Consider the following 56,417-nt stretch of genomic DNA (forward strand, 5'->3'; position numbering starts at 1 on the left):
AATTCCAGAACCCCTGATTGCTAACGCAATCAGGGGTTTTGTTTTGGGCGGTCGGAAAATTTGGGCGGTCGAATTTCAAGCATCTTCAATGCTAACGTCCTGCCTTTCTATGCAATGGCCTAATGCATGGCTATCATGCGTGCCTCATTGTGAGGCGAGACCTGCATGCTGACGTTGTTGAAACTTCTAAAAGATGGTCGATTCCACTCCGGGGAGGCGCTCGGTGCTGCCTTGGGTGTCAGTCGCAGTGCTGTATGGAAGCAGCTTCAGCATCTCGAGGCGGAATTGGGTCTACCTATCCATAAAGTGCGCGGCAGGGGGTATCAGTTGGCTGCGCCCCTGATACTGTTAAGTGCCGATGAAATAGCTCGGCATGTACCTGTTCCTGCATGGCCTGTTCATATCTTTGACTCCATTGACTCTACCAATGCCGAGGCATTGCGGCTGATTGAATCGGGTCGCACTGCGCCATTTCTTGTGCTTTCAGAACAGCAAACTGCAGGCAGGGGAAGGCGCGGACGAAAGTGGGTCAGTCCTTTCGCTCAAAACGTCTACTACAGCCTTGTGATGCGGATCGAAGGCGGCATGCGTCAGTTGGAAGGGCTAAGCCTGGTGGTCGGACTTGCAGTTATGCAGGCGCTGCGCGACGCGGGTGTTCGTGGTGCGGGGTTGAAGTGGCCAAATGACGTTTTGGTCGGGCAGAAAAAGATCGCCGGAATTCTCCTGGAACTGGTCGGGGATCCCGCTGACGTCTGTCACGTCGTTATTGGTATCGGCATCAACGTGAACATGCAGAAGGCGGATGAGGTCGATCAGCAATGGAGCTCCGTACAGTTGGAGAGCGGCAGTGCTGTTGATCGCAACTACCTGGTAGCGCGTCTTGGAGTGCAGCTGCAGGCGTATCTTGAGCGTCACCAGGCATCTGGCTTTTCGGCAATTCAGGGTGAGTGGGAGCAAAGCCATTTATGGCAGGGCCGGCCTGTATCGCTCATCGCGGGCGTGAACCAGATTGACGGCGTGGTGCTGGGGGTCGATGGGCAAGGTGCATTGCGGTTGAGCGTGGATGGTGTTGAGAAAGTATATAGCGGTGGTGAGCTAAGCCTGAGGTTGCGTGATGATTCTTGAGCTCGACTGTGGGAATAGCTTTATCAAATGGCGGGTACTTGAGTCGGATAAGGCTCGTATCTTTGCCGAAGGTGTCGTTGGGTCGGATGCCTCGCTGATCGACAGCCTGTTCGCGCTCCCGGGGCTCGCGTTAAAAGACTGCCGGCTGGTGAGTGTTCGCGCTTCGGATGAGACAAGTCAACTGGTCGCTACCCTGGTCGAGGCATTTGGCGTCAAGGTGCTGTGTGCTGCTTCGGCGAGGCAGATGGGTGGGGTGCGGAACGGGTACGAAGATTTCGAGCGCCTGGGACTGGATCGTTGGCTCGCGATGCTGGGTGGGTTTCAGCTGGCGTCGGGCGCGTGCCTGGTGCTCGATTTTGGCACCGCCGCAACAGCAGACTTCATTTCCGCAGACGGTGAGCATCTCGGCGGTTTCATTTGTCCGGGGATGCCGCTGATGCGTAATCAGCTTCGAACACATACCCGCAAAATACGCTATGACGATATCGCCGCTGAACGGGCTCTTGAGGCGCTGTCTCCAGGGCGCACAACTGTGGAGGCGGTAGAACGCGGCTGTACGCTCATGCTGAGGGGCTTTGTGTTGACCCAGCTGGAGTTGGCTCGAAGCTATTGGGGGAGCGATTTTACCGTCTTCCTTACCGGTGGGGACGCTGAGCTCGTGGCTGACGCTGTGCCTCACGGTAGGCTTGTCCCTGATCTGGTTTTTGTTGGCTTGGCGATGGCGTGCCCTTTGTCCTGAGGTTTTTATGCGTTGGCTGTTTCTGCTTTTGCTGGTCCTCAATGTCTTCTATTACATCTGGCATCAGCAGGAGGCCCCTCTGCGCGCTAAAGATGTCACGCCTTTGGCTCTCTATCGTGGTTCTCAGCAAGATATCCGCCTGTTGAGCGAATCGGCTGATGCGATGGTTCGGCGAGACAGGGCAAAAGCGCCTGATGCGCAGGCGACGTGCTTGTATATCGGCGGTTTGCCTGATCAGAAAGAGGCTCAGTCCGTTGAGCAGCGCCTCACCAGCCTGGATATCAAGGTCAGGCTGCAGTCTCTGAACCTGCCTGATGCGTCGGGATACTGGCTGCGAGTGGCCCCTGAAAGCAGGCGTCTGGCCGATGATCTGCCCTTTGAAAACCTTGCTAATGAATTCAATGAGTTAAAACATAAAATAATGCCGTGCGAAGGCATTGCAACCTTCGAATAGTTTGCATAGAATGGCGCCCGCTTCGCAGTGAAGACCTTCTAGGTCGACAGGGTGAAGTGAAGGTCAACGCAGCTAACCTCATATTTTTTAATGAGAAAATGCTTGACAGAAGGCTGGCATGATGTAGAATGCCGGCTCGCTTAGGAGGGGTTCCCGAGCGGCCAAAGGGATCAGACTGTAAATCTGACGTCTACGACTTCGAAGGTTCGAATCCTTCCCCCTCCACCATTTTAGCGTGAGCTGCAAGCTCCGCGGGTATAGTTTAGTGGTAGAACCTCAGCCTTCCAAGCTGATGATGCGGGTTCGATTCCCGCTACCCGCTCCAAGTTTGCAGGTTGTGCAAGTTGTTTCGCTCTTGTAGCTCAGTTGGTAGAGCACACCCTTGGTAAGGGTGAGGTCAGCGGTTCAAATCCGCTCAAGAGCTCCATATAACAAGGCAGATATGAAAATATCTGCCTTTGTTTTAACAGCTACCTCCGGTTGAATATGCCCTCTCTCGCTGTTTTGTTTGGGTGGGTTTCAGGTCTGCAGGGGTTTGTTGTTGTAAAGTCTTTTTCAGATCGGCATAATTGTCGGCCTGATTTTGTTTTAGGTCAGTAGCTCAATTGGCAGAGCGACGGTCTCCAAAACCGTAGGTTGGGGGTTCGATTCCCTCCTGACCTGCCAGATTCACTTGGTGTGTCTGGCTTTCTTTTCACAGGATCTTCATAGATGACTCCTAAAGCTGAAGCTCAAGGCTCTCGCTTCGATCTGCTCAAGTGGCTTGTAGTAGTCGCTGTTGTGGTTGTAGGCGTTGTTGGCAACCAGTACTACTCTGGGTCGCCAATCCTGTACCGTGTCCTCGCATTGCTCGCCCTTGCTGCTGTTGCTGCCTTTGTTGGCCTGCAGACTGCAAAAGGCAAGTCGTTTGCGGTCCTGGTGAAGGAAGCTCGTACCGAGATCCGTAAAGTCGTTTGGCCGACTCGCCAAGAAACCACGCAGACCACGTTGATCGTGGTAGCTGTTGTTCTGGTTATGGCGTTGCTGTTGTGGGGGCTTGACTCCCTGCTCGGCTGGCTTGTTTCCTTGATTGTTGGCTAAGGGTGTCCCGTGGCTAAGCGTTGGTACGTTGTGCATGCTTACTCGGGTTACGAGAAGCATGTCATGCGCTCTTTGCTAGAGCGCGTAAAGCTGGCAGGCATGGAAGATGGCTTCGGCGAAATTCTGGTTCCCACTGAAGAAGTGGTTGAAATGCGTAATGGCCAGAAACGCAAAAGCGAACGTAAGTTCTTCCCTGGCTACGTGCTGGTTCAAATGGACATGAATGAGGGTACTTGGCACTTGGTCAAGGACACTCCTCGCGTCATGGGTTTCATCGGCGGTACCGCCGATAAGCCTGCTCCGATCACTGACAAAGAAGCAGAAGCAATTCTGCGTCGCGTTGCTGATGGTAGCGACAAGCCCAAGCCGAAGACGTTGTTCGAGCCGGGTGAGGTTGTTCGTGTCACAGATGGTCCGTTCGCTGATTTTAACGGCACCGTCGAAGAAGTTAACTACGAAAAGAGCCGGATCCAAGTGGCAGTGCTCATTTTCGGTCGCTCTACTCCGGTAGAGCTAGAGTTCAGCCAGGTCGAAAAAGTCTAGCTGAGCAAGCATCCCAACCCCGCAGCCTTAGGCTGTGGGGTTTTGTCGTCACTGGGATAAACGCGCAAGTAACCGGGGAGCCTTTCGAGGCGTTCGAACCCGTAATTGGAGTGCCTCATGGCCAAGAAGATTACCGCTTACATCAAGCTGCAAGTGAAGGCCGCTCAGGCCAACCCAAGCCCACCTGTTGGTCCAGCTCTGGGTCAGCACGGCGTGAACATCATGGAATTCTGCAAGGCCTTCAACGCCCGTACTCAGGGTATTGAGCCAGGTCTGCCGACTCCAGTGATCATCACTGTATACAGCGACCGTAGCTTCACCTTCGAAACCAAGTCGACCCCGGCTTCGGTTCTGTTGAAGAAAGCTGCTGGTCTGACTAGCGGTTCCGCTCGTCCTAACACCGTTAAGGTTGGCACCGTGACCCGTGCTCAGCTGGAAGAAATCGCGAAAACCAAAAACGCGGATCTGACTGCAGCTGATATGGATGCAGCCGTGCGTACCATCGCCGGTTCTGCTCGTAGCATGGGCCTTAACGTGGAGGGTGTGTAATGGCTAAGCTGACCAAGCGCCAAAAGGCTATCGCCGGCAAAATCGAAGCGGGCAAGTCCTACAATTTTGTAGACGCTGCTGCTCTGCTGACCGAGCTGTCGACTGTCAAGTTCAGCGAGTCTGTTGACGTTGCTGTAAACCTGGGCGTTGACCCACGTAAATCCGACCAGGTCGTTCGTAGCGCTACTGTGCTGCCACACGGTACTGGCAAGACCGTACGTGTAGCTGTCTTCACCCAAGGCCCAGCAGCTGAAGCTGCTCTGGCCGCCGGCGCCGATCGCGTTGGCATGGACGACCTGGCTGCCGAAATGAAAGGCGGCGACCTGAACTATGACGTCGTAATTGCTTCCCCGGATGCAATGCGCGTTGTAGGTCAGTTGGGTCAGATCCTGGGTCCACGTGGCCTGATGCCTAACCCTAAAGTCGGCACCGTGACTCCAGACGTAGCTACCGCGGTTAAAAACGCCAAGGCTGGTCAGGTTCGTTATCGCACCGACAAAAACGGCATCATTCACACCTCCGTTGGCAAAGTCGGCTTTGATGCCGTCAAGCTGAAGGAAAACGTTGAAGCCCTGATCGCTGATCTGAAGCGTATCAAGCCAGCTTCCTCGAAAGGTATCTACGTCAAGCGCGTTACCCTGAGCACCACTATGGGCCCAGGTCTGGTCATCGACCAAGGCTCGCTGGACGTATAAGACACAAATTGGCGCAAGTAATTGCGCCAATTGAAAGATTGGGGTCCCTGCCTGGCGGGGGCTATCCAAGACCGTAGGCGACGCAAGTCTTAAACCACAAGCCTACGCAGATGGTGCTCCCGGTTCCTTACCGAATCAGACACCAAAACGACATCCGGCCCAGGCCAGATGAAACGGTAACAAGCAGGAGTTAAACCCGTGGCAATTAATCTCGAAGACAAGAAGGCCATCGTCGCTGAAGTCAACGAGGCTGCCAAAGCTGCTCTGTCCGCTGTCGTGGCTGATGCCCGTGGTGTGACAGTAGGCGCTATGACCGGACTCCGTAAAGAGGCTCGTGAAGCTGGCGTATACGTACGTGTTGTACGTAACACCCTGCTCAAGCGCGCTGTTGCTGACACTGAATACAGTGTCCTCAACGACGTGTTCACCGGCCCGACCCTGATTGCGTTCTCCAAGGAACATCCTGGCGCTGCTGCCCGTTTGTTCAAGGAATTCGCCAAGGGTCAGGATAAGTTCGAGATCAAGGCAGCTGCGTTCGAGGGCAAGTTCCTCGCAGCTAACCAAATCGACGTACTGGCAACACTGCCGACCCGTAACGAAGCTATTTCTCAGCTGATGAGCGTGATTCAAGGCGCTACCAGCAAGTTGGCTCGTACTCTGGCCGCAGTTCGCGAGCAAAAAGAAGCTGCCGCAGCCTAAGGCTGAGCATCTCCTCTCGCGTATTTTTGTTTATTTCGATGGCCGCGTAGGCCGTCCCCCAATTCAGGAATTACAGCAATGTCTATCTCCCAAGACGATATCCTCAACGCCGTAGCTGAAATGTCGGTTCTGCAGGTTGTTGAGCTGATCAAAGCTTTCGAAGAAAAATTCGGTGTTTCCGCTGCCGCTGCTTCGGCTGGCCCAGCTGTTGCCGCTGTTGCTGCTGAAGAGCAAACCGAATTCAACGTCATGCTGCTGGAAGCTGGCGAGAAGAAAGTAAACGTGATCAAGGCAGTACGTGAACTGACCGGTCTGGGCCTGAAAGAAGCCAAGGCAGTAGTTGACGGCGCCCCTGCCCAGGTTCTGGAAGCAGTGTCGAAAGACGCAGCTGACAAAGCTAAAGCAGTGCTGGAAGAAGCAGGCGCTAAAGTCGAGCTGAAGTAAGCATCGACCTTGCGTCTCCAGCCCAAGCGTTAAGCTGAAGGCTGATGGCTGGTGGCTCTTGCCACCGGCCTTTTTCCGTTATTGGCAATCGACTCGGTCGTCGCCTATAACGCGCTGTAACCACCCGATGCGGTGGCGCAAACCATGGGGTTTGCAAGATTTTCTGGCTGCTCCCGTCGGGAGGGGCCAAACAAGCAGGTGACCAAGCTGGGGAACGCTGATGGCTTACTCATATACTGAGAAAAAACGTATCCGCAAGGACTTTAGCAAGTTGCCGGACGTCATGGATGTCCCGTACCTTCTGGCTATCCAGCTGGATTCGTATCGTGAATTCTTGCAGGCGGGAGCGACCAAAGATCAGTTCCGCGACGTGGGCCTGCATGCGGCCTTCAAATCCGTTTTCCCGATCATCAGCTACTCCGGCAATGCTGCGCTGGAGTACGTCGGTTATCGCCTGGGCGAACCGGCATTTGATGTCAAAGAATGCGTGTTGCGCGGTGTTACGTACGCCGTACCTTTGCGGGTAAAAGTCCGTCTGATCATCTTCGACAAAGAGTCGTCGAACAAAGCGATCAAGGACATCAAAGAGCAAGAAGTCTACATGGGTGAAATCCCCCTGATGACTGAGAACGGTACCTTCGTTATCAACGGTACCGAGCGCGTTATCGTTTCCCAGCTGCACCGTTCCCCGGGCGTGTTCTTCGACCACGACCGCGGCAAGACGCACAGCTCCGGCAAGCTCCTGTACTCCGCGCGGATCATTCCGTACCGCGGTTCGTGGTTGGACTTCGAGTTCGACCCGAAAGACTGCGTGTTCGTGCGTATCGACCGTCGTCGCAAGCTGCCGGCCTCGGTACTGCTGCGCGCGCTCGGCTATACCACTGAGCAAGTGCTGGACGCTTTCTACACCACTAACGTATTCCACCTGAGCGGCGAAACCCTCAGCCTGGAGCTGGTGCCTCAGCGCCTGCGTGGTGAGATTGCCGTTCTGGACATCCAGGACGACAAAGGCAAGGTCATCGTTGAAGCCGGCCGCCGTATTACCGCGCGCCACATCAACCAGATCGAAAAAGCCGGTATCAAGACGCTGGAAGTGCCTCTGGACTACGTCCTGGGTCGCACCACCGCCAAGGTCATCGTGCACCCGGCCACCGGCGAAATCCTGGCTGAATGCAACACCGAGCTGAACACCGAGATCCTGGCGAAAATCGCCAAGTCCCAGGTTGTTCGCATCGAGACCCTGTACACCAACGACATCGACTGCGGCCCGTTCGTCTCCGACACCCTGAAGATCGACTCCACCAGCAACCAATTGGAAGCGCTGGTCGAGATCTATCGCATGATGCGTCCTGGCGAGCCACCAACCAAAGACGCTGCCGAGACCCTGTTCAACAACCTGTTCTTCAGTCCTGAGCGCTATGACCTGTCTGCGGTCGGCCGGATGAAGTTCAACCGTCGTATCGGTCGTACCGAGATCGAAGGTTCGGGTGTGCTGTGCAAGGAAGACATTGTCGCGGTACTGAAGACCCTGGTCGACATCCGTAACGGCAAAGGCATCGTCGATGACATCGACCACCTGGGTAACCGTCGTGTTCGCTGCGTAGGCGAAATGGCCGAGAACCAGTTCCGCGTTGGCCTGGTACGTGTTGAGCGTGCGGTCAAAGAGCGTCTGTCGATGGCCGAAAGCGAAGGCCTGATGCCGCAAGACCTGATCAACGCCAAGCCAGTGGCTGCGGCGGTGAAAGAGTTCTTCGGTTCCAGCCAGCTCTCGCAGTTCATGGACCAGAACAACCCGCTCTCCGAGATCACCCACAAGCGCCGTGTTTCCGCACTGGGCCCGGGCGGTCTGACTCGTGAACGTGCAGGCTTTGAAGTTCGTGACGTACACCCGACTCACTACGGTCGTGTATGCCCGATTGAAACGCCGGAAGGTCCGAACATCGGCCTGATCAACTCCCTGGCCGCCTATGCGCGCACCAACCAGTACGGCTTCCTCGAGAGCCCGTACCGTGTGGTGAAAGACGCACTGGTCACCGACGAGATCGTGTTCCTGTCCGCCATCGAAGAAGCTGATCACGTGATCGCTCAGGCTTCGGCCACGATGAACGACAAGAAAGTCCTGATCGACGAGCTGGTAGCTGTTCGTCACTTGAACGAGTTCACCGTCAAGGCGCCGGAAGACGTCACCTTGATGGACGTTTCGCCGAAGCAGGTAGTATCGGTTGCAGCGTCGCTGATCCCGTTCCTGGAGCACGATGACGCCAACCGTGCGTTGATGGGTTCCAACATGCAGCGTCAAGCTGTACCGACCCTGCGCGCTGACAAGCCGCTGGTAGGTACCGGCATGGAGCGTAACGTAGCCCGTGACTCCGGCGTTTGCGTCGTGGCTCGTCGTGGCGGCGTGATCGACTCCGTTGACGCCAGCCGTATCGTGGTTCGTGTTGCCGATGACGAAGTTGAAACTGGCGAAGCCGGTGTCGACATCTACAACCTGACCAAATACACCCGCTCGAACCAGAACACCTGCATCAACCAGCGTCCGCTGGTGAGCAAGGGTGATCGCGTTCAGCGCAGCGACATCATGGCCGACGGCCCGTCCACCGACATGGGTGAACTGGCACTGGGTCAGAACATGCGCATCGCGTTCATGGCATGGAACGGCTTCAACTTCGAAGACTCCATCTGCCTGTCCGAGCGTGTTGTTCAAGAAGATCGCTTCACCACGATCCACATTCAGGAACTGACCTGTGTGGCCCGTGACACCAAGCTTGGGCCAGAGGAAATCACTGCAGACATCCCGAACGTGGGTGAAGCTGCACTGAACAAGCTGGACGAAGCCGGTATCGTTTACGTAGGTGCTGAAGTTGGCGCAGGCGACATCTTGGTCGGTAAGGTCACTCCGAAAGGCGAGACCCAGCTGACTCCGGAAGAGAAGCTGTTGCGTGCCATCTTTGGTGAAAAAGCCAGCGACGTTAAAGACACTTCCCTGCGTGTACCTACCGGTACCAAGGGTACTGTCATCGACGTACAGGTCTTCACCCGTGACGGCGTTGAGCGTGATGCTCGTGCACTGTCCATCGAGAAGACCCAGCTCGACGAGATCCGCAAGGACCTGAACGAAGAGTTCCGTATCGTTGAAGGCGCGACCTTCGAACGTCTGCGTTCCGCCCTGGTAGGCCACAAGGCTGAAGGCGGCGCAGGTCTGAAGAAAGGTCAGGACATCACCGACGAAGTACTCGACGGTCTTGAGCACGGCCAGTGGTTCAAACTGCGCATGGCTGAAGATGCTCTGAACGAGCAGCTCGAGAAGGCCCAGGCCTACATCGTCGATCGTCGCCGTCTGCTGGACGACAAGTTCGAAGACAAGAAGCGCAAACTGCAGCAGGGCGATGACCTGGCTCCAGGCGTGCTGAAAATCGTCAAGGTTTACCTGGCAATCCGTCGCCGCATCCAGCCGGGCGACAAGATGGCCGGTCGTCACGGTAACAAAGGTGTGGTCTCCGTGATCATGCCGGTTGAAGACATGCCGCACGATGCCAATGGCACCCCGGTCGACGTCGTCCTCAACCCGTTGGGCGTACCTTCGCGTATGAACGTTGGTCAGATCCTTGAAACCCACCTGGGCCTCGCGGCCAAAGGTCTGGGCGAGAAGATCAACCGTATGATCGAAGAGCAGCGCAAGGTCGCAGACCTGCGTAAGTTCCTGCACGAGATCTACAACGAGATCGGCGGTCGCAACGAAGAGCTGGACACCTTCTCCGACCAGGAAATCCTGGATCTGGCGAAGAACCTGCGCGGCGGCGTTCCAATGGCTACCCCGGTGTTCGACGGTGCCAAGGAAAGCGAAATCAAGGCCATGCTGAAACTGGCAGACCTGCCAGAAAGCGGCCAGATGCAGCTGTTCGACGGCCGTACCGGCAACAAGTTTGAGCGCCCGGTTACTGTTGGCTACATGTACATGCTGAAGCTGAACCACTTGGTAGACGACAAGATGCACGCTCGTTCTACCGGTTCGTACAGCCTGGTTACCCAGCAGCCGCTGGGTGGTAAGGCTCAGTTCGGTGGTCAGCGTTTCGGGGAGATGGAGGTCTGGGCACTGGAAGCATACGGTGCTGCTTACACTCTGCAAGAAATGCTCACAGTGAAGTCGGACGATGTGAACGGTCGGACCAAGATGTACAAAAACATCGTGGACGGCGATCACCGTATGGAGCCGGGCATGCCCGAGTCTTTCAACGTGTTGATCAAAGAAATTCGTTCCCTCGGCATCGATATCGATCTGGAAACCGAATAACACGTGACGCGAATCGAGAGCGGGGCTGTTTAGCCCGCTCTCTGCTCCGCCAGGAGGAAAGGCCTTGAAAGACCTACTGAATTTGCTGAAAAACCAGGGTCAAGTCGAAGAGTTCGACGCCATCCGTATTGGGTTGGCATCGCCTGAGATGATCCGTTCGTGGTCGTTCGGTGAAGTTAAAAAGCCGGAAACCATCAACTACCGTACGTTCAAACCAGAGCGTGACGGCCTGTTCTGCGCCAAGATCTTTGGCCCGGTAAAGGATTACGAGTGCCTGTGCGGTAAGTACAAGCGCTTGAAGCACCGTGGTGTGATCTGCGAGAAGTGCGGCGTTGAAGTTGCACTGGCCAAGGTTCGTCGTGAGCGCATGGCGCACATCGAGCTGGCTTCGCCGGTTGCCCACATCTGGTTCCTGAAATCACTGCCGTCCCGTATCGGCTTGCTGATGGACATGACCCTGCGTGATATCGAACGCGTTCTCTACTTCGAGAGCTATGTCGTTATCGATCCAGGCATGACCACCCTTGAAAAGGGTCAGCTGCTGAACGACGAGCAGTATTTCGAAGCGCTGGAAGAGTTCGGCGACGATTTCGATGCCCGCATGGGTGCCGAAGCTGTCCGCGAACTGCTGCACGCTATCGACCTGGAACACGAGATTGGCCGTCTGCGTGAAGAAATTCCGCAAACCAACTCCGAAACCAAGATCAAGAAACTGTCCAAGCGTCTGAAGTTGATGGAAGCCTTCCAGGGTTCCGGCAACTTGCCAGAGTGGATGGTGCTGACCGTTCTGCCGGTTCTGCCGCCAGACCTGCGTCCGCTGGTACCGTTGGATGGTGGTCGCTTCGCGACTTCCGACCTCAACGACCTTTACCGTCGCGTGATCAACCGTAACAACCGCTTGAAGCGTCTGCTCGACCTGTCCGCTCCGGACATCATCGTGCGCAACGAAAAGCGTATGTTGCAGGAAGCTGTCGATGCCCTGCTCGACAACGGTCGTCGTGGCCGCGCTATCACCGGTTCGAACAAGCGTCCTCTGAAATCCCTGGCTGACATGATCAAGGGTAAGCAAGGTCGTTTCCGTCAGAACTTGCTCGGTAAGCGTGTTGACTACTCCGGTCGTTCGGTAATTACCGTAGGCCCGACCCTGCGTCTGCACCAGTGCGGTCTGCCGAAGAAGATGGCTCTCGAGCTGTTCAAACCGTTCATTTTCGGCAAGCTGGAAATGCGTGGTCTCGCGACCACCATCAAAGCTGCCAAGAAAATGGTCGAGCGCGAGCTGCCAGAGGTTTGGGACGTTCTCGCTGAAGTGATCCGTGAACACCCGGTTCTCCTCAACCGTGCACCGACCCTTCACCGTCTGGGTATCCAGGCGTTTGAACCAGTACTGATCGAAGGTAAGGCTATCCAGCTGCACCCGCTGGTCTGTGCTGCGTACAACGCCGACTTCGACGGCGACCAAATGGCCGTGCACGTACCGCTGACGCTGGAAGCCCAGCTGGAAGCGCGTGCGTTGATGATGTCGACCAACAACATTCTGTCGCCAGCCAACGGTGAGCCAATCATCGTTCCGTCGCAGGACGTTGTATTGGGTCTGTACTACATGACTCGTGAAGCGATCAACGCCAAGGGCGAAGGTCGTGTGTTCGCGGATCTGCAGGAAGTTGACCGTGTGTTCCGTGCCGGCGAAGCCGCACTGCACGCCAAGGTTAAAGTCCGCATCCACGAAACCATCAACGATCGTGACGGTGGCAGCGTCAAGAACACCCGTATCGTCGACACCACTGTCGGTCGTGCGCTGCTGTTCCAGGTTGTTCCACCTGGCCTGTCGTACGACGTGGTCAACCAGCCAATGAAGAAAAAGGCGATCTCCAAGCTGATCAACCAGTGCTACCGCGTGGTTGGTTTGAAAGAGACCGTTATCTTCGCTGACCAGTTGATGTACACCGGCTTTGCTTATTCGACCATTTCCGGCGTTTCCATCGGTGTTAACGACTTCGTTATCCCGGACGAGAAAGCCGCCATCATCGGTGCTGCCACCGATGAAGTGAAAGAGATCGAAAGCCAGTACGCCTCCGGCCTGGTAACCCAGGGCGAGAAGTACAACAAAGTGATCGACCTTTGGTCCAAGGCCAACGACGAAGTGTCGAAGGCGATGATGTCGAACCTCTCGAAAGAGCGTGTTATCGACCGTCATGGCGTGGAAGTCGATCAAGAGTCGTTCAACTCGATGTACATGATGGCCGACTCGGGCGCACGGGGTTCTGCTGCGCAGATCCGTCAGCTCGCCGGTATGCGTGGCCTGATGGCCAAGCCGGACGGTTCCATCATCGAAACGCCGATTACTGCGAACTTCCGTGAAGGTTTGAGCGTACTTCAGTACTTCATCTCGACTCACGGTGCTCGTAAAGGTCTGGCGGATACCGCGTTGAAAACCGCTAACTCCGGTTATCTGACTCGTCGTCTGGTAGACGTTGCGCAAGACTTGGTTGTGACTGAAGTTGATTGCGGCACCGAACACGGTCTGCTGATGACTCCGCACATCGAAGGCGGCGACGTTGTAGAGCCGTTGGGTGAGCGCGTACTGGGTCGAGTAATCGCCCGTGACGTATTCAAGCCAGGTACCGAGGAAGTCATCGTTCCTGCCGGCACCCTGGTAGACGAGAAGTGGGTCGAGTTCATCGAACTCAACAGCATCGACGAAGTGATTGTTCGCTCGCCGATCAGCTGCGAAACCCGCTATGGCATTTGCGCCAAGTGCTACGGCCGTGACTTGGCTCGTGGTCACCAGGTGAACATCGGTGAAGCGGTCGGCGTTATCGCTGCCCAGTCCATCGGTGAGCCGGGTACCCAGCTGACCATGCGTACGTTCCACATTGGTGGTGCGGCAAGCCGGACCTCCGCAGCCGACAGCGTTCAGGTGAAGAATGGCGGTACCGTCCGTCTGCACAACCTGAAGCACGTTGAGCGAGTGGATGGCCACCTGGTTGCTGTGTCCCGTTCCGGTGAGCTGGCAATCGCTGATGACTACGGTCGTGAGCGCGAGCGTTACAAGCTGCCGTACGGTGCTGTGATTTCGGTTAAAGAAGGTGACAAGGTCGACGCTGGCGCAATCGTGGCCAAGTGGGATCCGCACACTCACCCAATCGTTACCGAAATGAAAGGTACCGTGACCTACGTGGGCATGGAAGAAGGCATCACGATCAAGCGTCAGACTGACGAATTGACCGGTATGACCAACATTGAAGTACTCGACGCCAAAGACCGTCCAGCTGCAGGCAAAGATATCCGTCCTGCCGTGAAGATGGTTGATGACAACGGCAAGGATCTGTTGCTGCCAGGCACTGACGTTATCGCTCAGTACTTCCTGCCAGCCAACGCCCTGGTCGGTGTTGCGGATGGTGCGAAGATCGCGATCGGTGATGTTATCGCTCGTATCCCGCAAGAAACTTCGAAGACCCGTGACATCACCGGTGGTCTGCCGCGTGTTGCCGACTTGTTCGAAGCTCGTCGTCCGAAAGAAGCGTCGATTCTGGCTGAAGTCAGCGGCACCATCGCGTTCGGTAAAGAGACCAAGGGCAAGCGCCGCCTGGTTATCACCCCGAACGACGGTAGCGATCCGTACGAAGAGCTGATTCCGAAGTGGCGTCACCTGAACGTCTTCGAAGGCGAACAGGTAAACCGCGGCGAAGTTATCTCCGACGGCCCGAGCGATCCACACGACATCCTGCGTCTGCTGGGTGTGAGTGCGCTGGCCAAGTACATCGTTAACGAGATCCAGGACGTTTACCGTCTGCAAGGCGTGAAGATCAACGATAAGCACATCGAGACCATCCTGCGTCAGATGCTGCGTAAAGTTGAAATCGCTGAATCCGGCGATTCGAGTTTCATCAAGGGCGACCAGATGGAACTGACTCACGTACTGGTAGAGAACGAGCGCCTGGCGAACGACGAGAAATTCGTTTCCAAGTTCACTCGTGTGTTGCTGGGTATCACCAAGGCGTCGTTGTCCACTGAGTCGTTCATCTCGGCGGCCTCCTTCCAGGAGACTACTCGCGTACTGACCGAAGCAGCGGTAACCGGCAAGCGCGATTACCTGCGCGGCCTGAAAGAAAACGTGGTTGTGGGTCGTCTGATCCCGGCCGGTACCGGTTTGGCCTACCACAGCGAGCGTAAGCGTCGCCGTGAACTCGACAAGCCGTTGCGCGTAAGCGCCAGTGAAGTGGAAGCTGCACTGACCGAAGCGCTGAACTCAAGCGGTAACTGAGTTCTGCGGTAAATAAGACCGGGCCCTGGCAGCCCCGTTCGTCGGATCGAGACAGATTTGTCCCGGTTCGATGGAAGGGGAGGTCGGGGCCTTGCCTTGACTGGGGACAAGATCCTCTTTAGACTCTTGTACCCCTAAATTTGGCGGGAATTCGTTCCTGCCATTTTGCTTTTCTTGCAAGACAATAGCGTCGCAAGACAACAGTGGAGCTAGTAGATGGCAACTATCAACCAGCTGGTACGTCAGCCGCGTAAGCGTATCGTCGAGAAATCCGACGTGCCTGCGCTGCAGAACTGCCCGCAACGTCGTGGCGTATGCACTCGCGTGTATACAACTACGCCGAAAAAACCTAACTCGGCACTGCGTAAAGTATGCCGTGTGCGCCTGACCAACGGTTTCGAGGTTTCCTCGTACATCGGCGGTGAAGGTCACAACCTGCAAGAGCACAGCGTGGTACTGATCCGCGGCGGTCGTGTAAAAGACTTGCCAGGTGTTCGTTACCACACCGTACGCGGCTCCTTGGATACTTCCGGCGTTAAAGGTCGTAACCAGGGTCGCTCGAAGTACGGTACCAAGAAGCCTAAGTAGTAGCGGCTTTTTGTAAAACTGAATCATCTTATTTTCTGAGTCGATAAGAGTAAGGTCGGAGGCGTCCCGAAAGGGCACCGATTCCGAGCGAACCTGAAGACCGTTTGAGGGCTTATCCATGCCAAGAAGACGCGTAGCAGCCAAGCGCGAAGTGCTTGACGATCCAAAATACGGAAGCCAAATCCTGGCCAAGTTCATGAACCACGTAATGGAAAGCGGCAAGAAAGCCGTTGCCGAGCGTATCGTTTATGGCGCGCTGGAAAAGGTTAAAGAACGCAAGAACAGCGACCCCCTGGAAATCTTCGAGAAAGCTCTCGACGCCATCGCTCCGCTGGTCGAAGTGAAGTCGCGCCGTGTAGGCGGTGCTACTTACCAGGTTCCGGTTGAAGTTCGCCCGTCCCGTCGTAACGCTTTGGCAATGCGCTGGTTGGTAGACTTCGCCCGTAAGCGCGGCGAGAAGTCTATGGCCCTGCGTTTGGCTGGCGAACTGTTGGACGCTGCTGAAGGTAAAGGTGCTGCTGTTAAGAAGCGTGAAGACGTGCACCGTATGGCTGAAGCCAACAAAGCTTTCTCGCACTACCGCTTCTAATTCTAGCTTCACTAATTTTGCGAGGGCTTTATGGCTCGTACTACTCCGATTAGCCGCTACCGTAACATCGGTATCGTTGCTCACGTGGATGCTGGTAAAACCACCACCACCGAGCGCGTACTGTTTTACACCGGCAAAAGTCACAAAATGGGCGAGGTGCATGACGGCGCCGCGACCACAGACTGGATGGTTCAGGAGCAGGAGCGTGGTATTACCATTACTTCTGCTGCTATTACCGCCTTCTGGAAAGGTTCCGAGAAGCAGTACAAGGACGAGCACCGCTTCAACGTAATCGATACCCCGGGCCACGTAGACTTCACCATTGAAGTTGAGCGTTCCCTGCGTGTACTCGACGGCGCTGTCGTTGTGTTCTGCGGTACTTCGGGTGTTGAGCCTCAGTCGGAAACCGTATGGCGTCAGGCCAACAAGTACGGCGTTCCACGTCTTGTTTACGTAAACAAGATGGACCGTGCTGGTGCCAACTTCCTGCGCGTGATCGGTCAGATCAAACAGCGTCTGGGTCACACTCCGGTGCCAATCCAGTTGGCTATCGGTTCCGAAGACAACTTCCAGGGTCAGATCGATCTGATCAACATGGAAGCTGTTTACTGGAATGACGCTGACAAAGGCATGGTTCCTGTTCGTAAGCCTATCCCTGCAGAACTGCAGGAGCTGGCTGACGAGTGGCGTAACAACATGGTTGAGGCTGCTGCCGAAGCCAGCGAAGAGCTGATGAACAAGTACCTCGAAGGTGAAGAGCTCACCAACGTGGAAATCAAGGCCGCTCTGCGTCAGCGTACTATCGCTGGTGAGATCGTTCTGGCTGTTTGCGGTTCTTCCTTCAAGAACAAGGGTGTTCCCCTGGTTCTCGACGCCGTTATCGACTACCTGCCTGCTCCAACCGACATTCCTGCTATCAAGGGTACCAACCCTGATAACGAGGAAGAAGAGATGGAGCGTCACGCCGATGACAGCGAGCCGTTCTCGGCTCTGGCGTTCAAGATCGCTACTGACCCATTCGTGGGTACTTTGACCTTCGTCCGCGTTTACTCGGGCGTGTTGGCCTCCGGCGACGGCGTGATCAACTCGGTTAAAGGCAAGAAAGAGCGTGTGGGTCGTATGGTGCAAATGCACGCAAACGCCCGTGAAGAGATCAAGGAAGTACGCGCTGGTGACATCGCGGCCCTGATCGGCATGAAGGACGTCACCACTGGTGAGACCTTGTGCGACGCTGCCAAGCCAATCATCCTGGTTCGCATGGACTTCCCGGAGCCGGTTATTTCGGTTGCCGTTGAGCCTAAGACCAAGGATGACCAGGAAAAAATGGGTATCGCTCTGGGCAAGCTTGCTCAGGAAGATCCATCTTTCCGCGTCAAGACTGATGAAGAGACTGGTCAAACGATCATCTCCGGCATGGGCGAGCTTCACCTGGACATCCTGGTTGACCGGATGCGCCGTGAGTTCAACGTCGAGGCCAACATCGGTAAGCCTCAGGTTTCCTATCGTGAGCGCATCACGAAGAACTGCGAAATCGAAGGCAAATTCGTTCGTCAGTCCGGCGGTCGTGGCCAGTTCGGCCATTGCTGGATCCGTTTTGCTCCTGCTGATGAAGGTCAGGAAGGTCTGCAATTCGTGAACGAAGTAGTGGGCGGTGTTGTTCCTAAGGAATACATCCCGGCTATCCAGAAGGGTATCGAAGAGCAGATGAAGAACGGTGTTGTTGCCGGCTATCCGCTCATCGGCCTGAAGGCGACCGTTTTTGACGGTTCTTACCACGACGTCGACTCCAACGAGATGGCGTTTAAGGTGGCTGCTTCCATGGCTACCAAGCAACTGGCCCAGAAGGGCGGTGGTGAGTTGCTTGAGCCAATCATGGCAGTAGAAGTCGTTACGCCTGAAGACTACATGGGTGACGTGATGGGCGACCTTAACCGTCGTCGCGGCATGATCTTGGGTATGGAAGATACGGTTTCCGGCAAAGTGATTCGTGCCGAGGTTCCGTTGGGCGAGATGTTCGGTTATGCGACCGACGTTCGTTCCATGTCTCAGGGTCGCGCAAGCTACTCTATGGAATTCAAAAAATACAACACAGCTCCGGCGCACATCGCTGAAACTGTATCCAAAAAACAAGGCTGATTCAGTCCTTTAGGCAAGGAGTTAATTGTCGTGGCTAAAGAAAAATTTGATCGTTCCCTACCGCACGTAAACGTTGGCACTATCGGCCACGTTGACCACGGTAAAACCACTCTGACCGCTGCTCTGACTCGCGTCTGCTCCGAAGTTTTCGGTTCGGCTCGTGTTGACTTCGACAAGATCGACAGCGCACCAGAAGAAAAAGCTCGTGGTATCACCATCAACACCGCGCACGTTGAATACAACTCGCTGATCCGTCACTACGCTCACGTTGACTGCCCAGGTCACGCTGACTATGTGAAGAACATGATCACCGGTGCTGCCCAGATGGACGGCGCGATCCTGGTTTGCTCGGCCGCTGATGGTCCGATGCCACAAACCCGTGAGCACATCCTGCTGTCCCGTCAGGTAGGCGTTCCGTACATCGTGGTTTTCCTGAACAAGGCTGACCTGGTAGACGACGCTGAGCTGCTGGAACTGGTTGAGATGGAAGTGCGCGATCTGCTGAGCACTTACGACTTCCCAGGCGACGACACTCCGATCATCATCGGTTCTGCTCGTATGGCTCTGGACGGTCTTGACGACAACGAAATGGGCACCACTGCCGTTCGTAAACTGGTTGAGACTCTGGACAGCTACATCCCAGATCCAGTTCGTGTTATCGACAAGCCGTTCCTGATGCCAATCGAAGACGTATTCTCGATCTCCGGTCGTGGTACTGTTGTGACTGGTCGTATCGAGCGCGGTATCGTTAAGGTTCAAGATCCACTGGAAATCGTTGGTCTGCGTGACACTACCGTCACCACCTGCACCGGTGTTGAAATGTTCCGTAAACTGCTCGACGAAGGTCGTGCAGGCGAGAACTGCGGCGTTCTGCTGCGTGGTACCAAGCGTGACGACGTTGAGCGTGGCCAGGTTCTGGTCAAGCCAGGTTCGGTTAAGCCGCACACTACCTTCGAAGCTGAAGTGTACGTGTTGAGCAAAGAAGAAGGCGGTCGTCACACTCCGTTCTTCAAAGGCTACCGTCCACAGTTCTACTTCCGGACCACTGACGTGACCGGTAACTGCGAACTGCCGGAAGGCGTTGAAATGGTAATGCCAGGCGACAACATCAAAATGGTTGTTACCCTGATCAAAACCATCGCAATGGAAGATGGTCTGCGTTTCGCTATCCGTGAAGGCGGTCGTACCGTCGGCGCTGGCGTCGTAGCCAAAATCATCGCTTAATAAGTGATGACTTGAAAAAGCCCCCGCTCAGCGGGGGCTTTTTTATTGAGTTGACACCCATATGGGGCGTCTATAGAATTGCGCCTCCTTTTAACGGGCGTGTTGCGCTCGCTGGGAATAGCAGCCGGAGTCTGAAATCCAATGGCAAATCAGCAAATTCGTATCAGGTTGAAGGCTTTTGACCACAAACTGATCGACCAATCCACCCAGGAAATCGTGGAAACCGCGAAACGTACTGGTGCTCAAGTGCGTGGTCCAATTCCACTGCCTACCCGTAAAGAGCGGTTCACCGTTCTGGTCTCCCCGCACGTCAACAAAGACGCGCGTGACCAGTACGAGATCCGTACTCATAAGCGCGTGCTGGACATCGTCCTGCCAACGGATAAAACCGTTGATGCACTTATGAAGCTTGATCTGGCGGCCGGTGTGGAAGTACAGATCAGCCTCGGCTAAGACTTGGGTCTTAGTCGTGTAACGCTCTGAAATGGGCGGCCATAGCGGGTGAAAGCCCCGTACACTCATGAGGTTTACAACATGACTATTGGTGTAGTCGGTCGTAAATGCGGTATGACCCGTATTTTCACCGAAGAAGGTGTCTCCATTCCGGTCACGGTCATTGAGATCGAACCGAATCGCGTCACCCAGTTTAAAACTGAAGAAACCGATGGCTATCGTGCAGTGCAAGTCACTGTCGGCGAGCGTCGTGCTTCGCGTGTGACTGCTGCTCAAGCAGGTCACTTCGCTAAAGCAAACGTTGCAGCTGGTCGTACTGTCATGGAGTTCCGTCTTGAAGACGGCGACTACCAGGCTGGCGATCTGATCAACGCTGAAATCTTCGCCGCTGGTCAACTGGTTGATGTAACCGGTCAGTCCAAGGGTAAAGGCTTCCAGGGTACGATCAAGCGTTGGAATTTCCGTGGCCAAGACAACACTCACGGTAACTCCGTTTCCCACCGCGTCCCGGGCTCTATTGGCCAGTGCCAGACTCCTGGTCGTGTATTCAAGGGCAAAAAAATGTCCGGTCATATGGGCGCTGAGCGCGTGACCGTGCAGTCCCTCGAAGTAGTGCGCGTCGACGCTGAACGCAATCTGTTGTTGGTCAAGGGTGCTGTTCCTGGCGCTACTGGCGGCAACCTGGTTGTACGTCCAGCGGCCAAGGCTCGCGGTTAAGGGGAAGCTGACATGCAATTAAACGTAAATGACGCTCAAGCGATCGAAGTTTCCGAACTGACATTTGGCGGCGAATTCAACGAGACGCTGGTTCACCAAGCAGTCGTGGCCTACATGGCCGGCGGCCGTCAAGGTAGCAAGCAGCAAAAGACCCGTTCCGACGTTCGTGGTGGCGGTAAGCGCCCTTGGCGTCAGAAAGGTACTGGCCGCGCTCGTGCCGGTACTATCCGTAGCCCAATCTGGCGTGGCGGCGGTACCACTTTCGCAGCACGTCCACAGGATCACACCCAGAAGCTCAACAAGAAGATGTATCGCGCAGCACTGCGCTCCATCCTTGCTGAACTCGTGCGTACTGATCGTCTGGTCGTGGTTCAGGACTTCGCTGTTGAAGCGCCGAAAACCAAAGATCTGCTGAACAAGCTGAACGGCATGGGCCTGACTGACGTCCTGATCGTGTCTGAAGCTGTTGATCAGAACCTGTACCTGGCTGCTCGCAACCTGCCACACGTTGATGTACGTGACGTGCAAGGTTCCGATCCAGTTAGTCTGATCGCATACGACAAGGTGTTGATCACCGTGTCGGCCGTGAAGAAATTCGAGGAGCTGCTGGGATGAACCAGGAACGCGTATTTAAAGTTCTGCTTGGCCCGCACGTTTCCGAAAAGGCTACGGTTCTGGCTGACAAGAAAGGCCAGTTCGTTTTCAAGGTTGCAACTGACGCAACCAAGCTGGAAATCAAGAAGGCCGTCGAAAGCCTGTTCAGCGTGAAAGTAGAGCGTGTTACTACCCTGAATGTTCTGGGTAAGAGCAAGCGCACTGCTCGCGGTCTGGGCAAGCGTAATGACTGGAAGAAGGCAGTTATCTCCCTTCAGCCAGGCCAAGATCTCGATTTCAGCAGCAGTGCTGAGTAAGGAAGGGGTGCATCATGGCAATCGTTAAATGCAAACCGACTTCCCCTGGCCGCCGTTTTGTGGTCAAGGTGGTCAACCAGGAGCTGCATAAAGGCGCTCCTCACGCACCGCTGCTCGAGAAGAAATCGAAGACTGGTGGTCGTAACAACAATGGTCGTATTACCACTCGTCACATCGGTGGTGGCCATAAGCAGCATTATCGTCTGGTCGACTTCCGTCGCAACGACAAAGATGGCATCGCTGCCACTGTCGAGCGTATCGAATACGATCCAAACCGTACTGCTCACATCGCTCTGCTGCTGTACGCAGATGGCGAGCGTCGCTACATCATCGCCCCTAAAGGCGTGAGTGCTGGTGACCAGCTGATCGCAGGTGCTTTGGCACCGATCAAGCCGGGCAACGCTCTGCAACTGCGCAACATTCCAGTTGGTAGCACCGTACACGGCATCGAATTGAAGCCGGGTAAAGGCGCGCAAATCGCTCGTTCCGCTGGTGCTTCGGCTCAGCTGATCGCTCGTGAAGGTGTCTACGTGACCCTGCGTCTGCGCTCTGGTGAAATGCGTAAAGTATTGGCTGAATGCCGTGCGACCCTGGGCGAAGTCTCGAACTCCGAGCACAGCCTGCGTTCGCTGGGTAAAGCTGGTGCCAAACGCTGGCGTGGCGTTCGCCCAACCGTTCGTGGTGTTGCCATGAACCCGGTTGACCACCCACACGGTGGTGGTGAAGGTCGTACCTCTGGTGGTCGTCATCCGGTATCGCCATGGGGCTTCCCGACTAAGGGCGCGAAGACTCGTGGTAATAAGCGTACCGACAAAATGATCGTCCGTCGTCGCAAGTAAATAGAGGGATACGACAGTGCCACGTTCTCTGAAAAAAGGTCCTTTTATTGATCTTCACCTACTGAAGAAGATCGAAGTGGCGGCGGAAAAGAACGATCGCAAACCGGTGAAAACCTGGTCGCGTCGTTCGATGATCCTGCCACAAATGGTCGGTCTGACCATTGCAGTGCATAACGGTCGTCAACATGTTCCAGTTCTCGTGAACGAAGACATGGTCGGCCACAAACTAGGCGAGTTTGCCGGTACCCGCACATATCGTGGGCACGTGGCAGACAAGAAAGCCAAGCGTTAAGGGGTAAGGAACGATGGAAGTAGCCGCTAAGTTGTCGGGCGCTCGAATCTCCGCCCAGAAAGCCCGCTTGGTCGCCGACCAGATCCGCGGGAAGAAGGTGGGCGAAGCGCTCAACCTGTTGGCTTTCAGCAGTAAGAAAGCCGCCGAGATCATCAAGAAAGTGCTGGAGTCGGCCGTAGCCAACGCCGAGCACAACGAAGGCGCAGACGTTGATGACCTGAAGGTCAGCACCGTTTTCGTCAACGAAGGGCGTTCGCTGAAGCGCATCATGCCTCGTGCCAAAGGCCGAGCTGATCGCATCGTCAAGCGGTCTTGCCATATCACTGTCAAGGTTGCTGACAAGTAACGGAGTCGAAGAGATGGGTCAGAAAGTACATCCCATTGGCATTCGCCTGGGAATCGTCAAGGAGCACACCTCCGTCTGGTACGCAGACGGTCGGACTTATGCGGACTACTTGTTCGCTGATCTGAAGGTGCGTGAGTATCTCCAAGACAAACTAAAAAGCGCGTCCGTGAGCCGTATCGATATCCATCGTCCTGCTCAAACTGCACGTATCACCATCCACACCGCTCGTCCAGGTATCGTTATCGGGAAGAAAGGTGAAGATGTTGAGAAACTGCGTCAGGACCTGACCAAGCAAATGGGTGTGCCTGTGCACATCAATATCGAAGAGATCCGCAAGCCGGAGCTCGACGGTATGCTGGTTGCGCAGAGCGTAGCTCAGCAGCTGGAGCGTCGCGTAATGTTCCGTCGCGCTATGAAGCGCGCAGTACAGAACGCCATGCGCATTGGTGCCAAAGGCATCAAAATCCAAGTGAGCGGTCGTCTCGGCGGTGCTGAAATCGCACGTACTGAATGGTATCGCGAAGGTCGTGTGCCACTGCACACCCTGCGTGCCGACATCGACTATGCCAACTACGAAGCTCACACCACCTACGGTGTGATCGGTGTAAAGGTTTGGATCTTCAAAGGCGAAGTAATTGGTGGTCGCCAAGAAGAACTGAAACCACAAGCACCAGCGCCTCGTAAAAAAGCTGCTAAGTAAGGGGTACGCCAAATGTTGCAACCAAAGCGTACGAAGTTCCGCAAGCAGATGACAGGCCACAACCGTGGTCTGGCTCAGCGCGGTAGCAAAGTCAGCTTCGGCGAATATGCGCTGAAGTCTGTAGCTCGTGGTCGTCTCACCGCTCGTCAGATCGAGTCAGCGCGTCGTGCACTGACCCGTCACGTTAAACGTGGCGGCAAGATCTGGATCCGTGTATTCCCGGACAAGCCTATCTCCAAAAAGCCCCTCGAAGTTCGGATGGGTAAAGGTAAGGGTAACGTGGAATATTGGGTTGCCCAGATTCAGCCAGGCAAAGTCCTGTATGAAATCGAGGGTGTTACTGAAGAGCTGGCGCGTGAGGCTTTCGCCCTGGCTGCTGCAAAGCTGCCGCTCGCCACCTCCTTTGTTAAACGGACGGTGATGTGATGAAAGCGAATGAACTTCGTGAAAAATCCGCACAGCAGCTGAACGAGCAACTGCTCGGCCTGCTGCGCGACCAGTTCAATCTGCGTATGCAGAAAGCAACTGGCCAGTTGGGGCAGTCTCATCTGCTCTCGCAAGTTAAGCGTGACATTGCTCGCGTGAAGACTGTGCTCAACCAGCAGGCAGGTAAGTGATCATGGCTGAAGCCGAAAAGACTGTCCGTACGCTGACTGGCCGTGTTGTCAGCGACAAGATGGACAAAACCATCACCGTTTTGATCGAGCGTCGCGTTAAGCACCCGATCTACGGTAAATACGTTAAGCGTTCGACTAAGCTGCACGCGCACGACGAAACCAACCAGTGCCACATCGGCGACAAAGTCACTATTCGTGAAACTCGTCCGTTGGCCAAGACCAAGTCTTGGGCCCTGGTTGATGTTCTCGAACGCGCTGTGGAAGTCTAAGGACTAGGGGTCGGAGAAATTATATGATTCAGACTCAATCCATGCTCGATGTGGCCGATAACAGCGGCGCACGCCGCGTTATGTGCATCAAGGTGCTGGGTGGCTCCCATCGTCGTTACGCTGGTATCGGTGACATCATCAAAGTTACCGTGAAGGAAGCAATTCCTCGCGGTAAAGTGAAAAAAGGCCAAGTGATGACTGCTGTTGTAGTCCGCACTCGTCACGGCGTACGCCGTGCAGATGGCTCCATTATCCGCTTTGATGGCAACGCTGCTGTTCTTCTGAACAACAAGCAAGAGCCGATCGGCACCCGTATCTTTGGGCCAGTGACCCGTGAACTTCGTACTGAGAAGTTCATGAAGATCGTCTCGCTCGCCCCAGAAGTGCTGTAAGGAGATCCGACATGCAAAAGATTCGTCGTGACGACGAGATCATCGTGATCGCCGGCAAAGACAAAGGTAAGCGCGGTAAGGTGCTGAAGGTTCTTGCTGATGACCGTCTGGTCGTTGGTGGTCTGAACCTGGTCAAGCGTCATACCAAGCCTAACCCGATGTCGGGCGTACAAGGCGGTATCGTCGAGAAAGAAGCGCCACTGCACGCTTCTAACGTCGCCATCTTCAACGGCGAAACCAACAAGGCTGACCGCGTTGGTTTCAAAGTAGAAGACGGTAAGAAAATTCGTGTCTTCAAGTCGACCCAAAAAGCGGTTGATGCTTGAACACTGCTAGGTAGAAGACCATGGCACGACTAAAAGAGATTTACCGGAAGGAAATCGCACCGAAACTTAAGGAAGAACTTAAGCTTTCGAACGTGATGGAAGTTCCGCGCGTTACCAAAATCACCCTGAACATGGGTCTGGGCGAAGCGATCGGCGACAAAAAAGTCATCGAGCACGCTGTTGCTGACCTGGAAAAGATCACCGGCCAAAAAGTCGTTGTGACCTACGCTCGTAAATCCATCGCTGGCTTTAAAGTCCGTGAAGGATGGCCGATCGGCGTCAAAGTGACTCTGCGCCGTGAGCGTATGTACGAATTCCTGGATCGTCTGCTGTCGATCTCCCTGCCTCGGGTCCGCGACTTCCGCGGCCTGAATGCCAAGTCCTTCGATGGTCGTGGTAACTACAGCATGGGCGTTAAAGAGCAGATCATCTTCCCGGAAATCGACTACGACAAGATCGATGCTCTCCGCGGTCTGGACATCACCCTGACCACCACTGCCAAGAACGATGATGAAGGCCGCGCTCTGCTGCGTGCGTTCAAATTCCCGTTCCGCAACTGATTGGAGTAGGACCATGGCCAAGATGAGCATGAAAAACCGCGAGCTGAAGCGTCAGCTCACGGTTGCCAAGTACGCCAAGAAGCGTGCAGCACTGAAAGCAATCATCGTTGATCTGAACGCAAGTCCAGAAGCGCGTTGGGAAGCTACAGTTGCTCTGCAGAAGCAGCCACGTGACGCAAGCGCTTCGCGCATGCGTAACCGCTGCCGCCTGACCGGTCGTCCACACGGCGTTTACCGCAAGTTCGGCCTCGGCCGTAACAAACTGCGTGAAGCGGCAATGCGTGGTGACGTACCAGGTCTGGTTAAAGCCAGCTGGTAAGTACGTTCGAAGTCTCGGTGGCCAGGATCGCAAGATACTGACCACCGGTGGCCTAGAATCTGGAACAAGCCCCTTTTGGGGCTTGTTTCATTTCCGGAGTGTGTCTAAAATACGCGGCTCGCCTGAGCCCGTGTGTTTTGTGCTCGGAGATTCTCGGCGACACGTAATGGCCGCAAGGCTAATTTTTTTGTATTAGGAGCGTCTAGCCATGAGTATGCAGGACCCGTTAGCGGACATGCTAACTCGTATCCGTAATGCCCAGATGGCTGAAAAGTCCGTCGTAAGCATGCCATCTTCCACGTTGAAGGTTGCTGTTGCCAAAGTCCTGAAAGACGAAGGCTACATTGCGGGTTATCAGATCAGCAGCGAAATCAAACCACTGCTGTCCATCGAGCTGAAGTACTTCGAAGGCCGTCCGGTCATCGAAGAAGTGAAGCGCGTTAGCCGTCCAGGCCTGCGTCAGTACAAGTCCGTTGATGATCTGCCAAAAGTTCGTGGCGGTCTCGGTGTGTCTATCGTCTCCACCAACAAAGGTGTGATGACGGATCGTGCTGCGCGCGCTGCCGGTGTCGGCGGCGAAGTTCTTTGCACTGTGTTCTAAGGGGGGATAAGCATGTCACGCGTCGCTAAGAACCCCGTTAAGCTGCCAGCCGGTGTCGAAGTAAAATTCGCAGGCCAACAGCTTTCGGTGAAGGGTGCCAAGGGCACTCTGGAACTGAACATCCATTCGTCCGTTGAGATCGTTGAAGAAGCTGGTGAGCTGCGTTTCGCTGCTCGCAATGGCGATCAACAAACTCGCGCAATGGCCGGTACCACTCGTGCGTTGGTAAACAACATGGTCCAAGGCGTAAGCCAAGGCTTCGAGCGCAAGCTCCAGCTGGTCGGTGTTGGTTACAAAGCGCAAGCAAAAGGCACGGTTCTGAACCTGGCCCTTGGCTTCTCGCACCCAGTGGATTACGAACTGCCGGAAGGCATCACCGCTGAGACCCCAAGCCAAACCGATATCCTGATCAAGGGTATTGATAAGCAGCTGGTAGGTCAGGTGGCCGCTGAGATCCGCGACTTCCGTCCACCAGAGCCGTACAAAGGCAAAGGTGTGCGCTACGCGGACGAAGTCGTCCGTCGTAAAGAAGCCAAGAAGAAGTAGGGCATAGCAAATGACCGACAAAAAAGTTACTCGACTGCGTCGCGCTCGCAAAGCACGCCTGAAAATGCACGAACTCGAAGTCGTGCGTCTCTGCGTGTTCCGCTCGTCGCAGCACATCTACGCCCAGGTCATCTCGGCCGACGGCAACAAAGTCCTGGCAAGCGCCTCGACTTTGGATAAAGAACTGCGTGATGGTGCCACTGGCAACATCGACGCGGCCACTAAGGTTGGCCAGCTGGTCGCTACGCGTGCTAAGGCCGCTGGCGTCTCGCAAGTGGCTTTCGACCGCTCTGGCTTCAAGTACCACGGCCGCGTGAAAGCGCTGGCTGATGCTGCTCGTGAAGCTGGGCTGGAGTTCTAAGTTATGTCAAATAACGACCAAAAGCGCGACGAAGGCTACATTGAGAAGCTGGTTCAAGTTAACCGCGTAGCCAAAACCGTTAAAGGCGGCCGTATCTTCACTTTCACCGCGTTGACCGTGGTTGGTGATGGTAAAGGGCGTGTTGGCTTCGGCCGTGGCAAGTCACGTGAAGTGCCTGCTGCGATCCAGAAGGCAATGGAAGCTGCTCGTCGCAACATGATCCAAGTTGATCTGAACGGCACCACTCTGCAGTACGCAATGAAGTCCGCTCACGGCGCTTCGAAGGTGTACATGCAGCCTGCCTCTGAAGGTACCGGTATCATCGCTGGCGGCGCTATGCGTGCTGTCCTCGAAGTTGCTGGCGTTCAGAACGTTCTGGCCAAGTGCTACGGCTCGACTAACCCGGTAAACGTGGTTCACGCCACTTTCAAGGGTTTGAAAGCAATGCAGTCTCCTGAATCCATTGCCGCCAAGCGTGGCAAAAGCGTCAAGGAGATCTTCTGATCATGGCTACCGTTAAAGTAACGCTGATCAAAAGCATGACCGGCCGCATCCCTAACCACAAATTGTGCGTTAAGGGTTTGGGTCTGCGTCGCATCGGTCACACTGTAGAAGTACTTGATACTCCCGAGAATCGCGGGATGATCAACAAGGCTTACTACATGCTGCGTGTCGAGGGTTAATTCGATGAAACTCAATGATCTGAGTCCAGCGCCGGGTTCCCGTCGCGAAAAGCATCGTCCGGGCCGTGGTATCGGTAGTGGTTTGGGCAAGACCGGTGGCCGTGGCCACAAAGGTCAGTCCTCCCGCTCCGGTGGCACCATCGCTCCAGGCTTTGAAGGCGGTCAACAGCCGCTGCATCGTCGCCTGCCGAAGTTCGGTTTCGTTTCCCTGAAAGCCATGGACCGCGCAGAAGTGCGTCTGTCCGAGCTGGCCAAAGTGGAAGGCGACATCGTTACCGTGCAGACCCTGAAAGATGCCAACGTGATCAACGTCAACGTACAGCGTGTGAAAATCATGCTGTCCGGTGAAGTGACTCGCGCTGTCACTATCGGCAAGGGAATCGGCGCCACCAAAGGTGCGCGTTCGGCTATCGAAGCAGCTGGCGGCAAGTTCGAGGAATAAATGGCTAAGCAAGGTGCTCTCTCAGCGCTCGGCAAAGGCGGTATGTCTGAACTTTGGGCTCGTCTGCGTTTTCTGTTCCTGGCGATTATCGTCTACCGAATAGGCGCACACATCCCGGTTCCAGGTATCAACCCGGACCGACTCGCAGACCTGTTTCGACAGAATGAGGGGACCATTCTTAGCTTGTTCAACATGTTTTCCGGCGGCGCGCTGGAACGGATGAGCATCTTTGCACTGGGGATCATGCCGTACATCTCGGCATCGATCATCATGCAACTGATGACCGCCGTCAGTCCGCAGTTGGAGCAGTTGAAGAAGGAAGGTGAAGCTGGCCGTCGCAAGATAAGCCAGTACACCCGCTACGGCACTGTCATCCTCGCCCTGGTCCAGGCTATCGGCATGTCCGTTGGCCTGGCCGGGCAGGGTGTTGCGTTCACTGGTGACTTTGGCTTCCATTTCGTCGCGGTATCCACATTTGTGGCTGGTGCGATGTTCATGATGTGGCTGGGTGAGCAGATTACTGAGCGTGGTGTTGGTAACGGTATCTCGATGTTGATTTTCGCAGGTATCGTTGCCGGTCTTCCGAGAGCGATTGGGCAGTCTTTCGAGTCTGCACGTCAGGGTGATATCAATATCTTCGCCCTGGTTGCCATCGGTTTGTTGGCAGTAGCGATTATCGGTTTTGTGGTGTTCATTGAGCGTGGCCAGCGTCGTATTGCTGTTCACTACGCCAAGCGTCAGCAGGGCCGCAAGGTCTTTGCCGCGCAGACCAGCCACCTGCCGCTGAAAGTGAACATGGCCGGGGTTATTCCTGCCATTTTCGCGAGCAGCATTTTGCTGTTTCCGGCTTCGTTGGGTGCCTGGTTCGGTCAGTCTGAAGGTATGGGCTGGTTGCAGGACATCTCGCAGTCGATCGCTCCTGGTCAGCCGTTGAATATTCTGCTGTTTAGTGCAGGGATTATTTTCTTCTGCTTCTTCTATACGGCGTTGATGTTCAATCCGAAAGACGTAGCGGAAAACCTGAAGAAGTCCGGTGCCTTTATTCCGGGTATTCGTCCAGGTGAGCAGTCTGCGCGCTACATTGATGGCGTTCTGACTCGCTTGACCATGTTCGGTGCTCTATATATGACGGCCGTCTGCCTGTTGCCCCAGTTCCTGGTGGTTGCAGCAAACGTTCCGTTCTACCTTGGCGGGACCTCGTTGCTGATCGTCGTCGTGGTTGTGATGGACTTCATGTCCCAAGTACAATCGCACCTCGTTTCGCACCAGTACGAATCCCTGATGAAGAAAGCCAACCTGAAGGGTTACGGCAGCGGCATGTTGCGCTGAGTACCCATAAGGTTCGAGGAGTTGGTGATGAAAGTTCGTGCATCGGTGAAAAAGCTGTGCCGTAACTGCAAGATTATTCGCCGCGAAGGTGTTGTTCGAGTAATTTGCAGCGCGGAACCGCGTCACAAACAGCGCCAAGGCTGAGTGTGATCCGCTTGAAGCCCGGCAGCTAGTGCGCTGCCGGGTTGATTATTTGTTATTACAGCGATATTATCTCGCGCCCTATTTCTTGGCTTCCGGGGCGTAGGTAGCTGTCAATTGGAGTCCCACTGAATGGCCCGTATTGCAGGCGTTAACATTCCAGATAACAAGCACACTGTTATCTCGCTGACCTACATCTATGGTGTTGGTCGCACTACTGCGCAGAAAATTTGCGCAGATACTGGGGTAAACCCAGCCGCAAAGATCAAGGATCTGAGCGACGAGCAGATTGAGCTGTTGCGTGGCGAAGTGGCGAAGTTCACCACTGAAGGTGACCTGCGTCGCGAAATCAACATGAAAATCAAGCGTTTGATGGACCTCGGTTGCTACCGTGGTCTGCGTCATCGTCGTGGTCTTCCAGTACGCGGTCAGCGTACCAAGACTAACGCGCGTACCCGTAAAGGTCCGCGTAAGCCGATCCGCAAGTAATCGCCCACGCGAATCGACAGGAAATTAATCATGGCAAAACCTGCTGCTCGTCCTCGTAAAAAAGTTAAAAAGACAGTGGTTGATGGCATCGCCCACATCCATGCATCTTTTAACAACACAATCGTGACCATCACCGACCGTCAAGGTAACGCGCTTTCTTGGGCTACCTCCGGTGGTTCGGGTTTCCGCGGTTCCCGCAAGTCCACCCCGTTTGCTGCTCAAGTAGCTGCTGAACGTGCTGGTCAAGCTGCGCTGGAATATGGCCTGAAAAACCTCGACGTCAACGTCAAAGGTCCAGGTCCAGGTCGTGAGTCTGCTGTCCGTGCATTGAACGGCTGTGGCTATAAGATCGCCAGCATCACCGACGTGACGCCAATCCCGCACAACGGGTGCCGTCCGCCGAAGAAGCGCCGCGTGTAATCCAGGAGATTGTAAAGAATGGCTCGTTACATTGGTCCAAAATGCAAACTCGCTCGTCGTGAAGGCACCGATCTCTTTCTGAAGAGCGGCGTGCGCGCGATCGAATCGAAGTGCAACATTGAAGCAGCACCTGGTATCCACGGCCAACGCCGCGGTCGCCAGTCCGACTACGGCACCCAACTGCGTGAAAAGCAGAAGGTCCGTCGTATCTACGGCGTTCTCGAGCGTCAGTTCAGCGGCTACTACAAAGAAGCTGCTGGCAAGAAAGGTGCAACCGGTGAAAACCTGCTGCAACTGCTCGAATGCCGTCTGGACAACGTTGTATACCGTATGGGCTTTGGTTCGACTCGTGCCGAATCCCGTCAGCTGGTATCGCACAAATCCGTCAGCGTAAACGGCCAAACCGTTAACGTCCCGTCGTACCAGGTTCGTGCTGGTGACGTGGTCGCGATTCGCGAGAAAGCAAAAAATCAACTTCGCATTGTCCAAGCTCTCGATCTGTGTGCCCAACGTGGCCGCGTAGAATGGGTAGAAGTAGACACTGAGAAGAAGTCGGGCGTTTTCAAGAACGTTCCTGCTCGCAGTGATCTGTCCGCCGACATCAACGAAAGCCTGATTGTCGAGCTCTACTCCAAGTAAGGGCTAGAAAATAGGTGCATCCATGCAGATTTCGGTAAATGAGTTCCTGACACCCCGTCACATTGATGTGCAGGTTGTCAGTCCAACCCGCGCCAAGATCACTCTCGAGCCTCTCGAGCGTGGTTTTGGCCACACCCTGGGCAACGCGCTGCGCCGCATCCTGTTGTCCTCAATGCCCGGCTGTGCAGTAGTCGAGGCCGAGATTGACGGTGTGCTCCACGAGTACAGCGCCATCGAAGGTGTACAGGAAGACGTAATTGAAATCCTGTTGAACCTTAAAGGTCTGGCTATCAAGCTGCACGGCCGTGACGAAGTTACGCTGACCTTGTCGAAGAAGGGTTCGGGGGTGGTTACCGCTGCCGATATTCAGCTGGATCATGATGTCGAGATCGTTAATCCCGATCACGTAATCGCTAACCTGGCGTCTAACGGCGCCCTGAACATGAAGCTCACCGTAGCTCGTGGTCGTGGTTATGAACCGGCCGACTCGCGTCAGAGCGATGAAGACGAAAGCCGCAGCATTGGTCGCTTGCAGCTCGACTCTTCGTTCAGCCCGGTTCGCCGTATCGCATACGTGGTGGAAAACGCCCGTGTCGAACAGCGTACTAACCTGGACAAGCTGGTTATTGATCTGGAAACCAACGGTACTCTGGATCCTGAAGAGGCTATCCGCCGCGCTGCAACCATTCTGCAACAGCAGTTGGCTGCGTTCGTCGACCTCAAGGGTGACAGCGAACCAGTGGTAATCGAGCAGGAAGACGAGATCGATCCGATCCTGCTTCGCCCGGTTGACGATCTGGAACTGACTGTACGTTCGGCTAACTGCCTTAAGGCGGAAAACATTTACTACATCGGTGATCTGATTCAGCGCACCGAAGTAGAACTGTTGAAGACTCCGAACCTGGGCAAGAAATCCTTGACTGAAATCAAGGACGTTCTGGCCTCCCGCGGTCTGTCCCTCGGCATGCGCCTCGACAACTGGCCGCCTGCAAGTCTTAAGAAGGACGACAAGGCGACTGCCTGATCGTCGTAATCACCGAACGTGAGTTTGGTAAGGAATGAACCATGCGTCATCGTAAAAGTGGTCGTCACCTGAGCCGTACCAGCTCGCACCGTAAGGCTATGTTCCAGAACATGGCGGTGTCGCTGTTCGAGCACGAGCTGATCAAAACTACACTGCCGAAAGCTAAAGAACTGCGTCGCGTTGCTGAGCCGCTGATTACTTTGGCCAAGACAGACAGCCTGGCTAACCGCCGTCTGGCTTTCGACCGTACTCGTTCGAAAGCTATCGTTGGTAAGCTCTTCAACGACCTGGGCAAGCGTTACGCTACCCGTGAGGGTGGCTACCTGCGCATCCTCAAGTGCGGTTTCCGCGCTGGTGACAACGCGCCTATGGCGTACGTTGAGCTGATCGATCGTCCAGTTGGCGGTGAAGCTGTATCCGCTGAGTAAGACGTCAGTCTGTAACGAAGAACCGGGCCTAGTGCCCGGTTTTTTGTGCGCGTTGGAAAACTGGCATTACCTCGAGCGAATACACGTTCATCCCGTGCAGCAACTTTTGATATCCGTTCGGATGTATCGTTAGTTAATTTCTATCGGTGGGTATGATTTAATAAATTTGATGGTGTCATCTTCCTGGTCAATAATCGCTCCAAGCCGATTAGCCGGCAGTTCCAAGACTGACCTGAGGAAGATTGAGCATGAGCCAGAATAAAACCCTTACTACCGCCAGCGGCGCACCTGTTGCGGATAACCAGAATTCCCGTTCCGCCGGCCCACGCGGCCCGCTGCTGCTCGACGACTTTCACCTGATCGAGAAGCTCGCTCACTTCAACCGTGAAAACATTCCTGAGCGTCGTGTACACGCCAAAGGCTCGGGCGCTTACGGTACCTTCACCGTCACTCAAGACATCACGCAGTACACCAGCGCCAAGCTCTTCGATTCTGTGGGCAAGCAAACTCCGACTTTCCTGCGCTTCTCCACGGTGGGTGGCGAGCGTGGTTCGGCTGATACTGAGCGCGACCCGCGTGGTTTCGCGTTGAAGTTCTACACCGAAGAAGGCAACTGGGACATCGTTGGTAACAACACCCCGGTGTTCTTCATCCGCGACCCGCTGAAGTTTCCCGACTTTATCCACACCCAAAAGCGCCTTCCGCAAAGCAACCTGAAAAGTGCACAGATGATGTGGGACTTCTGGTCGCACTCCCCTGAGGCGCTGCACCAGGTCACCATCCTGTTTTCGGACCGTGGCATCCCGGACGGCTACCGTCACATGCACGGCTTCGGCAGTCACACCTACAGCTTGATTAACGCCAAAGGTGAGCGCCACTGGGTGAAGTGGCACTACAAGACCAAGCAAGGTATCAAGAACCTGGCGCCGGCTGACGCTGCACGCCTGGCCGGTACCGACCCTGATTACGCTCAGCGCGATCTGTTCGGTGCTATTGAGCGTGGTGACTTCCCGAAATGGCGCGTGTGCATTCAGATCATGACTGAGGCCCAGGCCAACGCTCACTACGAAAACCCGTTCGACGTGACCAAGACCTGGTCGCAGAAAGAGTTCCCGCTGATCGAAGTGGGTGAGCTGGAACTGAACCGCAACCCGCTGAACTACTTCGCTGAAGTTGAACAGGCGGCTTTCGGTCCAAGCAACATGGTCCCGGGTGTTGGCCTGTCGCCAGACCGCATGCTGCAAGGGCGCGTGTTCGCTTACGCCGATGCCCATCGCTACCGCGTAGGTACCAATCACCAGCAACTGCCGGTGAATGCGCCACGCAGCCCAGTCAACAGCTACCAGCGTGATGGTTCGATGGCATTCGGCTCCAATGGTGGTGCGGCCCCCAATTACGAGCCAAACAGCTACGCCGATGCGCCGAAGCAGGCTCCTCAGTACGCCGAGCCAGCCTTGGCCCTGAGCGGTGCGGCTGATCGTTACGATCACCGCGAAGATACCGACTACTACAGCCATGCCGGTGCGCTGTTCCGCCTGATGAACGATGAGCAGAAAGCCCTGCTGATCAACAATATCGCCGGCGCAATGGCGGGTGTTTCCAGCGACGTGGTGCAGCGCCAGTTGCAGTACTTCTTCAAGGCCGACCCGGCTTATGGAGAAGGGATCGCATCTGCACTGGGTGTATCGCTTAACTGACTCTAAACGATAAGCAGAACCGCCCTCATTTGGGCGGTTTTTGCGTTATTTAAGCTACTTTTCACCGGAAATCTTCACTTTTCTGCCGTTGGTCCCGTGACCTCCGGGTCATCATGGTTCAAACTACAGACTTTCAAGCAGGGAGATGTAGGGCGATGCAAGGTCACCCCGACGTAATCGATTACCTCAACACGTTGCTGACGGGCGAACTGGCAGCTCGTGACCAATATTTCATTCACTCGCGGATGTACGAAGACTGGGGCTTTACCGAGCTCTACGAGCGTATCAACCATGAAATGGAAGAAGAGGCACAGCACGCCGACGCACTGATGCGCCGTATCCTGATGCTCGAAGGCACGCCCCGTATGCGTCCCGACGACCTGGATACCGGCACCACGGTGCCTGAGATGCTCGCCAGCGACTTGCGCCTTGAGTACAAGGTCCGTGCCGCGCTCTGCAAGGGCATTGAGCTCTGCGAGCAGCACAACGACTACGTCACGCGGGAAATCCTGCGGGTGCAGTTGAATGACACCGAAGAGGATCACACCTACTGGCTGGAAAAGCAGTTGGGCCTGATCAAGCTGATTGGCCTGGAGAATTACCTGCAATCGCAGTTCTGATTCCTCCAGCTACTAAAAAGCCCCTGTCACTTACACGGTGACAGGGGCTTTTTCGTGGGGCTGAACAATCAGTCCTTGTCGCGAGCCAGCAGAGGCTTGAGGTAGAAGCCGGTGTGAGACTGCTTCATCTCCGAGACTTGCTCCGGTGTGCCGACCGCAATGATCTGCCCACCTTTGGAACCGCCTTCCGGCCCCAGGTCCACCAGCCAGTCGGCGGTCTTGATCACATCCAGATTGTGCTCGATCACTACCACCGTATTGCCGTGGTCACGCAGGCGATGCAGCACATCCAGCAATTGCTGAATATCCGCGAAGTGCAGGCCTGTGGTCGGCTCGTCGAGGATGTACAGCGTCTTGCCGGTATCACGCTTGGACAGCTCGCGAGACAGCTTGACCCGCTGGGCCTCGCCACCCGACAGCGTCGTCGCCGACTGACCCAGCTTGATGTACGACAGGCCAACATCCATCAGTGTCTGCAGCTTGCGCGCCAGGGCCGGTACCGCGTCGAAGAACACCCGCGCTTCCTCGATCGTCATCTCGAGGGTTTCGTGGATGCTCTTGCCCTTGTACTTGATCTCCAGGGTTTCGCGGTTGTAGCGCTTGCTCTTGCACACGTCGCACGGCACGTAGATGTCCGGCAGGAAGTGCATCTCCACCTTGATCAAGCCATCGCCCTGGCACGCTTCGCAGCGGCCGCCCTTGACGTTGAACGAGAACCGGCCAGGCCCGTAGCCACGGGAGCGCGATTCCGGCACGCCGGCGAACAGCTCGCGAATCGGCGTGAACAGCCCGGTGTAGGTCGCCGGGTTGGAGCGCGGTGTGCGGCCAATCGGGCTTTGGTCGATATCGACCACCTTGTCCAGGTGTTCCAGGCCCTTGATGCTGTCGTGAGCGGCGGCTTCCAGGGTGGTCGCGCCGTTCAGTGCAGTGGCACTCAACGGGAACAGCGTGTTGTTGATCAGCGTTGATTTGCCCGAACCGGATACACCGGTCACACAGGTCAGCAGGCCCAGCGGGATCTCCAGGTCTACATTGCGCAGGTTGTTACCACGCGCGCCCTTGAGGTGCAGTGCCATCTTCTTGTTGCGCGGGGTGCGTTTGGCCGGCACGGCGATCTTCACGCGACCCGACAGGTACTTACCGGTCAGCGAGTCAGGATGCGCCATCACTTCAGCCGGCGTGCCCTCGGCGACAATATGCCCACCGTGAACGCCCGCTCCCGGGCCGATATCGACCACATAATCGGCCAGGCGAATCGCGTCTTCATCGTGCTCGACCACGATCACCGTATTGCCGATGTCCCGCAGGTGCTTCAGCGTGCCTAGCAAACGGTCGTTGTCCCGTTGATGCAAACCAATCGACGGTTCATCGAGGATGTACAACACGCCCACCAGGCCGGCACCGATCTGGCTGGCCAAGCGAATCCGCTGGGCTTCACCGCCGGAAAGCGTGTCGGCACTGCGGTCCAGCGACAGGTAGTCCAGGCCCACGTTGACCAGGAACTGCAGCCGTTCACGAATCTCCTTGAGGATCTTGTCGGCAATTTCCCCGCGACGGCCCGTCAGTTTCAGCGTGCCGAAGTATTCGCAGGCATCGCCAATCGGCAGGTTGGTCACTGCCGGCAGGGTCTTCTCGCCAACCCACACATGCCGTGCCTCACGGCGCAGGCGTGTGCCACGGCAATCCGGGCAAGGCTGGGTGCTGAGGAACTTGGCCAGCTCCTCGCGCACGCTGGCGGACTCTGTCTCGCGGTAGCGCCGCTCCAGGTTCGGCACGATGCCTTCGAACGGGTGCGAGCGTTTGACGATATCGCCACGGTCGTTCAAATACTTGAAGTCGACGTTCTGTGAACCGCTGCCATGCAGGATGAATTTCTGCTGTTCGGCGGGCAGTTCGTTGAACGGCACTTCCAGGCTGAACTTGTAGTGCGACGCCAACGAACCCAGCATCTGGAAGTAATAGACGTTACGCCTGTCCCAGCCACGTATCGCACCCTCCGCCAGTGTGAGGTCACCGTTGACCAGGCGCTTGATGTCGAAGAATTGCTTAACCCCCAGGCCATCACAGGTCGGGCAAGCGCCGGCCGGGTTGTTGAAGGAAAACAGCTTCGGTTCCAGCTCGCTGATGGCATGGCCGCAGATCGGGCAGGCGAAGCGCGCGGAGAAGATGATTTCTTCCCCGGGTTCATCGTCCATCGGCGCCACCAGGGCAATGCCGTCTGCCAGCTTCAGCGCGGTCTCGAAAGACTCCGCCAGGCGCTGCTGCAAATCGGCACGCACCTTGAAGCGGTCGACGACCACATCAATCGAGTGCTTTTTCTGTTTATCCAGCTTCGGCGCTTCGTCCAGCTCGTAGAGCTTGCCGTTGATGCGGGCACGCACGAAACCCTGGGCACGCAGTTCTTCAAAGACCGAAAGGTGTTCACCCTTGCGCTCGCGAATCACCGGTGCCAGCAGCATCAGCTTGGCGCCCTCCGGCTGGGCCAGCACCAGGTCGACCATCTGGCTGACGGTCTGGGCTTCCAGGGGAATGTCGTGGTCCGGGCAGCGGGGAATACCCACGCGGGCATACAGCAGGCGCAGGTAGTCGTAGATCTCGGTGATGGTGCCCACGGTGGAGCGCGGGTTGTGGGAGGTGGATTTCTGTTCGATGGAAATCGCAGGCGACAGGCCTTCAATGGTGTCGACGTCGGGCTTTTCCATCATCGACAGGAACTGGCGGGCATAGGCCGACAGGGATTCCACGTAGCGGCGCTGGCCTTCGGCGTACAGCGTGTCAAACGCCAGGGACGACTTGCCGGACCCGGACAAGCCGGTGATGACGATCAGTTTGTCCCGTGGCAGGGTCAGGTCGATGTTCTTCAGGTTGTGGGTTCGAGCCCCACGAATCAGGATCTTGTCCAAGATGGCCTCGCACGGCGGGCGTAAATAATGCAGGAGTATACGGCTAAAGACTGGATGAATATACACTGTCAAAGTGCCGGGTGCAGCCTTACATGAAAGCTGCGCGGCAAAGCGCCGCATATACCCTCTCAATCGATGGGACTGGTAGAATCGCCGCCGGTTCACACGAGGTTTATCCATGCACGATCCCCACAGCGAACGCATGAGTGGCAGCGAGACCCGCGCAGCAAGCGGTCTGGCCCTGGTGTTCGCATTCCGTATGCTTGGCATGTTTATGGTGTTGCCGGTGCTGGCAACCTATGGAATGGATCTCGCAGGAGCGACCCCGGCCCTGATCGGCCTGGCGATTGGCGCCTATGGCCTGACCCAGGCGCTGTTTCAGATTCCGTTCGGCGTCATTTCCGACCGCATCGGCCGCCGGCCGGTGATCTACCTCGGCCTGATCGTCTTCGCCCTGGGCAGTGTGCTTGCGGCCAATGCCGACTCTATCTGGGGCGTGATCGCCGGACGCGTCCTGCAAGGCGCCGGCGCGATTTCCGCCGCCGTCATGGCACTGCTCTCCGACCTGACCCGCGAACAACACCGTACCAAGGCCATGGCGATGATCGGCATGACCATCGGTCTTTCGTTCGCCGTGGCGATGGTAGTCGGCCCGCTGCTGACCCGCGCGTTCGGCTTGCACGGTCTGTTCCTGGCCACCGGTGGCATGGCGCTGTTCGGCATCGTGATTGTCGCCTTCATGGTTCCGCATTCCACGGGGCCGTTGCAGCACCGTGAGTCGGGCGTCGCCAAGCAGGCATTGCTGCCGACACTCAAGCACCCGGACCTGTTGCGCCTGGATTTGGGTATCTTCGTATTACACGCGATGCTGATGTGCAGCTTCGTCGCCTTGCCCCTGGCCCTGGTGCAAAAAGCCGGGTTGCCCAAGGAGCAGCACTGGTGGGTCTATCTCACCGCGCTGCTGATTTCGTTCTTCGCCATGATCCCGTTCATCATCTACGGCGAGAAGAAACGCAAAATGAAACGAGTTCTGTTGGGCGCCGTCGCGACACTGATGCTCACTGAGCTATTCTTCTGGCAGTTCGGCGACAGCCTGCGGGCGCTGGTGATCGGCACGGTGGTGTTCTTCACCGCGTTCAACCTGCTGGAGGCTTCACTGCCTTCGCTGATCAGTAAGGTTTCACCGGCCGGCGGCAAAGGCACGGCGATGGGCGTGTATTCAACCAGCCAGTTCCTCGGTTCTGCACTGGGCGGGATCATGGGTGGCTGGATGTTCCAGCATGGCGGTTTGTCGGTTGTGTTCCTGGGATGCGCAGGTCTGGCTGCCCTCTGGCTAGCCTTTGCTGTTACCATGCGCGAACCTCCCTATGTGACGAGCCTGCGCTTGCCGTTATCGCCCGAAGCGATCCGCGAAGCCGGTCTGGTCGAGCGCCTTAAGGCCGTTGTTGGGGTTACGGATGCTGTGGTTGTTACTGAAGAAGCCGCCATCTACATCAAATTGGACACCGAATTATTGGATCGCGCGACGCTCGAGCAACTGGTCAACCCAGTGCCGACAGCGCGCCCAGCCTAGGAGAACGTTATGGCCCGTGGGGTTAACAAAGTCATATTGGTCGGTACATGCGGCCAGGATCCCGAAGTTCGCTACTTGCCGAACGGTAACGCCGTGACCAACCTGAGTCTGGCGACCAGCGAGCAGTGGACCGACAAGCAAACCGGCCAGAAGGTCGAGAAAACCGAATGGCACCGTGTGTCGATGTTCGGCAAGGTTGCAGAGATCGCCGGTGAATACCTGCGCAAAGGTTCGCAGGTCTACATCGAAGGCAAGCTGCAAACCCGCGAGTGGGAAAAAGACGGCATCAAGCGTTACACCACTGAAATCGTGGTCGACATGCAAGGCACCATGCAACTGCTGGGCGGCCGTCCACAGGGCGACCAACAGGGCCAGGGCGGCATGTCCAACTCGGCGCCGCGTCCACAGCAGCAGTCCCGTCCGCAGCCAACCCAGCAGCCACAGCGTGAGTCGCGTCCAGCGCCACAGCAGGCCGCTCCTCAGCCGGCAGCCGACTTCGACAGCTTTGATGACGATATTCCGTTCTAAGGTCGCTTGAGACCCAGAACTGTCGCGTAACACCAGAAAACCCCCGGTGGCCTTGGCCCCGGGGGTTTTTCATTGCGGACACGGCAATCCGCTAAACGTCAGTAGAAGCGGCGCTCACCACCAACTCCCGAAACCTCTCCAATACCGACGACGTATCACCTACCCGGGTAGCCAGGTGCAACGGCGCCACCAGGCTCCGGCACTCCGAAAGCTCGCGATAAACAATCCCGTCGCCCCGCAACCGTTGCATTGAGGCAGGCACAATCGAAACCCCAAGCCCCGCAGCCACCAGGCTCAACGTCGCCGTCATGCGCGGCGCCTCTTGCACAACTTGCGGGCTGAAACCCGCTTCGCGACACGCCACCAGAATCGCGTCATACAACCCAAGCCCCACCCGGCGCCGATACAGCACAAACGCCTCGGTGGCCAATGCCGCCAACGGCAGCGGCGTCGACGGGTTGATAGCCAGTGGGTGGTCGGTAGGCAGCGCCAGCAACATTGGCTCTACCAGAATTGGCTGGTCCTGCAACGCCTGCGTCCCGCTCAGCGGCGAGCGAATGAACGCCGCGTCGAGCTTTTCGTGCAGCAACGCGTCCAGCAGTTCACCGGTACCGGCTTCTTCCAGTACCACTGAAACGCCGACAAAGGTTTCCCGAAACAGGCGCAGTACGCTGGGCACAAACGGATGCAAGGCGGCAGAGCTGGTGAAACCAATCGCCAGGCGTCCGCGTTCACCTCGGGCAGCGCGGCGCACAATGTCGGCCACACCATCGACGCTGGCCAAGATATGCCGCGCCTCTTCCAGCAAGGCCAGCCCCGCAGTGGTCGGGCGCACGCCTCGTGGCAGGCGCTCCATCAGCACCACACCCAACTCGGCTTCAAGACTTTGCAACAGGCGGGTCAGCGGCGGTTGCTGCATGCCCAGTCGTTCTGCCGCGCGGGTGATATAGCCTTCTTCGGCAATCGCGACGAAGGCCCTGAGCTGCCTGAGTTCCAGCATAGGGATACTTTTCAGGTATGGGAGATGATCAATCGTGGCATTTGTTCTCATGGATCACAAGATTTAGGCTGTTGTCACTCCTCACAGAAGAAGGAATGCCGCAATGACCTGGTCAGCCAAGCAATACTCGATGTTCGAACAACAGCGCACTCGTCCCGTCCGGGATCTGGTAGCGGCCATCCCTGAGGGTGACGTGCGCACCGCCGTCGACCTGGGTTGCGGCCCGGGCAACTCGACTGAAGTCCTGGCTGAGCGCTTTCCGCAGGCAGTAGTCACCGGCATGGACAGTTCCGATGACATGCTGGTCGACGCCCGCAAGCGCCTACCCGCGTTGAACTTCGAATTGGCGGATATCGGCGCCTGGAACCCCGTGCAGAAATTTGACGTCATCCTCGCCAATGCATCGCTGCAATGGCTGCCTGATCACGCCACGCTGTATCCGCATTTAGTCAATCAACTGACTCCCGGCGGCACCCTGGCGGTGCAGACGCCCGACAATCTTGACGAGCCGGCCCACAAGCTGGCGCGGGAAGTCGCGGCGGACGGCCCGTGGGCCGCAAAGATCGGCAGCGTCAAACACAATGAACGCCATACCGCGAGCTACTACTTTGAGTTGCTGAGCCAACACTGTTCCACCGTGGATGTATGGCGCACCACTTACCACCATCCGCTGGCAGGTTCTGCCGCGGTGGTGGAGTGGTTCAAGGGGTCGGCATTGCGTCCGTTCCTGGCGCCCCTGACCGAGTCAGAAAGGAACGCCTTCCTCGACGAGTACCTGGCGCGGATCACCAAGGCTTATCCAGCGCTGGCCGATGGCACAGTACTGCTGCCTTTCCCTCGGCTGTTCATCATCGCTACCCGGTAAGCGCGGAGAAGGTCAATCGGCGGACAAGAACTGTTCCGCCGACACCACGCTCGCATAAGCAAACCCCAGCGACGACATAAACGCCGCATGCACCTGGGCTGCCGGCACGACGCTGCCATTGAATTCCAGGTCCCGCGTGGCGCAGGCATCGTGGATCACCGTCACGGTGTAGCCCAGGTCCGCCGCCGCGCGCACCACGCCGTCGATGCACATATGGCTCATGCTGCCCACCACCACCAGCTCGGTGATGCTGCGTTGTTCCAGCAGCGCCCGCAGGTTGGTTTCGCGGAACGCATTGACGAAATGCTTGAGCACCACCGGCTCGTCGGCCTGGTTCAGCACCTTGGGGTGCAGGTGTGCACCTTCCGAACCCGGGGTGAAGAAGGGGGCATCGTCGGAGGTGAATTCGTGGCGTACGTGAATCACCGTATCGCCTGCCTGGCGAAATGCCTGTAGCACTTGCTGCGCCTTGTCTGCCGCCGCGTCCACTCCGTCTAGCGGCCACTTGCCCTGGGGGAAGTAGTCGTTCTGGATATCGATTAGGATGAGCGCTTGCTTGGCCATGTTGGTTTCCTTGTGAGGGTTGATGCGTCCAGTATCCTGGCTGGCGTGACGCCTGGGGATTGGCCGCACCGACAATAACAGAGGGAAAACTGACAATGGCGATCGTCGAGCTCGGCGTGCTGATCTACCGCGGCGCGCAAATGGCCGCCGTGCATGGCTTGACCGACCTGTTCGCGGTCGCCAACCGGATTGCGACCGAGCATCAGTCCGAGCAACTGCCGTCCCTGCGCATCAGCCATTGGCAGGCTGAAACAGGCGGTGCGCCGACCCGTGTATTCGATAGCGAGCCCGGTAGCGGGGATAGGTTGACGGCCTTGCTGATTCCACCCTCCATCGCTGGCTTTTCCGAGGGCCAGGCGTCCGCCGAATTGCTGGATTGGCTGCGCCAGCAACATCGCTCCGGGACCATTCTGGGCGGGGTGTGCGTAGGTTCGATCCTGATGGCGGAAAGCGGCCTGTTGGACGGTCGCAGCGCAACCACGCACTGGACGTCGGCGAAATCCTTCGCCGCCCGTTATCCGGCGATTCGCCTGGAAGCCGACAAACCCATCGTCGACGACGGCGACTTGATCACCACCGCCGGCCTCATGGCCTGGTCCGAATTGGGCCTGCGCCTGGTGGACCGTTTGCTCGGCCCGAGCATCGCTGCCAGCACCGCGCGTTTCCTGGTGATCGAACACAGTGACAGCGCCAGTGAGTGCGGCAGTAACTTTGCGCCGATCCTTGCCCATGGCGACGCTGCGATTCTCAAGGTGCAACATTGGCTGCAGGCCAGCGGTGCGGTGGATGTTTCGTTGGCTGCCATGGCGCAGGAGGCGGGACTTGAGGAACGCACCTTCCTGCGACGGTTCCGCGCCGCCACCGGTTTGAAACCCACCGAATATTGCCAGCACCTGCGTGTCGGCAAGGCGCGCCAGATGCTCGAGTTCACCAACGGCACCATTGATCACATCGCCTGGACCGTGGGGTATCAGGACCCCGGCGCCTTCCGCGCCACATTCAAGAAAATCACCGGGCTGGCGCCAAGTGATTACCGCAGCCGTTTCGGCGTGACGCCCACCAAGGCGCACGCCTGAATCGTGCAGAACGCCGCGACACCTCGAGCACTTCGTGCAGAATAAAACAGGCCAAGTGCTATCGCTTTTCCCGCAACTGATTGATTCCACGCGCGTTTAAACAAACGCCGCCTTGGCTTGATCCCTGCTACCGTTTCCTTACACACATGGCAGCAGAGCCAAGGGGGACGCATGACCCCGACAAATCGCAAAAAAATCGTGGTGGCGCATTCAATCCGTCCGCAAGCGCCATTGCACGAAGTGGAGACCAACCGCGCCTTGGCCCGTTGGCTGGCGCACGTCCTCGGGCTCAAATATGGCGGCAGCTATAACCCTGAGCTGCACAGTGGGCGCGACCTCTATCTATTGCCCACTCAGACGCTGGTCGGCGCGGCCCAGGCGCGGCAATTCGGCGTCAAAGGCCCTGAGGATTTGTGGGGCGGCTACGTCGATCACGATTTCATCTGCACCAAGGCCATCAGCCACGGTTTGCTGAATAAAAACGCGGTTGCGCCCGAAGGCTGGTCGCCGCTTTTTTCCGAGCGCATCCGCAATGTGGTGCTGGATGGGTTGAGTGTGCACGCCCTGGCAGATGCGCGGCCGGCGGCGACCCATTTGCTGTACACCGGGCCGATCCGTCTCAAGCCTGTGCATGCCTGCGCCGGTCGCGGCCAGGAAGTGATCCGCAGCCTCGACGAGTTCGACGCCATCCTCGCGCGCCCTGATGCGGCGCAATTGTTCAGCGACGGCGTGGTGCTGGAGCAGGACCTGAGTGACGTGGTCACCCACAGTGTCGGCCAGAGCTTTATCGGCGATCACGTCATCAGCTACTGCGGCGATCAATACCTGACCCGGGACGGGCAGGGCGAAGAGGTCTATGGTGGTTCCAACCTGTTGGTGGTCCAGGGCTACTACGAAGACCTGCTCAAGCTCGACCTGCCCGCTGACGTGCGCCTGGCCATCCAGCAAGCGCAGGTCTTCGATAACGCGGCGGATGAGGCCTATCCCGGGTTCTACGCCTCGCGGCGCAATTACGACATCGCCCAGGGCCTGGACAGCGACGGCCAACGCCGCAGCGGCGTGCTCGAGCAATCCTGGCGCATGGGCGGGGCCAGCAGCGCGGAAGTCGCGGCGCTGCAAAGCTTCGTCAACAATCCCGGGCTGCGGGCGATTTATGTCTCGTCGGTAGAAACCTACGTCGACCAGCCACTGCCCGCTGACGCGATCGAGGTGTACCGGGGCCCGGCAGAAAACAGCGACTTTCTTCTCAAGTACGTGACGGTCAAATCCTATGACGGCTAGAAGCGAAACCATTGCCATTGATATCGACGACGAACAGATGAGCGGGACCTTCCTCAGTCCCAAATCGAAAGTACCGGGGGTGTTGTTTGTGCACGGCTGGGGTGGGAGCCAGGAGCGTGACCTGGAACGCGCCAAAGGTATCGCCGGGCTCGGTTGTGTATGCCTTACATTCGACCTGCGCGGCCATGCCGGCAACGGCATTCCGTTATCCCGCGTCACCCGCGAAGACAACCTGCGCGACCTGCTCGCGGCCTACGACCGCCTGTTGTCACACCCGGCCATCGACACCTCGGCGGTGGCAGTGGTGGGCACCAGCTACGGCGGTTACCTGGCCGCCATCCTCACTTCGCTGCGCCCCGTGCGCTGGCTGGCTTTGCGGGTGCCGGCGCTGTACCGCGACCAGGAATGGCTCAAGCCCAAGCGCGACCTGGACAAGGCCGACCTGATGGATTATCGCGGCACCTTTGTGCACGCCGAAACCAATCGCGCTCTGCATGCTTGCGCGGCGTTTACCGGTGATGTGTTGATCGTGGAGTCGGAGACCGACGACCACGTGCCCCACGCCACCATCATGAGCTACCGCGCCGCCTGCCAGCAGACGCATTCGCTGACTCACCGGATTATCGACGGTGCGGATCATTCCCTGAGTGATCCGGTTTCCCAGCAGGCCTACACCTCGATCCTGGTGGACTGGATTACCGAGATGGTGGTGGGCGAGCGCTTGAGCATCATCCAGTCGTAGGCGTTTTCTTCACGCGCAATGCCTTGGCCTTGGCTTCGACCGCGAGGTACATCACCAGGGCCACCAGCAACGGCAGGATGAAGTAGATCGCGCGGTAGGCGATCAGCCCCGCGAGCAGACTGCCGCGGGACGCTTCGTGCTGCAGCAAGGCAATGAACACTGCCTCCAGCACACCCAGCCCTGCCGGGATATGCGTGACCACCCCGGCAATGCTGCTGATCAGCAACACCCCGAGCACCACGGGGTAATCCAGCTGCTTGGGCAGCAGGGTAAAAATCACTGCTGCCATCAGCGACCAGTTCAGCGCGCCGAGCGCCAACTGCAACACTGCCATGCGCAGCGACGGCAGGCTGATTTCAATCCCGCGTATCGACCATGCGCGCTTTTTCGACAAGCGACAGGCCAGCAGGTAACCCAGGCTCGCCAGTACCAACAGCACGCCGACGCCTTGCAACGCACCGCTGCTGAGCTTCCACCCCGGCGGCAATGTCACCAGCCCGCTGCTGAATACCGCGCCGGCGATCGCCATGTAGCCGAACCAGTTGGTGGCCAGGCTCAAGCCGAGGATCTTCGCGATGTTCCCGCTGCTCACCCCGAGTCGGGAATACAACCGATAGCGCATGGCGATGCCACCTACCCACGCGCTCAGGTTGAGGTTGAACGCATAGCTGATGATGCCCACCGGCAAAATCTGCTTCCAGCCCAACGGCTGGCGGATGTAGGTGCGGCCGATCAGGTCGAAGCTCGAATACACCAGGAAACTGCACAGGGTCAGCGCACCCGCGATGAGCAGCGTGCGCAGCTTGAAGTCGCCCAGGGTGTCGAGCACTTCGCTCCAGTCGATACGCCGGGCGAGCAGGGTGAACAACACGATCAGCACCAGGAAAAACACCACCGTCAGCGGTTTTTTCCAGCGTTTCAAGAAGCCGGGGCGAGCGCTTTCTTCAGCGATGCGAGCTTGGGTCATGATCCGCACGCTCCTCAAGAACGAAGGGTTTCAACCTCGGCTTGTGGGCCGGCAACCAGCCGGTCCACGACGGAAAATGCCGCAGCACATGGAACACCACGAAACCCACGGTCACCCGCCAGAACCAGCCGCGAGGAGCGCGGTTTTCCGGCATGGTCTTGCAGTGGTTCTGGCTCAGATATTCCAGGCGCTCGAACAACTGCTGGTTGAAGGCACGATCACGAACCAGCACATTCGCCTCCAGGTTCAGCGACAGGCTCAACGGGTCGAGATTGCTCGAACCCACCGTGCTCCACTCTTCATCCACCAGCGCCACCTTGCCGTGCAACGGACGCTGGCAGTACTCGTGGATCACCACGCCTTCCTTGAGCAAATAGTCATAGAGCATGCGTGCCGCCAGCTTGGCCAGCAGCACATCCGGCTGGCCCTGCATGATCAACTGCACGTGCACGCCGCGCCGCGCGGCATTACGAATTTCCCGCAGCAGGCGGTAGCCGGGAAAGAAATAGGCGTTGGCGATCACTACCCGCCGCTCGGCCTTGCGCAGGGCGTGCAGGTAGGCCTCTTCGATATCGGTACGGTGTTGCAGATTGTCCCGGTAGATCAGCCGTACCAGGCCATCGCCTTCGCCGGCAGCCCATGGCGACGGGCGTTGCTCGCGCCGCCAGCCGCGCCGCTTGCGCACACGCCGGCCACTTTGTGCGAGGGCGAAATGATGCAGGTCGGCGACTGCCGGGCCCTGCACCTGCACGGCATAATCCTGTTTGGCCTCGGGGCCGAAATCCCCCAGGTGATCCGCCGAGAAATTGATCCCGCCGATAAACGCCACACTGGCATCCACCACCACAATCTTGCGGTGCAGACGGCGAAACCAGTTGGTGCGAAAACCCAATGTCTTGCTCGCCGGGTCGAACATCTGCACGGTCACGCCGGCCTGGCTCAATTCGCTGAGAAACCCCGGTGTCAGCTCGCCACAACCAAAGCCATCGAGGCAGGCGACGACCTTGACGCCACGCTGCGCCGCCTCGATCAAAATGCCTTTGAGCTCGTGGCCGACCTTGTCTTCGAAAAGGATAAAGGTCTCCAGCAAGATCTCCCGCTGGGCCTGGCGCATCGCCTCGAACACTTTGGGAAAGTAGGCCTCGCCGTTTTCCAGCAACTCGATCTGGTTACCGCTCTGCCAGCCGTAATCCAGGTCCCGGGCCACGGCATCGTCCGGCGGTTGGTCAGTCGCGATGTGTTCCACCGCGACCTTTTCCAGTGGTGCGCTGTTCATAACTCGATCTCCACCGACAGCGGCGCATGGTCCGACAAGTGTGACCACGGGCGGCTGGTCAGGACTTGGGGCTGATGCACCTTGAGGTTGCGCACATAGATGCGGTCCAGCGGCAGCAGCGGCAGGCGCGCCGGGAAGGTGCGGGCCGGCTTGCCGTGGGTTTCGATAAACACTTCCCGCAGCCCGCAGTGGGCGAGATCGGCGCGCTGGCGCCAGTCATTGAAATCACCGGCGACAATCACCGGCGCGTCGGCGGGAATCTCGGCGACCCGCTGCGCGATCAGGCGCAGTTGCTGCTGGCGATGGACTTCCCGCAGTCCCAGGTGCACGCAGATGGCATGCACGTCCTGCACGTTGCCCGGCAAGCGCAGCACGCAATGCAGCAGCCCGCGGCTTTCGTGGCCGCTCTGGGAGATGTCGAGATTGTCGTAGCGGATGATCTGGAATTTCGACAGCAACGCATTACCGTGGTCGCCATGGGGATACACCGCGTTGCGACCGTAGGCGTATTGCGGCCAGATACTGTCGGCGAGGAACTCGTATTGCGGCATGCTCGGCCAGTTACTGTAGCGCTTGGGGTGGCGTTCATGGGTGCCGTGGATTTCCTGAAGGAACACCACGTCGGCGGCCACACTGCGAATCGCCTCCCGCAACTCGGGCAATATGAAGCGCCGGTTGAGCGCGGTGAAGCCCTTGTGGGTATTGACCGTCAGCACCCTGAAGCGGGTGATGGTTTCGGTGGGCGTGGTTGGCATCAGTTCCGGATGGGTCATGGCAACACCCCCGTGTCCGGCAACTTGCCGGGTTCGGTGGCCAGTGCCAGGTCCAGGCCAAAACGCTGCAGTAATTGGCGCGCGTCGAAGGGCGCGCGCACCTTGATGTCGTTATCGAAGTAGCAAAACACCTCGCGCTGCTTGCGGGCGCGGGGTTTGTGCTTCGGATCGATCAACTGTGCATCGGCGGGTTGTTTGCCGTGGCTCCAGCGTTCGATGCGATCGCCCCAGCGCTTGAGCGCTTCGGGCGTATAGCCGCTGGCATACAGCGCTTTGTCCCCATGCAGGCGCAGGTACACAAAGTTGGCCGTGACGTCTTCCAGGTAGGGCCACTTGCCGGCTGTGTCGGCCACCACCAGGGCCACGCCGTGCTTGTCGAGCATCTCGACAAATTCCGGCACGGCGAAACTCTTGTGGCGAATCTCCACCGCATGGCGCAGCGGCTTTTTACCGTGGGCTTGCAGGCTCGCCTTGCCGTTCAGGCGCGGCTCATGCTCGCGGGCGAGGGCGGCGGCCTGCTGGGTAGTGGTGGGTAATTCGGCGAGAAAGGCTTCAAACAACGGCGGGTCGAATTTGAAACTGGGCGGGAACTGCCAGAGGATCGGCCCAAGCTTTTCCTTGAGTTCCAGCACCCCGGAGGCGAAGAAATTCGCCATCGGCTTGTGCACCTCCCGCAGCCGCAGGATATGCGTGATATAGCGTGGCGCCTTGACGCTGAACACAAACCCTTCAGGCGTGTCGCCATACCACTCGGCATAGCGCTTGGGTGTTTGCAGCGCGTAGAACGAGCCGTTGATCTCGATGCTGTTGACCGCCCGTGAGGCAAACTGCAGCTCGCGCTTCTGGGTCAGGCCCTCGGGGTAGAAATCCCCCCGCCAGGGCGTGTAGCGCCAGCCGGAAATGCCGATATAAATCGCGGCCATGATGACTCCCGTGGGTTAACTGTGTGGTGACCTCCGTTTTTGGATGACTGTGAGGATCGGGAGAAAGTTTCGACGGTCCTACAGACGGCACCTCTCAAAATGTGGGAGCGGGCTTGCTCGCGAAGACGGTGGGTCAGTCGATATCTCTGTTGACTGACTTACCGCTTTCGCGAGCAAGCCCGCTCCCACATTGGGTTCTTTATCGCTGCGGGATCAGTGCCCGCCAACCACCCGGGTCGAACTTTCGGCATACACCGGCCCCAGCCGGTCAAGGCGCCCGCTCCAGGCCGTCAGCGCCAAGGCCACCAACACCACCGAGCCGCCAATCCACGCCGTGTGGATCAAGCCCATGTGGGCAACGATCATGCCGCCGGCCCACGCGCCACCGGCAATCCCCAGGTTGAACGCCGCGATGTTCAGGCCCGAGGCCACGTCCACCGCATTCGGCGTGTGATGTTCCGCCTGGCGCACCACATACACCTGCAAGCCCGGCACGTTGCCGAAAGCGACCGCGCCCCACACCAGCACAGTGGCCAGGGCCAGCCATGGATTACCCGCGGTGAAGGTCAGCACGAACAACACAGCGGCGAGCAGGGCAAAGATGATTTTCAGGGCGCTGATCGGGCCGCGTTTGTCGGCCAGCTTGCCGCCCCAGATATTACCGATGGCCACCGAGATGCCATACACCAGCAACACCAGGCTGACGGTGCCGGCGCTGAACCCGGAGATGTCCTGAAGGATTGGCGCCAGGTAGGTGAACGCGATGAACGAGCCGCCGTAACCCACCGCCGTCATGGCGTACACCAGCAGCAGCCGTGGTTGTTTCAACACTTGCAGTTGCTGCAACAGCGACGCGGGTTTGCTGTGGGCGATGTTTTTCGGTACGTAGAGCAGGCTGCCGATAAACGCGATCAAGCCCAGGGCCGAGACGGCGAGGAAGGTTTCGCGCCAGCCGAAGTGCTGGCCGATAAACGTCCCCAGTGGCACACCGGTCACCAATGCGACGGTCAGGCCGGTAAACATGATGGCAATCGCGCTGGCGGCTTTTTCCTTGGGCACCAGGCTTGTGGCGATGGTGGAGCCAATCGAGAAGAACACCCCGTGGGCCAGGCCGGTGACGATCCGTGCCAGTACCAGGGACTCATAACTCGGCGCTTGCCAGGCCAGCAGGTTGCCGAGGGTGAACAGCACCATCAGCGACAACAACAGCAGTTTGCGTGGCACTTTGCCGGTGAGGGCGGTGAGTACCGGCGCGCCGATGGCCACGCCCAGGGCGTAGAGGCTGACCAGCAGGCCGGCGGACGGCAAGTCGACACCCAGGTCGGCGCCGATGGTGGGTAACAGGCCAACGATGACGAACTCGGTCGTCCCGATGGCAAAAGCGCTGAGGGTCAGCGCGAGCAAGGCAATGGGCATGGCTGCAACTCCGGTGGGTTTCAATCAGGAGCGCAGTCTCGGGGTTCGGCTTGTGCGGAAAAAGACAGGTATTGGCATTTGATATTTGCCTAGGGCGCACGGATCGAAGTCTGCGGGGAACGATCAGGCGTCAAACCCGTCAGTTCCTTACAGACCCTTCTGAAGGAGCCCGGTGTTTTGTTGAATTTAAAGACTGTGCTACTGCTCGGCACGCTGCTGTTCTGCGGCAGCGGCGCGCTGCAAGCGGCCACTGCCCCCGCGGCTCCAGAGCCTGCCGCCCCGGCGAAGCCGGAACTTTTGGTAGAAGGCGGCCTGCTCGGCGCCATCAGCTCCAGCATCGATGATGTGCAGGACAAGCTCGACCTCAACCAGAACCTGGTCGACGCCTGGCGCCTGCGGGCCGACCGGGCGGCGGATGAGGTGGACAAGCTGGTCAACCAGCCGTCCGAACGTTCCTCGTGGAGCGTGGCCGGGGATTTCCTGTTGTTGTCCGGGGTGTGGATCGGCGCGTTCGCCGCGCTGACCCTGCTGGGGCGCTTTATCGTCAAGCGCCTGAGCCTGCAGCGGCATATCGCACCTCGCCAGCGCCTCCAGGCGTTGCTGGGTTACCTGATTCCCTACACGATACCGGCGCTTATCTGCCTGCCATTGACGCTCTACGTCAGCCACTTCCTGCCCACCTCGGTGGGCCGTGCGCTGGCCCTGTGTTTTGCCTACGCCACCAGCAGCGGCATTTTCTCCACCTCGATCCTGTTGTGCGTGATCGTCATGTTCAACGTCGGCCACAAGCGCCCTGCGGTGAAGATTATTCGGGACTACTGCCCCAAGCCGTTGTTCCTGATCGGCTTCCTTGCGGCCCTCAGCGATGCGCTGACCAGCCCACAGATCGCCCGCCAACTGGGGGGCAATATCACCGCCAGCGTCGCGATCTTCACCGGGCTGTTTGCCTCGGTGATCTTCGGCATGCTGGTGATTCGCCTGCGCCGTCCGGTGGCGCATTTGATCCGCAACCGGCCCCTGGCCCAGCGCCTGAAACACCCGGCGGTGCAGCAATCCCTGCGGGTGTTTTCCGGCCTGTGGTATTGGCCGATCCTGCTGATGGTGCTGGTGTCGGCGATCAACCTGATCGGCGCCGGCGACGACAGCCAGAAAGCCCTGCGCTGTGCGCTGTTCACCACGATCCTGCTGATCGGCACGGTGTTTCTCAGCACCGTGTTGCAGCACCTGTTCCAGTCCCGCAGCACGGTGGCGGTGCAGCGCAGCAGCGCCTACAAGGAACGGTTCCTCAGCCTGCTGCACGCGCTGTTGCGCATCGTGATGGCCATCGCCTTTATCGAAATACTCGGGCGTATCTGGGGCGTTTCGCTGTTTGAGTTTGCCCAGCGCAACTCCGTGGGCCGGGCCATCAGCGACTCCCTGAGCAGCATCGGTTTGATCCTGCTGGTGACCTGGCTGTTCTGGGTGGTGCTCGACACGGCGATTCAGGAAGCATTGAAACCCCCGGTCAACAAACGCTCCAGCCGCCAGCCCAGCACGCGGGTGAAAACCATCCTGCCACTGCTGCGCAACGCAGTGAAAATCATCCTGGTGGTGATCTGCGCGATCACCACCATGGCCAACCTGGGGATCAACGTCGCACCGCTGCTGGCGGGTGCCGGGGTGGTGGGCCTGGCCATTGGTTTTGGCTCCCAGCAACTGGTGCAGGATGTAATCACCGGGCTGTTCATCATCATCGAAGACACCCTGTCGATTGGCGATTGGGTGGTGCTCGACTCCGGCCACGCCGGTACCGTCGAGGGGCTGACCATCCGTACCCTGCGCCTGCGGGACGGCAAGGGGTTTGTGCATTCGGTGCCGTTCGGGCAGATCAAGGCCGTTACCAACCAGTCGCGGCAATTCGCCTATGCGTTCTTCTCGGTGCAGTTCACCTACGACACCGATGTCGACAAGGCCGTGGAACTGATTCGCGAGGCGGGGCAGTCGATCCGCGACGACGTGTTCCTCAAGTACAACCTGCAAGGGCCGCTGGAGGTATTTGGCGTCGACAAGATGGACCTCAACGGCGTGGTGCTGACGGCGCAGTTCCGCACGGTGTCGGGCGGGCAATATGCGGTGAGCCGCGCGTTTAACCAGCGCTTGAAAAAGCTTGTGGATAACTGTGCCTTTGTTCACTTCGCGCAAACTTATCCACAGCAGGTGATGCTGCCGCAGCGGGTCGGGCAGCAGGTGGATGAGCCGGAGGAAGAAGTGCCTTCGTCGGTGGTGCTTACCGAGCAGCCTAGAACCCAATAGTTTTGTGTTGAGGCCGCCGGCCTCTTCGCGAGCAAGCCCGCTCCCACATTCGATCGCATTCCAAGGGTGGAACCGGATCGAATGTGGGAGCGGGCTTGCTCGCGAAGGCGTCATTACGGGCACTGCACAAGTCAGCGCCTGATCAGTTTTTCCCGCACCAACCCGGCCTCCTGCTGATCCAACTCCAGCAACACCTGCTGCTTGCCGGCAATCTCCACCGCCGCCGGCAAACCATCCCGGTACACCAGCCGATTACCGCTCAACGCCGGCACCTTGCTACCCGGCAGCAGCGTACCGACCAGGTTCAGCGGATCCGCCCCACACACGGCAATCAAGCTGCCATCGTGAGGCCGCCGCCGAACTTCCCGCAGCAGCGGAATCGCTTCCGGCAACGCAAACTGTTCCCCCGCCAAACCACTTACAAACCGCCCGCCCCGAATCTCGCCCCGGGCCTCCAGCCGGTGGAACGTACGCAGCAATTCGCGCCAACTGGGCAGCCAGTCCGCCTCGCGCTCCAGCAGGCGCCAGAACACCACCCCGTAGCGGCGCAGCAAGGTCATCGCGACATGCTCCAGCGTCTCGGCCGAGTGAGCCCCCGGACGTGTGCCGTCCGCCACCGGTGCCCGCCGTACCAGGGCCCAACGCCCGGCATCGTCCATCCCGCCGACAAACGCGCCACGCCCGCGCCGACTGCTGCGGGCCTGACGTTTGCTTGCCGGCGTGGTCAGGGCGCGCAGGCCGGCAAAACTGTCAGCGTTCGCCAGCCCCGCGCCCACCAGTTCCTGCAACGCGGTTTCCAGTTCGCTGCGCAGCAGATGGGCTTCGTGGATCAATTCATCGAAAAACAGCGCGCCGTTTTCCCGCAGCGCCTGATGGACTTTCTGTGCCTTGGGCGACAGCTCGGTGCTGTCCGGCGCTTCGGTCAGTCCACTCCATAATGGCACCTGGCTGCGGGGCAACAGCACCACTGGCGTGCTGCGCAGGGCCGTCGCGCCGGCCTTGTTGCTCAGGCGCGTCCACACCACTTTGCCGCTGCGGCACAAATCGTCCAGCCAGTGGGGCGCATAATCCTTGATTCGTGCGCTGAGCAAATCGCTGTCCCAGGCCGAAGTGGCTGCGGCGTACCCTTCCAACTGCGCGACGATCTGCGGCAACACGGCGCTGCCCTGGCCGCGGGTACCGTTCGACAGGTGCTGCCAGTCGAACAGAAAACGCATGAAATCCTGCAACGCCACCGGCTCGATTTCCCGGCGCAGGCGCTTGACCGTGTAGCGGTGAATGCGCGCCAGCAGGTGGCGTTCGCACCATTGTTCGGCGCTGGCGCCGGGGCTGAAACGGCCGCGCAGCACGTAGCCTTCGCTCTCCAGCCGCGCGAGTGCCTGTGATACGTCGGCCACCGGCAAGGCCAGGGGCGCGGCGATCTCGATCAGCGTCAATGGGCCGAAGCCGCTCAGGCGCGCCCGCAGCACTTCCACCAAGGCTTCATCGAAGGTCCAGGGCTCATCGAAACCTGGCAACAGCGGCAGGTCATTCGGGTAGATCGCCGCTAAACAGCTCAAGCGCTCCAGAGCGACCCAAACGGCCTGGTCGGTACCGCTCTGCAATCGGCTGGCGCGCCCACCGTCGGCCAGGGCTTGCAGCCATTCTGCCCACTGCGCCGTGACCTCCGATTCGGCAATGCACGCCAAACTCATCAGCGCTTCATGCATCTCGTCCAGGCCATTGGGCGCCGGCCAGGCTTCCTCGCACACACCGGCAATCGCTTCGGCATCCAGCGCGCCAAGGTCATCAGTGCTTTGCGGGTCGCTCCAGCGCCGGTTGAGCACGGCCTGGGTGCGGCGCTCCTCCAGCGGAGCGTCGTCGAGAAAGGTGTAGGGGCGGGCGCTGAGAATCTCTGCTGCCAGTGGCGACGGCGCCGGCAGATCACGGCTGATCAGGCGGATTTCGCCGCGCTCCATGCGCCGCAACAGGGCCAGCCAGCCTTCGCTGTCCATGGCTTCGTGCAGGCAGTCGTCGAGGGTTTGCTCCACCAGCGGATGCTCGGGCACTTCGCGCTCGCCGGCGAGGTTTTCCAGGCAGGCGATCTGGTCGGGGAACACACAGGCGATCAGGTCTTCACTCTTCATGCGCTGGATCTGCGGCGCCACCTTGCGCCCACCGGTGTAGCGCGGCAATGCCAGGGCCACCCCGGCATTCCAGCGCCAGCGCACGCCGAACAGCGGTGCATCCAGTACCGCCTGGATCAGGATGTGCTCGGCCGTGTTGCTGTTCAGGTAGCGCCACACTTCGTCCAGCTCAAAGCTGTGACTGGTGGACAGCGACAACACGATCGCATCCTCGCTGGCGGCGGCTTGCAGTTCGAAGTTGAAGGTGCGGCAAAACCGCTTGCGCAGCGCCAGGCCCCAAGCGCGGTTGATGCGACTGCCGAACGGCGTGTGGATGATCAATTGGGTGCCGCCGGACTCGTCGAAAAACCGTTCCATGATCAACGTGTCCTGGGACGGCAGCGCGCTCAGCGCCAGCCGCGCCCGCGCCAGGTAATCCAGCAGTTGTTCGGCGCTGGCCAGGTTCAGGCCGAGGGTGCCGGTGAGCCAATCGAGCGCCGGTTGCAGGTTACCCGGCGTGGCGCCCAGCAGCGCGTCCAGTCGCCCCTG

General features: G+C 57.8%; 61 protein-coding genes and 4 tRNA genes (1 of these 65 running past the window's edge). 56 read left to right on the forward strand and 9 right to left on the reverse strand.

What is annotated here, in order from left to right; translation table 11 throughout:
* Positions 1-165: 165 nt before the first annotated feature.
* From birA to bfr, 49 genes are all read left to right on the forward strand, one after another.
* Positions 166-1,125, forward strand: a complete 960-nt coding sequence (birA, locus tag HX811_RS09400; protein WP_177045680.1) for a bifunctional biotin--[acetyl-CoA-carboxylase] ligase/biotin operon repressor BirA — start codon at positions 166-168, stop codon at positions 1,123-1,125.
* On the forward strand, positions 1,115-1,864 hold the full coding sequence (locus HX811_RS09405; RefSeq protein WP_008436414.1) for a pantothenate kinase: 750 nt from the start codon (positions 1,115-1,117) through the stop codon (positions 1,862-1,864). The genes birA and HX811_RS09405 overlap by 11 nt, the downstream gene beginning before the upstream one ends.
* Positions 1,865-1,871: 7 nt before the next feature.
* Entirely contained in the window at positions 1,872-2,318 is a 447-nt protein-coding gene (locus tag HX811_RS09410) for a hypothetical protein (RefSeq protein WP_087692334.1), read from the forward strand.
* A 143-nt stretch (positions 2,319-2,461) separates the two neighbouring features.
* Positions 2,462-2,546: transfer RNA gene (locus tag HX811_RS09415), tRNA-Tyr, on the forward strand.
* A gap of 23 nt (positions 2,547-2,569) precedes the next feature.
* Positions 2,570-2,643 (forward strand) — tRNA-Gly (locus HX811_RS09420).
* 26 nt (positions 2,644-2,669) lie between these two features.
* Positions 2,670-2,745 (forward strand) — tRNA-Thr (locus HX811_RS09425).
* 163 nt (positions 2,746-2,908) lie between these two features.
* Positions 2,909-2,984: transfer RNA gene (locus HX811_RS09430), tRNA-Trp, on the forward strand.
* 45 nt (positions 2,985-3,029) lie between these two features.
* A complete protein-coding gene (gene secE, locus HX811_RS09435; RefSeq protein WP_003210099.1) occupies positions 3,030-3,398 on the forward strand; it encodes a preprotein translocase subunit SecE in 369 nt (122 codons plus the stop codon).
* 9 nt (positions 3,399-3,407) lie between these two features.
* Positions 3,408-3,941, forward strand: coding sequence for a transcription termination/antitermination protein NusG (gene nusG / locus HX811_RS09440; RefSeq protein ID WP_003176436.1), 534 nt, complete (start codon positions 3,408-3,410; stop codon positions 3,939-3,941).
* Positions 3,942-4,058: 117 nt separating this feature from the next.
* Entirely contained in the window at positions 4,059-4,490 is a 432-nt protein-coding gene (rplK, locus tag HX811_RS09445; RefSeq protein WP_003210097.1) for a 50S ribosomal protein L11, read from the forward strand.
* Positions 4,490-5,185 carry a 50S ribosomal protein L1 gene (rplA, locus tag HX811_RS09450; protein WP_003176434.1) on the forward strand — a complete coding sequence of 232 codons (696 nt, stop codon included), beginning with the start codon at positions 4,490-4,492 and terminating at the stop codon, positions 5,183-5,185. The genes rplK and rplA overlap by 1 nt, the downstream gene beginning before the upstream one ends.
* A 198-nt stretch (positions 5,186-5,383) precedes the next feature.
* Positions 5,384-5,884, forward strand: coding sequence for a 50S ribosomal protein L10 (gene rplJ / locus HX811_RS09455; protein WP_177045681.1), 501 nt, complete (start codon positions 5,384-5,386; stop codon positions 5,882-5,884).
* Positions 5,885-5,962: 78 nt separating this feature from the next.
* Entirely contained in the window at positions 5,963-6,328 is a 366-nt protein-coding gene (gene rplL / locus HX811_RS09460) for a 50S ribosomal protein L7/L12 (protein WP_003210093.1), read from the forward strand.
* Between the two features lie 220 nt (positions 6,329-6,548).
* The gene (gene rpoB, locus HX811_RS09465) at positions 6,549-10,622 is read left to right on the forward strand and encodes a DNA-directed RNA polymerase subunit beta (protein WP_177045684.1); all 4,074 of its coding nucleotides are present in this window, start codon (positions 6,549-6,551) and stop codon (positions 10,620-10,622) included.
* A gap of 64 nt (positions 10,623-10,686) precedes the next feature.
* The gene (gene rpoC, locus HX811_RS09470; RefSeq protein WP_003210090.1) at positions 10,687-14,886 is read left to right on the forward strand and encodes a DNA-directed RNA polymerase subunit beta'; all 4,200 of its coding nucleotides are present in this window, start codon (positions 10,687-10,689) and stop codon (positions 14,884-14,886) included.
* A gap of 216 nt (positions 14,887-15,102) precedes the next feature.
* Entirely contained in the window at positions 15,103-15,474 is a 372-nt protein-coding gene (gene rpsL / locus HX811_RS09475) for a 30S ribosomal protein S12 (RefSeq protein ID WP_002555494.1), read from the forward strand.
* A 118-nt stretch (positions 15,475-15,592) separates the two neighbouring features.
* Positions 15,593-16,063: a 30S ribosomal protein S7 gene (gene rpsG / locus HX811_RS09480; RefSeq protein WP_002555493.1), complete on the forward strand. Its 471-nt coding sequence runs from the start codon at positions 15,593-15,595 to the stop codon at positions 16,061-16,063.
* Between the two features lie 30 nt (positions 16,064-16,093).
* Positions 16,094-18,199, forward strand: coding sequence for an elongation factor G (gene fusA / locus HX811_RS09485; protein WP_003210087.1), 2,106 nt, complete (start codon positions 16,094-16,096; stop codon positions 18,197-18,199).
* Positions 18,200-18,229: 30 nt separating this feature from the next.
* On the forward strand, positions 18,230-19,423 hold the full coding sequence (gene tuf, locus HX811_RS09490) for an elongation factor Tu (protein WP_003210085.1): 1,194 nt from the start codon (positions 18,230-18,232) through the stop codon (positions 19,421-19,423).
* 141 nt (positions 19,424-19,564) lie between these two features.
* Entirely contained in the window at positions 19,565-19,876 is a 312-nt protein-coding gene (gene rpsJ / locus HX811_RS09495; protein WP_003210084.1) for a 30S ribosomal protein S10, read from the forward strand.
* Between the two features lie 81 nt (positions 19,877-19,957).
* The gene (rplC, locus tag HX811_RS09500; RefSeq protein ID WP_003194649.1) at positions 19,958-20,593 is read left to right on the forward strand and encodes a 50S ribosomal protein L3; all 636 of its coding nucleotides are present in this window, start codon (positions 19,958-19,960) and stop codon (positions 20,591-20,593) included.
* Between the two features lie 12 nt (positions 20,594-20,605).
* Positions 20,606-21,208 (forward strand): 50S ribosomal protein L4, encoded by a 603-nt coding sequence (gene rplD, locus HX811_RS09505; protein ID WP_003210082.1) that lies wholly within the window; start codon positions 20,606-20,608, stop codon positions 21,206-21,208.
* The gene (gene rplW, locus HX811_RS09510) at positions 21,205-21,504 is read left to right on the forward strand and encodes a 50S ribosomal protein L23 (RefSeq protein ID WP_002555488.1); all 300 of its coding nucleotides are present in this window, start codon (positions 21,205-21,207) and stop codon (positions 21,502-21,504) included. Before rplD ends, rplW begins: the two co-directional genes overlap by 4 nt.
* 14 nt (positions 21,505-21,518) lie before the next feature.
* Positions 21,519-22,343 carry a 50S ribosomal protein L2 gene (rplB, locus tag HX811_RS09515; RefSeq protein ID WP_003210080.1) on the forward strand — a complete coding sequence of 275 codons (825 nt, stop codon included), beginning with the start codon at positions 21,519-21,521 and terminating at the stop codon, positions 22,341-22,343.
* Positions 22,344-22,359: 16 nt separating this feature from the next.
* Entirely contained in the window at positions 22,360-22,635 is a 276-nt protein-coding gene (rpsS, locus tag HX811_RS09520; RefSeq protein WP_002555486.1) for a 30S ribosomal protein S19, read from the forward strand.
* 13 nt (positions 22,636-22,648) lie between these two features.
* Complete coding sequence (gene rplV / locus HX811_RS09525; RefSeq protein ID WP_003210077.1) at positions 22,649-22,981, forward strand: 50S ribosomal protein L22; 333 nt, start codon at positions 22,649-22,651, stop codon at positions 22,979-22,981.
* Positions 22,982-22,994: 13 nt separating this feature from the next.
* Entirely contained in the window at positions 22,995-23,681 is a 687-nt protein-coding gene (rpsC, locus tag HX811_RS09530; RefSeq protein ID WP_003176422.1) for a 30S ribosomal protein S3, read from the forward strand.
* 12 nt (positions 23,682-23,693) lie between these two features.
* Entirely contained in the window at positions 23,694-24,107 is a 414-nt protein-coding gene (gene rplP, locus HX811_RS09535; protein ID WP_003210075.1) for a 50S ribosomal protein L16, read from the forward strand.
* A complete protein-coding gene (rpmC, locus tag HX811_RS09540; protein ID WP_002555481.1) occupies positions 24,107-24,298 on the forward strand; it encodes a 50S ribosomal protein L29 in 192 nt (63 codons plus the stop codon). The genes rplP and rpmC overlap by 1 nt, the downstream gene beginning before the upstream one ends.
* Positions 24,299-24,300: 2 nt before the next feature.
* Complete coding sequence (gene rpsQ, locus HX811_RS09545) at positions 24,301-24,567, forward strand: 30S ribosomal protein S17 (protein ID WP_003176419.1); 267 nt, start codon at positions 24,301-24,303, stop codon at positions 24,565-24,567.
* 23 nt (positions 24,568-24,590) lie between these two features.
* Complete coding sequence (gene rplN / locus HX811_RS09550; RefSeq protein ID WP_002555479.1) at positions 24,591-24,959, forward strand: 50S ribosomal protein L14; 369 nt, start codon at positions 24,591-24,593, stop codon at positions 24,957-24,959.
* 11 nt (positions 24,960-24,970) lie between these two features.
* Positions 24,971-25,285, forward strand: a complete 315-nt coding sequence (gene rplX, locus HX811_RS09555) for a 50S ribosomal protein L24 (protein ID WP_007896770.1) — start codon at positions 24,971-24,973, stop codon at positions 25,283-25,285.
* A 20-nt stretch (positions 25,286-25,305) separates the two neighbouring features.
* Positions 25,306-25,845, forward strand: coding sequence for a 50S ribosomal protein L5 (rplE, locus tag HX811_RS09560; protein WP_003210069.1), 540 nt, complete (start codon positions 25,306-25,308; stop codon positions 25,843-25,845).
* 13 nt (positions 25,846-25,858) lie between these two features.
* Positions 25,859-26,164: a 30S ribosomal protein S14 gene (gene rpsN / locus HX811_RS09565; protein ID WP_003176414.1), complete on the forward strand. Its 306-nt coding sequence runs from the start codon at positions 25,859-25,861 to the stop codon at positions 26,162-26,164.
* Positions 26,165-26,372: 208 nt separating this feature from the next.
* Positions 26,373-26,765: a 30S ribosomal protein S8 gene (rpsH, locus tag HX811_RS09570; protein ID WP_003186040.1), complete on the forward strand. Its 393-nt coding sequence runs from the start codon at positions 26,373-26,375 to the stop codon at positions 26,763-26,765.
* 12 nt (positions 26,766-26,777) lie between these two features.
* Positions 26,778-27,311 carry a 50S ribosomal protein L6 gene (rplF, locus tag HX811_RS09575; protein ID WP_003176412.1) on the forward strand — a complete coding sequence of 178 codons (534 nt, stop codon included), beginning with the start codon at positions 26,778-26,780 and terminating at the stop codon, positions 27,309-27,311.
* A gap of 10 nt (positions 27,312-27,321) precedes the next feature.
* Entirely contained in the window at positions 27,322-27,672 is a 351-nt protein-coding gene (gene rplR / locus HX811_RS09580; RefSeq protein ID WP_003186037.1) for a 50S ribosomal protein L18, read from the forward strand.
* Positions 27,673-27,675: 3 nt separating this feature from the next.
* A complete protein-coding gene (gene rpsE / locus HX811_RS09585) occupies positions 27,676-28,176 on the forward strand; it encodes a 30S ribosomal protein S5 (RefSeq protein ID WP_003186035.1) in 501 nt (166 codons plus the stop codon).
* A 2-nt stretch (positions 28,177-28,178) separates the two neighbouring features.
* Positions 28,179-28,355 carry a 50S ribosomal protein L30 gene (gene rpmD / locus HX811_RS09590; RefSeq protein ID WP_003186033.1) on the forward strand — a complete coding sequence of 59 codons (177 nt, stop codon included), beginning with the start codon at positions 28,179-28,181 and terminating at the stop codon, positions 28,353-28,355.
* A gap of 4 nt (positions 28,356-28,359) precedes the next feature.
* The gene (gene rplO / locus HX811_RS09595; protein WP_003210066.1) at positions 28,360-28,797 is read left to right on the forward strand and encodes a 50S ribosomal protein L15; all 438 of its coding nucleotides are present in this window, start codon (positions 28,360-28,362) and stop codon (positions 28,795-28,797) included.
* Positions 28,798-30,126, forward strand: coding sequence for a preprotein translocase subunit SecY (secY, locus tag HX811_RS09600; RefSeq protein WP_003210064.1), 1,329 nt, complete (start codon positions 28,798-28,800; stop codon positions 30,124-30,126).
* Positions 30,127-30,153: 27 nt separating this feature from the next.
* Positions 30,154-30,270, forward strand: a complete 117-nt coding sequence (gene rpmJ / locus HX811_RS09605; protein ID WP_002555468.1) for a 50S ribosomal protein L36 — start codon at positions 30,154-30,156, stop codon at positions 30,268-30,270.
* A gap of 129 nt (positions 30,271-30,399) precedes the next feature.
* Positions 30,400-30,756: a 30S ribosomal protein S13 gene (gene rpsM, locus HX811_RS09610; protein ID WP_003210063.1), complete on the forward strand. Its 357-nt coding sequence runs from the start codon at positions 30,400-30,402 to the stop codon at positions 30,754-30,756.
* Positions 30,757-30,786: 30 nt separating this feature from the next.
* Entirely contained in the window at positions 30,787-31,176 is a 390-nt protein-coding gene (gene rpsK / locus HX811_RS09615; protein ID WP_002555466.1) for a 30S ribosomal protein S11, read from the forward strand.
* Positions 31,177-31,194: 18 nt separating this feature from the next.
* Positions 31,195-31,815, forward strand: coding sequence for a 30S ribosomal protein S4 (rpsD, locus tag HX811_RS09620; protein WP_003210056.1), 621 nt, complete (start codon positions 31,195-31,197; stop codon positions 31,813-31,815).
* Positions 31,816-31,837: 22 nt separating this feature from the next.
* Positions 31,838-32,839 (forward strand): DNA-directed RNA polymerase subunit alpha, encoded by a 1,002-nt coding sequence (gene rpoA / locus HX811_RS09625; protein ID WP_003176403.1) that lies wholly within the window; start codon positions 31,838-31,840, stop codon positions 32,837-32,839.
* A 41-nt stretch (positions 32,840-32,880) separates the two neighbouring features.
* Positions 32,881-33,267 carry a 50S ribosomal protein L17 gene (gene rplQ / locus HX811_RS09630; protein ID WP_003210053.1) on the forward strand — a complete coding sequence of 129 codons (387 nt, stop codon included), beginning with the start codon at positions 32,881-32,883 and terminating at the stop codon, positions 33,265-33,267.
* Between the two features lie 248 nt (positions 33,268-33,515).
* Entirely contained in the window at positions 33,516-34,964 is a 1,449-nt protein-coding gene (locus tag HX811_RS09635; protein WP_008436430.1) for a catalase, read from the forward strand.
* A gap of 155 nt (positions 34,965-35,119) precedes the next feature.
* Positions 35,120-35,584, forward strand: coding sequence for a bacterioferritin (bfr, locus tag HX811_RS09640; RefSeq protein WP_003210048.1), 465 nt, complete (start codon positions 35,120-35,122; stop codon positions 35,582-35,584).
* 68 nt (positions 35,585-35,652) lie between these two features.
* Here bfr and uvrA read toward each other — a convergent pair whose 3' ends face one another.
* A complete protein-coding gene (gene uvrA, locus HX811_RS09645; protein WP_003210046.1) occupies positions 35,653-38,487 on the reverse strand; it encodes an excinuclease ABC subunit UvrA in 2,835 nt (944 codons plus the stop codon).
* A gap of 178 nt (positions 38,488-38,665) precedes the next feature.
* Between uvrA and HX811_RS09650 the strand changes: the two genes are divergently transcribed.
* Together HX811_RS09650 and HX811_RS09655 are read left to right on the forward strand one after the other, a co-directional pair.
* Complete coding sequence (locus tag HX811_RS09650; RefSeq protein ID WP_003210044.1) at positions 38,666-40,060, forward strand: MFS transporter; 1,395 nt, start codon at positions 38,666-38,668, stop codon at positions 40,058-40,060.
* A 9-nt stretch (positions 40,061-40,069) separates the two neighbouring features.
* Positions 40,070-40,588, forward strand: coding sequence for a single-stranded DNA-binding protein (locus HX811_RS09655; RefSeq protein WP_003210042.1), 519 nt, complete (start codon positions 40,070-40,072; stop codon positions 40,586-40,588).
* A gap of 91 nt (positions 40,589-40,679) precedes the next feature.
* Here the strand turns inward: HX811_RS09655 and HX811_RS09660 are convergent, their stop codons facing one another.
* Positions 40,680-41,588, reverse strand: coding sequence for a LysR family transcriptional regulator (locus HX811_RS09660; RefSeq protein WP_177008886.1), 909 nt, complete (start codon positions 41,586-41,588; stop codon positions 40,680-40,682).
* 103 nt (positions 41,589-41,691) lie between these two features.
* Here HX811_RS09660 and tam point away from each other — a divergent pair, with 103 nt between their 5' ends.
* Positions 41,692-42,453 (forward strand): trans-aconitate 2-methyltransferase, encoded by a 762-nt coding sequence (gene tam / locus HX811_RS09665; protein WP_177045686.1) that lies wholly within the window; start codon positions 41,692-41,694, stop codon positions 42,451-42,453.
* A 12-nt stretch (positions 42,454-42,465) separates the two neighbouring features.
* On the opposite strand, the gene HX811_RS09670 is transcribed toward tam, so the two are convergent.
* Positions 42,466-43,017, reverse strand: a complete 552-nt coding sequence (locus HX811_RS09670; RefSeq protein WP_177045688.1) for a cysteine hydrolase family protein — start codon at positions 43,015-43,017, stop codon at positions 42,466-42,468.
* A gap of 95 nt (positions 43,018-43,112) precedes the next feature.
* Between HX811_RS09670 and HX811_RS09675 the strand changes: the two genes are divergently transcribed.
* From HX811_RS09675 to HX811_RS09685, 3 genes are all read left to right on the forward strand, one after another.
* A complete protein-coding gene (locus tag HX811_RS09675) occupies positions 43,113-44,093 on the forward strand; it encodes a GlxA family transcriptional regulator (protein WP_177045690.1) in 981 nt (326 codons plus the stop codon).
* A gap of 171 nt (positions 44,094-44,264) precedes the next feature.
* Entirely contained in the window at positions 44,265-45,374 is a 1,110-nt protein-coding gene (locus HX811_RS09680; RefSeq protein ID WP_177045692.1) for a DUF3182 family protein, read from the forward strand.
* Complete coding sequence (locus HX811_RS09685; RefSeq protein ID WP_003210032.1) at positions 45,364-46,116, forward strand: S9 family peptidase; 753 nt, start codon at positions 45,364-45,366, stop codon at positions 46,114-46,116. The genes HX811_RS09680 and HX811_RS09685 overlap by 11 nt, the downstream gene beginning before the upstream one ends.
* On the opposite strand, the gene HX811_RS09690 is transcribed toward HX811_RS09685, so the two are convergent.
* The 5 genes from HX811_RS09690 to HX811_RS09710 form a co-directional block, all read right to left on the reverse strand.
* Positions 46,103-47,083, reverse strand: a complete 981-nt coding sequence (locus tag HX811_RS09690) for a lysylphosphatidylglycerol synthase domain-containing protein (RefSeq protein WP_177045694.1) — start codon at positions 47,081-47,083, stop codon at positions 46,103-46,105. The two genes, HX811_RS09685 and HX811_RS09690, sit on opposite strands and share 14 nt — an antisense overlap.
* Complete coding sequence (gene clsB / locus HX811_RS09695; protein ID WP_177045696.1) at positions 47,061-48,359, reverse strand: cardiolipin synthase ClsB; 1,299 nt, start codon at positions 48,357-48,359, stop codon at positions 47,061-47,063. Before clsB ends, HX811_RS09690 begins: the two co-directional genes overlap by 23 nt.
* A complete protein-coding gene (locus tag HX811_RS09700) occupies positions 48,356-49,132 on the reverse strand; it encodes an endonuclease/exonuclease/phosphatase family protein (protein ID WP_003210026.1) in 777 nt (258 codons plus the stop codon). The genes clsB and HX811_RS09700 overlap by 4 nt, the downstream gene beginning before the upstream one ends.
* The gene (locus HX811_RS09705) at positions 49,129-50,055 is read right to left on the reverse strand and encodes a DUF72 domain-containing protein (RefSeq protein ID WP_177045698.1); all 927 of its coding nucleotides are present in this window, start codon (positions 50,053-50,055) and stop codon (positions 49,129-49,131) included. Before HX811_RS09705 ends, HX811_RS09700 begins: the two co-directional genes overlap by 4 nt.
* Before the next feature lie 213 nt (positions 50,056-50,268).
* A complete protein-coding gene (locus tag HX811_RS09710; RefSeq protein WP_177035943.1) occupies positions 50,269-51,471 on the reverse strand; it encodes an MFS transporter in 1,203 nt (400 codons plus the stop codon).
* Between the two features lie 177 nt (positions 51,472-51,648).
* Between HX811_RS09710 and HX811_RS09715 the strand changes: the two genes are divergently transcribed.
* Complete coding sequence (locus HX811_RS09715; protein ID WP_177035944.1) at positions 51,649-53,763, forward strand: mechanosensitive ion channel family protein; 2,115 nt, start codon at positions 51,649-51,651, stop codon at positions 53,761-53,763.
* A gap of 131 nt (positions 53,764-53,894) precedes the next feature.
* Here the strand turns inward: HX811_RS09715 and HX811_RS09720 are convergent, their stop codons facing one another.
* Positions 53,895-56,417, reverse strand: the 3' portion of a protein-coding gene (locus HX811_RS09720) for a DEAD/DEAH box helicase (protein ID WP_177045700.1). 1,758 nt of this gene lie beyond the right edge of the window; only the last 2,523 of its 4,281 coding nucleotides appear in the window; the start codon falls outside the window, past its right edge — the gene reads right to left on this strand; the stop codon is at positions 53,895-53,897.

Source organism: Pseudomonas sp. F8002 (genome assembly GCF_013385495.1).
Lineage (GTDB): Bacteria > Pseudomonadota > Gammaproteobacteria > Pseudomonadales > Pseudomonadaceae > Aquipseudomonas.

Coding starts and splice junctions, on each gene's coding strand:
- birA (WP_177045680.1), top strand. CDS start 166: ATGCTGACGTTGTTGAAACTTCTAAAAGATGGTCGATTCCACTCCGGG.
- HX811_RS09405 (WP_008436414.1), top strand. CDS start 1,115: ATGATTCTTGAGCTCGACTGTGGGAATAGCTTTATCAAATGGCGGGTA.
- HX811_RS09410 (WP_087692334.1), top strand. CDS start 1,872: ATGCGTTGGCTGTTTCTGCTTTTGCTGGTCCTCAATGTCTTCTATTAC.
- secE (WP_003210099.1), top strand. CDS start 3,030: ATGACTCCTAAAGCTGAAGCTCAAGGCTCTCGCTTCGATCTGCTCAAG.
- rplK (WP_003210097.1), top strand. CDS start 4,059: ATGGCCAAGAAGATTACCGCTTACATCAAGCTGCAAGTGAAGGCCGCT.
- rplA (WP_003176434.1), top strand. CDS start 4,490: ATGGCTAAGCTGACCAAGCGCCAAAAGGCTATCGCCGGCAAAATCGAA.
- rplL (WP_003210093.1), top strand. CDS start 5,963: ATGTCTATCTCCCAAGACGATATCCTCAACGCCGTAGCTGAAATGTCG.
- rpoB (WP_177045684.1), top strand. CDS start 6,549: ATGGCTTACTCATATACTGAGAAAAAACGTATCCGCAAGGACTTTAGC.
- rpsL (WP_002555494.1), top strand. CDS start 15,103: ATGGCAACTATCAACCAGCTGGTACGTCAGCCGCGTAAGCGTATCGTC.
- rpsG (WP_002555493.1), top strand. CDS start 15,593: ATGCCAAGAAGACGCGTAGCAGCCAAGCGCGAAGTGCTTGACGATCCA.
- fusA (WP_003210087.1), top strand. CDS start 16,094: ATGGCTCGTACTACTCCGATTAGCCGCTACCGTAACATCGGTATCGTT.
- rpsJ (WP_003210084.1), top strand. CDS start 19,565: ATGGCAAATCAGCAAATTCGTATCAGGTTGAAGGCTTTTGACCACAAA.
- rplC (WP_003194649.1), top strand. CDS start 19,958: ATGACTATTGGTGTAGTCGGTCGTAAATGCGGTATGACCCGTATTTTC.
- rplD (WP_003210082.1), top strand. CDS start 20,606: ATGCAATTAAACGTAAATGACGCTCAAGCGATCGAAGTTTCCGAACTG.
- rplW (WP_002555488.1), top strand. CDS start 21,205: ATGAACCAGGAACGCGTATTTAAAGTTCTGCTTGGCCCGCACGTTTCC.
- rplB (WP_003210080.1), top strand. CDS start 21,519: ATGGCAATCGTTAAATGCAAACCGACTTCCCCTGGCCGCCGTTTTGTG.
- rplV (WP_003210077.1), top strand. CDS start 22,649: ATGGAAGTAGCCGCTAAGTTGTCGGGCGCTCGAATCTCCGCCCAGAAA.
- rpsC (WP_003176422.1), top strand. CDS start 22,995: ATGGGTCAGAAAGTACATCCCATTGGCATTCGCCTGGGAATCGTCAAG.
- rplP (WP_003210075.1), top strand. CDS start 23,694: ATGTTGCAACCAAAGCGTACGAAGTTCCGCAAGCAGATGACAGGCCAC.
- rpmC (WP_002555481.1), top strand. CDS start 24,107: ATGAAAGCGAATGAACTTCGTGAAAAATCCGCACAGCAGCTGAACGAG.
- rpsQ (WP_003176419.1), top strand. CDS start 24,301: ATGGCTGAAGCCGAAAAGACTGTCCGTACGCTGACTGGCCGTGTTGTC.
- rplN (WP_002555479.1), top strand. CDS start 24,591: ATGATTCAGACTCAATCCATGCTCGATGTGGCCGATAACAGCGGCGCA.
- rplX (WP_007896770.1), top strand. CDS start 24,971: ATGCAAAAGATTCGTCGTGACGACGAGATCATCGTGATCGCCGGCAAA.
- rplE (WP_003210069.1), top strand. CDS start 25,306: ATGGCACGACTAAAAGAGATTTACCGGAAGGAAATCGCACCGAAACTT.
- rpsN (WP_003176414.1), top strand. CDS start 25,859: ATGGCCAAGATGAGCATGAAAAACCGCGAGCTGAAGCGTCAGCTCACG.
- rpsH (WP_003186040.1), top strand. CDS start 26,373: ATGAGTATGCAGGACCCGTTAGCGGACATGCTAACTCGTATCCGTAAT.
- rplF (WP_003176412.1), top strand. CDS start 26,778: ATGTCACGCGTCGCTAAGAACCCCGTTAAGCTGCCAGCCGGTGTCGAA.
- rplR (WP_003186037.1), top strand. CDS start 27,322: ATGACCGACAAAAAAGTTACTCGACTGCGTCGCGCTCGCAAAGCACGC.
- rpsE (WP_003186035.1), top strand. CDS start 27,676: ATGTCAAATAACGACCAAAAGCGCGACGAAGGCTACATTGAGAAGCTG.
- rpmD (WP_003186033.1), top strand. CDS start 28,179: ATGGCTACCGTTAAAGTAACGCTGATCAAAAGCATGACCGGCCGCATC.
- rplO (WP_003210066.1), top strand. CDS start 28,360: ATGAAACTCAATGATCTGAGTCCAGCGCCGGGTTCCCGTCGCGAAAAG.
- secY (WP_003210064.1), top strand. CDS start 28,798: ATGGCTAAGCAAGGTGCTCTCTCAGCGCTCGGCAAAGGCGGTATGTCT.
- rpmJ (WP_002555468.1), top strand. CDS start 30,154: ATGAAAGTTCGTGCATCGGTGAAAAAGCTGTGCCGTAACTGCAAGATT.
- rpsM (WP_003210063.1), top strand. CDS start 30,400: ATGGCCCGTATTGCAGGCGTTAACATTCCAGATAACAAGCACACTGTT.
- rpsK (WP_002555466.1), top strand. CDS start 30,787: ATGGCAAAACCTGCTGCTCGTCCTCGTAAAAAAGTTAAAAAGACAGTG.
- rpsD (WP_003210056.1), top strand. CDS start 31,195: ATGGCTCGTTACATTGGTCCAAAATGCAAACTCGCTCGTCGTGAAGGC.
- rpoA (WP_003176403.1), top strand. CDS start 31,838: ATGCAGATTTCGGTAAATGAGTTCCTGACACCCCGTCACATTGATGTG.
- rplQ (WP_003210053.1), top strand. CDS start 32,881: ATGCGTCATCGTAAAAGTGGTCGTCACCTGAGCCGTACCAGCTCGCAC.
- HX811_RS09635 (WP_008436430.1), top strand. CDS start 33,516: ATGAGCCAGAATAAAACCCTTACTACCGCCAGCGGCGCACCTGTTGCG.
- bfr (WP_003210048.1), top strand. CDS start 35,120: ATGCAAGGTCACCCCGACGTAATCGATTACCTCAACACGTTGCTGACG.
- HX811_RS09650 (WP_003210044.1), top strand. CDS start 38,666: ATGCACGATCCCCACAGCGAACGCATGAGTGGCAGCGAGACCCGCGCA.
- HX811_RS09655 (WP_003210042.1), top strand. CDS start 40,070: ATGGCCCGTGGGGTTAACAAAGTCATATTGGTCGGTACATGCGGCCAG.
- HX811_RS09660 (WP_177008886.1), bottom strand. CDS start 41,588: ATGCTGGAACTCAGGCAGCTCAGGGCCTTCGTCGCGATTGCCGAAGAA.
- tam (WP_177045686.1), top strand. CDS start 41,692: ATGACCTGGTCAGCCAAGCAATACTCGATGTTCGAACAACAGCGCACT.
- HX811_RS09670 (WP_177045688.1), bottom strand. CDS start 43,017: ATGGCCAAGCAAGCGCTCATCCTAATCGATATCCAGAACGACTACTTC.
- HX811_RS09675 (WP_177045690.1), top strand. CDS start 43,113: ATGGCGATCGTCGAGCTCGGCGTGCTGATCTACCGCGGCGCGCAAATG.
- HX811_RS09680 (WP_177045692.1), top strand. CDS start 44,265: ATGACCCCGACAAATCGCAAAAAAATCGTGGTGGCGCATTCAATCCGT.
- HX811_RS09685 (WP_003210032.1), top strand. CDS start 45,364: ATGACGGCTAGAAGCGAAACCATTGCCATTGATATCGACGACGAACAG.
- HX811_RS09690 (WP_177045694.1), bottom strand. CDS start 47,083: ATGACCCAAGCTCGCATCGCTGAAGAAAGCGCTCGCCCCGGCTTCTTG.
- clsB (WP_177045696.1), bottom strand. CDS start 48,359: ATGAACAGCGCACCACTGGAAAAGGTCGCGGTGGAACACATCGCGACT.
- HX811_RS09700 (WP_003210026.1), bottom strand. CDS start 49,132: ATGACCCATCCGGAACTGATGCCAACCACGCCCACCGAAACCATCACC.
- HX811_RS09705 (WP_177045698.1), bottom strand. CDS start 50,055: ATGGCCGCGATTTATATCGGCATTTCCGGCTGGCGCTACACGCCCTGG.
- HX811_RS09710 (WP_177035943.1), bottom strand. CDS start 51,471: ATGCCCATTGCCTTGCTCGCGCTGACCCTCAGCGCTTTTGCCATCGGG.